The organism is Candidatus Paracaedibacter symbiosus (genome assembly GCF_000757605.1).
Taxonomy (GTDB): Bacteria; Pseudomonadota; Alphaproteobacteria; order Paracaedibacterales; family Paracaedibacteraceae; genus Paracaedibacter_A; species Paracaedibacter_A symbiosus.
On record NZ_JQAK01000004.1, the window covers coordinates 165,328 to 222,998 of the forward strand.

Consider the following 57,671-nt stretch of genomic DNA (forward strand, 5'->3'; position numbering starts at 1 on the left):
ATGGAATAGCCAGGAAAGAACTGTAGAGCTTTTATTATCGTATAACTTCGTATAATGTATGCTATACGAAGTTATTACGATTGCCATTCCGGTAATCATCAAAACTTCTGAAAGCGTTTTTAGACTTGTCCCCCGAGAGCTTAAAGAAGCAGCAGCAGCTCTAGGAGCCCCCCGATGGAAATTATTTTTTCGTATTATTCTACCAATCTCAAAAACAGGCATCATTACAGGGATTATTTTATCCATTGCACGCATTAGTGGAGAAACAGCACCATTGTTATTCACATCCCTAAATAACCAATTTCTTAGCTGGAATATGGACCACCCAATTGCAAGTCTTCCCATTGTCATTTTTCAATATGCAATGAGTCCTTATACCGATTGGCACGATTTAGCATGGGCTGGCGCGCTTTTATTAACGGTATTTGTTTTAACGCTTAACATTATTGTAAGAGTAATCTTTCGGAAAAAAATTATTCTGAATTAATGTTTAATCAAAAAATGGATTTCAAATGGAATATAAAATTAAAGTTATTGATCTCAACTTCTATTATGGAATATATCATGCCCTTAAAAATGTTAATCTGTCAATTGAGGCAAACAAAGTTACCGCATTAATAGGTCATTCCGGGAGTGGGAAATCAACCTTAATTAGGACATTCAACCGTATCTATAGTCTTTATTCTGAAAATAAAGCCACTGGACAAATATATATTAATGGCAAGAATATTTTGGAGGGTAAAGAAGATTTGCTATTGCTGAGAAAGAACATCGGTATGGTATTTCAAAAACCAACTCCCTTTCCAATGTCTGTTTTTGATAATATTGCTTTTGGAGTTAAACTGTATGAAAAACTAAGCACCAAACATATGGCTGAACGAGTTGAGTGGGCGTTAAAAAAAGCAGCACTTTGGGATGAAGTTAAAGATTTATTGTCAAAAAATAGTATGGAATTATCTCAAGGACAACAGCAACGTCTTTGCTTGGCGCGGTCGATTGCTGTAAAACCCAATGTTCTATTACTTGATGAGCCCACCTCCTCCCTGGATCCAAAGTCATCAAGCCTTATTGAGGATTTAATTCTTGAGCTTAAAAAGGAATACACGATTGTCATTGTGACACACAGTCTCAAGCAGGCTTTAAAAGTTTCCGATTATACAACTTATATGCACAGAGGAGAGTTAATTGCCTTTGGACCAACTCATGAATTTTTCAGTAATCCAGCCAACCAGATTATTGAAGACTATGTCCAAGACGCTGGTTCACTGTGACACTATTTAAGGGATAAGGCGGCGGTACCCTCAAGTTAACTTTTGCCATAAATTGTTGTAGAGTGTGACTTCAGAGAGATAAGAGCGAAAATTGTGCATAGCCTAACAAATAGAGGCGGCCTATTCTGATACTGTAAAATAAGAGGTTGCGGAGAAAAAGCATGCTTATGCTAGGCTCTATGCACCTAAGGTGTTAAGCATTTTGAAAAATTAGAAAGTAAGAATTTTAAAAACCCTTTAAAACTATCTAAATAGTAAGCCTTCTTTTCTTATTAAAAGGAAGAGAAAAAAATTTAATTTTTCTCGATATAGGGGCCCTTTATAAAAGGGTAACGCTCGCCCCTTACAATTCAGCCTATTTGCATTCAACCCTTAAAAATCGCTTGCTAAATCCGGGGCCCCAAGATAGCTCCTCTATATATTATGTTGCATCTTAAGTTTTATTTTTGTAAATTTTCACCACTAATATTTTATTGCCATTTTTTAGAATCTGTATAACTTTTAAACCATAAACATAATGGGATAACATTTATAAATTTCTCTTTTAAAATTGTTTCTTTCTGAGGAAAGGAAAAATGTACCATATAATGAATAGTGAAGATAGACAGGCTCTTCGCATAAAAAAACTGAGAGTAGTTTATTCTATCGGTGTTGAAAAGGACGGACCTAAATCAAAAAGAAAAAATGGGCAAAAAATTAATATAGAGGCCTCTTATTCGCACCCCATTAAATCGGCAAACTATAATAAAATTATGTTGTAGTAGAAAAATAATAATATTAAAAAAATGGACAGAATACTTATGAGTATAGAACAAGATTACATTGATCTGTTTACGGGCACAAGAAAAGCACATATGGCAAAATATGTTTATATGTACAGGCCCTACATTTATGAGGATATATTAAGACAAGATGCCTACTATCCTTTTAAAATGGAAAGCAATTTGCTAACCCAAACATCCAAAGAAATATGTAAAAACTTTCAAGGTATAACACATGTTTTAGAAATGGGCCCTGGTTCACACACCGCTATTACCTCAAAGACAGTTCCCTTCTTAAGAGCTTTAAAAGAACACATAGGCTTTTCTACCTATAAGGCAATTGATGCAACCTTAGAATATGCAGAAGAAGCCTGTAAAATAATAGAAAATCACTTTAACAATATAAAAACACAAGCGTTAGAAGTGGATTTCTTGTCCACAAATGCTTTTCAGATAATCGAAAATGAACTTCACCCTAATGATAAAAAACTTATGATATCTTTTGGTCAGTATATCTTTGGGAATAGCAACGACACTGATATTGAAGTATTGATAGGAAAGATTGGATCCTTCTTAAATAAAAATGATTATCTTTTATTTGGGACTGACACAAATCAAGATGAAGCGCTTTTAGAAAGTGCCTATAGTACGAAGATGGGACAGGAACTTCTCTTAAACGCAATGTACTACTTAAAATTTACTCTTAATTTGAAAAATTTTAGCCCGGAAGCATTTGAACATATGTACAGATGGAATAGCCAGGAAAGAACTGTAGAGCTTTTATTAAAAGCCACTACCGATCAAGCAATAAAAATTAGAAATAAGAGCATTATAATTGATAAAGGACAAGAATTCAATATCCTAAACTCTAGAAAACCATCTATAGAAACTGTTAAAAAATACCTTGCGAAAGAAAACATTGTAATAAAAAATGTAATTTCCTCGGATATGGACAAGGCCAACAAGTTTTCTATCGTCATAGCAGAGAAGATGCCAAGTTTCTAAAATTTTATTAAGGTTATTCTGATAAATTAGGTATATAGCTTTGTAGGGCGAAAGTAAAAAAGGAAAAACAAATGAATCTAGGAAAAAGATTCCTTGAATTTCTAGATCGAAGAATTGAAGGATTCGGAGGCGCTCAATACAAAAATTTTGGCATTTTTGGCATTATTAATTATCCTGTAAGCTATTTTATCCTAAATATTCTTGGTACTGACGAGAGCGCTATATTTCGCTTCAGTGCCGCTCTGATGTGTTTTCCCTTAATTTTTGTAAAAAAATGGCCTATACAATTAAAGAGATACCTTAATCTGTATTGGTTTTTAACGTTGCTTTATTGCTTGCCCATTTTTGGGATCTATTCCTTGCTAAAAAATCAAATCTCGATTGATTGGTTAATAAATATCTCCATAGGATTATTTATTCTTTTTCTAATCGTAGATTATATTCTTCTTATTATTATTTATGTGTTAGGAATTCTTTTAGGCTATTTGCTATTCATTTCTACAGGGCAAGAGGTAATATTTCAACAAGGCTTCCCACCTAACTTTATCTATATTTATGGTGCCTTGTTCATTATTGGTTGCCTCTTTTCTCGTAATAAAGAAAGGCTGGAAAATGAGCGGTTCCAAACAATTAAAGCAGTTGCTGGTGCTGTAGCCCATGAAATGCGGACTCCTTTACTTTCAATTGCTACGATAGCCTATGGCTTGAAAAGATACCTACCTATTTTAATTAAAGCTTATAAGTCAGCTAAAAATGAAGGAAGTGATATCGAAAAAATAGAACAGCATCAGCTAGAATTTATTAGTCAAATCCCTGAGAGTATTGAAAAAACAAATCGGAACGCCTTCTCTTTTATTGATATCTTGTTAATGAATTTTAAGGAAGACTTCAAGGAAACACCTACCACAGTTTGTTCTATGCAGCAATGCCTGGAAGAAGCGATAAAATATTATCCTTTTAGTGGCAATGATAGAAAACTGGTAAGTTACATAACTCATGAGGATTTTAAATTTAGAGGTAATGATTTGTTAATTAGACACGTTTTATTCAATTTGCTAAAAAACAGTATCTATTACGTAAGAGCTGCCAATAAAGGAAATATTACTCTCACACCTCGTGTCGAAAAAGATTTCAATAAACTCTACGTAAGAGATACAGGTAAAGGTATATCATCGCATGTTCTGCCTCATATTTTTGATAAATTTTATAGCAAAACTAAATATGGTACAGGAATAGGATTAGCGTTTTGTAAAATGGTTATGGAAAATCTAGGAGGAAATATTATTTGTCATTCAAAGGAAGGAGAATTTACTGAATTTGTTTTAAGCTTCCCTATCATAAATGAGCATTAAATATTTTGTAACATATTAGACACATAATATAATAAACAACATATTATGATTATACACATAACATAATAAGTAACATTTGAAAGTTTATATTTAAATGAACACCCTACTCCCTTTCTTTTCCCCAACGCAAGTATTGTTGATAGATGATAACTACGACACCTTAGATAGATTAAAGAACAGCCTTAATCCAGCTATTGCTAGCTATAAAGCTCTTGATAATCCGTTTAAAGCTGTTGAGTATATAAATCAAAGCAGTAGCAATGTTTCGTACAACCAGGTAGTCCAATCTGCAGAAAGTTTATTGAGCGGACATATTGAAAGTTTTTATGAAGAAATTTATGCAACTTCAAGATTTCAACAAATTTCAACAATGATTGTCGATTATGACATGCCCGGAATGAACGGTATAGAAGTTTGCCAAAGTATTAACTCTCCTCATATTCAAAAAATCATTTTAACTGGAGCGGCCAGTGAGAAGCTCGCTATCGACGCCTTTAATGCTAAGGATATAGACTATTTTATTGAAAAACATGATCCAGAAGTGCTGCAGAAACTAGAGGATCTAATTGTCCAAACACAAAATAAGTACTTCTATTCACTTACTCGCCATTTAACCAATATCATTTCCTATGAATCTTTAGAATCTATGGGAATTACAGATCCAATTTTTATTGAATTTTTTTATCGTTTTATCAATGAGAAGAAGATTTGCGAATATTATCTACTGGATTCAATAGGCACCTTCCTATTTTTATCCGCTGATGGTGAACCAAGTGCTTTGTTTGTTTTTGATGATATGCTTCTCATGGGGCAAGAAGAGATGATCCCTCCCGAAGAGAGAACCGATGATTTACTAGAGGATTTAGATAATCATAGAAAGGCGATTTGTCATCATCATTTCAAGCATGGTCATGAATATAAGATTTTAGAGTGGAAAGATCTCATTTATCCCCTATCAATTTTACCAGGAAGAGAAACTTATTATTGGGCCTATGCGCCTCGTCTCCCTTATTTTAAAAAGGATGATATTATATCTTTCAAAAAATACACGCAATCTTTGTTTGATTAAGTCACCATGGCTTACTGGGTTTAGGAGAGAGGCCCCCACACATAGGCCTTCTTCCTTAAAACTTTTCCAACAGTTGACACAGATACTCAAGCTAACGTTATCTCTAGGTCTTCTCTCGAATTGTGTCTCTATTCCTGATGTCTATACTGCCCCCCCTTTCTCCAAATTCATTTTGGCTATTTTTGCTGGCAAATTTCTCCCAAATTCTCAAAATAGAACTTAAATCTGAATCACATTTTGAATTTTGATCGTTGGATAGATCTCATTTTGTGACATGATCACCGTTGCTGGGCGGACACGCTCAATAATCGCCCGTAAGAAAGGACGCAAAGCAGTGGTTGTCACCAAAACACTTGTTTCGGCAATCATCCCCAACCGTTCATAGGTTTTGCGAAAATCATTAATAAATTCTTGTACTTGGGTTGGGGGAAGTGCAAGTTGTTTCGCATCTCCATCGGCAACTAAAGCTGCTGCCATGGCTTGGTCCCACTTCGGTGAGAGAGTAATAATCTTTAATACTCCTCCTTCCTCGGCATTACTATAAGTGATTTGGCGCGACAGGCGCAAACGCACGTGTTCCGTAATTGTTCCCACATTTCGTGTATAGTTGCATGACTCCGACACTGCTTCCAAAATTGTTGGCAGGTCACGAATAGAAACACGCTCATTGACTAAGTTTTGGAGAATTCTTTGAATGCCGCCAATGCTAATTTGGGAGGGTACCATATCATTCAACAACCGTTTATAACTGTCACCCAAATCATCAAGCATCTTTTGCGTTTCGGCATAGGACAACAACTCGGAAAGATGTTCCTTGACAATTTCCGTCATATGAGTAGTTAGCACCGTTGACGCATCTACCACTGTGTAGCCAAGTCGTTCAGCAACATCACGCTGTTGTTCGGCGATCCATTTTGCGGGCAGGCCAAAGGTTGGCTCTTGAGTTAATTCACCTTCAATATCAATATGATCACCATTAGGATTCATTACCATTAACTGTTCAGCGCGAAGCTCCCCCCGTCCCGCTTCTAATTCTTTAATACGGATGCTATAGAACGTTGCTGGCAACTGGATATTATCTTGAATTCGAACCGACGGCAGGACAAAGCCAATTTCTTGCGCCAATTGCTTACGCAAATTCTTGATTTGTTCCGTCAAGCGACCACCACGTTCTGCGCTCACTAATGGAAGCAAGCCATAGCCGATTTCAATGCGGATATAGTCAATATTTCCGGTAATAGGTTTGGAATCAGACACAGGGCGAATGAGCGCTGCACTATCTTCTTGCGCCTTAAATTCATCTTCTTCTTTTTTCTTTTGTTTTTGCGTTTCATTGATTTTCCAGGCGGAAACGCCAGTGGCAACGGCCAGGACAAAAAATGGCAAAAAAGGCATTCCTGGCAAAAAAGCCAAGGCAATCATCACCCCAGAGCTCAATCCTAAGGCTGTGGGATAAGCGCTCAGCTGATTAACAAGAGCCTTATCCGCTGTTCCTTCAACACCCGCTTTGGAAACCAACATACCAGCTGCTGTCGATACAATCAGCGCTGGAACTTGCGAGACTAATCCATCACCAACAGTTAAAATAGTATAACAGCGCATCGCATCGGCAAAACTCAGATCGTTCTGAGCTACCCCTATAATAATACCCCCAATAATATTGATGAAGGTGATAAGGAGGGAGGCAATCGCATCGCCACGGACGAACTTAGCCGCTCCATCCATGGCCCCGAAAAAGTTACTTTCGTCTTCGAGTTGTTTACGGCGACGTTTGGCTTCAGTCTCGTCAATAAGACCAGCAGATAAGTCAGCATCTACCGCCATTTGTTTACCTGGCATCGCATCCAAACTAAAACGAGCAGACACTTCAGCAATACGTCCCGATCCTTTGGTGATCACGACAAAGTTAACGATCACCAAAATCGCAAAAACGATAATCCCAATGACAAAGTTACCAGCCATAATGAATTGACCAAAAGCCTGAATCACCTTGCCTGCAGCATGTGTTCCTTCATGCCCATAGGTCAACACCAGTCGGGTAGATGCCACATCAAGGGCCATCCGAATCATCGTGGAAACGAGTAAAATGGTGGGAAAGGCACTAAAGTCGAGTGGTTTTTCGATGAATAATGCGGTCAATAAAATCAAAATGGAAAAGGCAATCGATCCTGCCAACATCAGATCAAGGAGGATGGGTGGCACCGGCAAAATCAAGAGAACGAGGACTATCATCAACCCGATCGCAAAAGCAATATCAGTTCTGAACTTTAAATTGGAAAGGTTAAAATTCCCTTCCATAATTGACTGAAATGAATGTCCGCTCATCGATTATTCCGCCTGGTTAAAGTGTTGGGGCATTTTAGCAATTCCTCGCATAGTTCATGGTAAAATGGAAAAATGAGAGGCGAGAGATCCTAAAACCTCACATTGCATATTTGACCTCCTCACCCATCGACGACTTGTGTAGTTCGTATTCATGTAACTTATTGCGCAAAGTTCGTATGGAAATCCCCAGGATATTGGCAGCATGGGTTTTATTGCCAGAACAATGATCGAGTGTCCCTAAAATCAATTCTTTTTCCATGGTGGCGAGGGTAGTTCCAATTAACAACTGACGATCGAGCGTCGACGTTACATTCACATTTTTGGTTGCCATAGTACTGGGGTCAAATAAATCTTCTACCTCAATAATGACAGATCCCGCGAGTAAAACTGCTCGATGGATAGTGTTTTGTAATTCACGGACATTGCCACTCCAAGAGTGTTTTACCAGCGCGGAGACTGCTGCAGGAGATAAAGTCATTACCCCCAAATGATTCAACTCTGAAAATTTTTTCACGAAGTGGGTGGCTAACGCCTCAATATCTTTCGGCCGCTCTCTTAACGTAGGTAAGTGCAAATTGACCACATTGAGGCGATAATATAAGTCCTCTCGAAAATCACCCGTTTTACAGGATTGCACAAGATCGCGGTTCGAGGTGGCAATAATGCGAATATTCACGGAAACAGGCTTGCTACCCCCTACACGGTCAATGACTTTTTCCTGAATAGCGCGCAGTAATTTTGCCTGAAGTCTGGGGTGCATTTCACTGATTTCATCAAGGAGTAGCGTCCCATTGTTAGCTTCTTCAAACTTACCAATACGTCTCGCCACAGCCCCAGTGAACGCCCCTTTCTCATGGCCAAACAACTCAGACTCTAAAAGGTTTTCGGGAATGGCAGCACAGTTCACCGATACAAAAGGTTTGTTTGCGCGTTGCGATTTCAGGTGAATGTACTTGGCCATCACCTCTTTACCTGTCCCAGACTCTCCGGTAATGAGAATATTGGCTTCACTAGGAGCGATCCGATCCGCTAATATGACCATGCGCTGCATCGCCGGATCACAGCAAATAAAAGAGTCTTGCGGCTTACTTATTGTTTCCAGAATGGCGGCAATTAAATCTGCATCCGGAGGAAAAGGCATGTATTCTTTCGCTCCAGAACGAATTGCTTGGGCAGCGACAGCTGGTTCAGTATTGATGCCACAAGCAACAATTGGGACAACAAAGCGTTCTTGGGTAAGGGTACTATTTAACTGCTTAATGTCAAGATTGACGTCAACAAATAAAACATCTGCCCCTTGACCTGACCGTAATGACTTGAGTCCCTGGTCAATTGTCTCCACATGACTGACTTTAGCACCCCGTGCCATTGCCATTTTTGCGGCCACACCGATCTGTCCAGCAAATTCACCAATAATCATTACTTTCATCACTTAAAGTTCCTTTTCAAGGTCATCCTCGGACTTGCTCCGAGAGTTCATGTATTTACTAAAAAACAAGAACAGCCTGAATCCTCGGGTCACACACGAGGATGACAGGGAGAGATACTCTATGTCCGTTCCGCCTTGATAATTTCTGTCATGGTTATCCCAAGACGGTCATCCACCACAACAATTTCACCTCTGGCAATCAATCTGTTGTTCACATAGATATCGATTGCTTCTCCAACACGACGGTCAAGCTCCACGACTGCTCCACGGCCTAGCTTCAAAAGCTGACTGACAGGCATGGTGGCTCTCCCTAAAACAGCAGATACTTGGACTGGCACGCCATAAACCGCTCCTACTTCACCATTCTTAGAACCAAGCGTTTCCCGATCATCATCATGGTAATCTTGAGATGCGGATGCGGCATTGTCGGCAAATTCTTCTAAATTTAAATCTTTATCGTCAATCATTTTACTGTCCTACTCTGCTAGTTGATTTATGTACGTATCAATTTGATTTTGAATATTTTTCAAAATGACTTCGGCGCCCCCTTCTTGCCACTGAAAGCGACAATCATAGATTGCCAGTGTGTCATCGCTCATCACATTAATTTCCCCCGCCTCTATCATCTGCTTAATTGACTCAGTCAAGGGAGAAGCGATATCTGGATGAACCTGGACATTAATTTTAGGCCGCGTAAGGAGCATTTTGGTTGTCGCCTCTAAACAAGTCACCACCCGGTCCACAGCATGTTGTTCTATTTCTGTTAGACAAATTTTTAAAGCAATGGTTTTTGCCAATTGTGCTGCCTCTGCCTGTAACTGCTGCCATTTGCACACATCACTATCAATAAACTGCGTGAGTTGGGCTTCAAAGTTTGTCACCAAATGTAAAATTTGTGCGTTGATTTCATTTTGTTGTAACCGCCTTCCTTCCTCAACACCCGCTGTATAAGCAACTTCTTTGGCCATCGCCAGTTCATCTTCTGAAAAAGTTGGAACCGATGGCAGAACCGGCTCTACCATAATCGGCTTGTCATCAAAGTCATTCTCAAAGATAAACGGTTTAGTTGCAGTCATCACGATTATCCTATTAACTCATCACCAGCATCAGCACCCATGCGAATCACAATATCGCCGGAATTTGCCAATTCTTTTGCCAAGGCCACAACATAGGATTGAGCCTCGTCCACATCTCGGACACGCACCATTCCCATGGATTCCATATCTTCGCGCATAATCTTGCCTGCACGTTCTGACATGTTCTTGAAAAAGGATTCGCGAACTCCTTCAGAGGCCCCTTTAAGTGCCATTGCCAAACGTGTTTTATCGACAGTACGCAACAAGCTTTGAATAGAGCCTGGATCTAGTTTGACCATATCTTCGAAGGTAAACATGAGGTTTTTAATCCTCTCAGCTGCCTCAAAGTTTCGCTCTTCTAGAGAAGTAATAAACTTCGTCTCCGTGGCCCGATCAAAGAAGTTAAAGACTTCCGCTACTAACTCATAGGAATCACGCTTTGAGGATTTGGCTAGGTTGTTCATAAACTCGGTGCGAAGCGTGCGTTCAATATCATCCAAAATTTCGCGACGAACATTTTCGATTTTCAGCATCCGCATAATCACTTCCATGGACAATGATTCTGGGAGAAGCGATAAAACCTTTGACGCATGGTCTGCCTTAATCCGCGTCAACACCACCGCGATTGTTTGCGGATATTCATTGCGCAAATAATTGGCCAGCAATTCTTCGTTAATATTGCTGAGCTTATCCCACATAGTTCGTCCAGCAGGTCCGCTAATTTCTTCCATAATGGAGTCAACTTTTTCTTTGGGAAGCGCCTTTGTGAGAAGTCGTCTGGTGCTTTCAAAAGTCCCGATCAATGTGCCAGTTGAAGAAATTTGTTCCACAAAGTCAGTGAACATAATTTCGACAACGTTGGCGGACACTTTCCCTAAATTGGACATAGTTTGAGCGATTTCTCTGATCTCAGCCTCGTCCATGATTCCAAAGATTTTTGTCACCTGTTCGTCTGGCAAGGCCAGTAGCAATACAGAAACTCTCTCAGCTCCTGAAAGGCTTATATAGTCTTTTCTTGTTTCCATGGTTCTTCATACATCCAGCTTCTTAAGATTGTGACTGCTTCTTCAGGGTGCTTGTCGATGATCTCACCGATCTTCTTTAGGGAAGACGCACGCACCCGACCATCAACATTTTGAATGCTGATCATAACATCGTCTTCTTCCTCTTCCCCGTTGGCATAGGGGTCCATCATGTTACTATTCCCTGTAAAGTCAGGCAGACCAGGGAGCATGGATTGACCCTGAGCGGAGGCAAGGAGCGCTTGCACTTCCGTATCCCCTTGTGCCGCACCACTATTTTCAATAACGCGCAGGATAATTGGTCGCACCACCATTAACAGGATCAAGATACCAACCGCCGCCAAAACTGCCAGCTCAATGATTTTGGTCGTATCCATTTGACCAAGCCATTGGTTGGAGGCCTGTTGAGGGGTTTCTTCCTCCATATCAGCCTTAACAAATGGCATATTGATGATCTCAATCTTATCTCCGCGGTCAGCCTTATAACCAATGGCTGTTTGGACCAAAAGTTTAATTTGATCTAATTCTTCCTTGGTGCGCGGCGTATAAGTCATCTTGCCATTGGCCTCTTTGACATAGGTTCCATCTACCAAGACAGCTACAGAAAGATTCTTAATGCCACCGATTTCCTTGCGATGACTTTCAACGGTTCGTGAAATCTCATAGCTGACGTTTTCCTCATTACGCTTATTCGTATTAGTTCCTTGATTACCCGCGCCATTTTGGGTTTGATTTTGCGGCAATGCATTTTGCACACTCACGTTTTGGTTAGCTGGTTCTGTACTGGAAGCATCTTCTTCAGCGTTATTGGTTGAACGAATTACTTGACCATCTGGGTCATATTTTTCTGAATTCACAGTGACTTGATCAAAGTCCATATCGGATGAGACTTCAACGCGAACTTTACCGTTCCCAACGGTTTTTTCAATCAATCCTTCAATAGATTTGGCAAGCTTTGATTCGTAATTGGATTGGGCTTCTTGTTGCATTAGCAATCCTTGCATGCCGTCTTCACCTTCATGGCCTTTGGCAAGCAAATTCCCTTTATCATCGATAATAGAAATTTTGTCCGCAGGGAGGCTTGGCACAGCAGAAGCAACCAAATGCTGAATCGCCTGAATTTGAGTGCTCGTAAGCTTTGTCATCCCTTTCATTTTCAGCATAATAGAAGCTGTAGGATCTGTTTTATCACGACTAAATAATTCTCTTTTTGGCATCACCAAATGCACGCGGGCAGACGCTACACCAGAAATTGTCTTAATAGATTTAGCGAGCTCACCTTCTAAAGCGCGTAACTTATTAATATCGAGCATACTGCTGGAAGTGCTTAACAGATCATTGCGGTCAAAAATCTCATATCCCACAATTCCTCCAGAGGGAAGCCCATCTTGCGCCAAATCCATCCGGGCTCGTGCAACATTATCAGCGGGAACATAGATTAATGTGCCATCCCCTTTAATCTGCACGGGGATACCCATTGATTCTAATTTCTCGACAATTTTTGCCCCGTCTGCAGGCTCAATCTGTGAAAATAGCAACGTCATATTGCCACCTGTGGTTTGGCTCATCAAATAGATGAAAAAGCCAAGAATGCCTAGCATCACTGTTCCCACAGCTGCCAGCCTTATCGGCCCTAACCCACGTAAAATTTGTAATAGACCAGACACTCTAATATTACCTTTTAAGAAGAATTAATGTAAAATTTTACTCAATCTTACTTATTAGGCTAGCGCTTAGGTGTTTAATAAAAGGTTAATGCTAGGAATTTTTTGCCGGTTTAATTTTTAGGCTCTCTCGCCCCTCATTAGATCTTTTACAAGAAGGCGGGGTGTAATTCTTAATTTTAAGAATAGGTATCCTCATCCCCCCTCTGACGAGGGAGGACGGTGCGTTATTCATCAGAAACAAAGGAAGTAATGTCTACTCTCCAGGGGTTTTAGCTTCTTCGAGAATAGCATTAATGGCTGCCTCAAGATCCATCACTTCTTGGGCTTCACCACCCAGGCGACGAATGGCAACGGCATTATTTTCCGCTTCTCGTTTGCCAACAACAAAGATGAGCGGGACCTTCTGTAAAGAAAGTTCGCGAACCTTGTAGTTAATTTTTTCGTTGCGGATATCCAATTCCACTCGAAGACCAGCAGCTTTAAGCTTTTCTGCAACCTTCATTGCATACTCATTTGCCTCCCCAGTGATGGGAGCCACAGCGACCTGGACTGGGGCCAACCACAATGGGAATTTCCCTGCATAGTGCTCAATTAACACGCCAATAAAGCGCTCAAATGACCCAAGCACAGCACGGTGCAACATCACAGGGCGATGCTTTTTGCCATCTTCGGCAATATAGTTGGCATCGAGACGTTCTGGCAAAATAAAGTCAACTTGAAGGGTGCCACATTGCCAATCACGGCCGATCGCATCACGCAAAACGAATTCAAGCTTTGGCCCATAAAATGCACCTTCCCCCGGGTTAAGTGTGCATTCCAAACCTGCTGCGATCGCCGCTTCCCGCAAAGCCGCCTCTGCCTTATCCCAATTTTCATCAGTTCCGGCGCGTTTTTCCGGACGGTCGGAGAATTTAATTCGAATATCGGTAAAACCAAAGCTCGCGTAGATTTCCTTTAACAATTCACAAAATTGTTTTGTTTCAGAAATAATTTGCTCTGGAGTGCAGAAAATATGCGCATCATCTTGAACAAACCCGCGCACCCGCATTAACCCATGCAAAGCCCCCGATGGTTCATTACGATGACAGGACCCAAATTCTGCCATCCGCAGGGGCAAATCACGGTAACTTTTAATCCCTTGTTTGAAGATTTGAATATGGCACGGACAGTTCATCGGCTTAATCGCCATCAGCTTATCTTCCGACTCCACCACAAACATATTTTCGCGGAATTTATCCCAATGGCCAGATGCTTCCCACAAAGAGCTATCGACAATCTGCGGCGTTCTCACTTCCACATAACCATCGCGGTCTAATTTTTTACGAACGAAGTTTTCCAATGTTTTATAAATCGACCAGCCTTTAGCATGCCAGAATACACTGCCCGGTGCCTCTTCTTGAATGTGGAATAAATCAAGTTCATTACCAAGGCGGCGATGGTCACGCTTTTCCGCTTCTTCTAGCTGGGTCAGGTAGTCTTTAAGTTGCTGTTCAGACGCCCAAGCAGTCCCATAAATACGTTGCAAGCGTTGCTTTGTATGATCACCACGCCAGTAAGATCCAGCAACAGACATCAACTTAAAAGCTTTTCCAAGCCGACTTGTAGATGGTAAATGCGGCCCTCGGCAAAGATCAATGAAGTTGCCCTGACGATAAAGACTAATTATTTCGCCGGCAGGGATGTCGCCAATGATTTCGGCTTTAAAGGATTCACCCATTTTGGTGAAAAAGTCAATTGCTTCATCGCGCGGCATCTCAACTCGTTCAATTTTCTCATCGCGTTTGACAATGTCATGCATCTTAGCTTCAATCTTCACCAAGTCATCCGGTGTAAAAGGAGTCTCACGGTAAAAGTCGTAATAAAATCCATTCTCAATGGCTGGTCCAATGGTGACCTGTGTACCTGGATAAAGTTCCTGCACAGCTTCAGCCATTACATGCGCCGCATCATGTCGTAAGATCTCTAGGGCATCAGCCTCTTTTTTCGTCACAATTTCGATTGTAGTCCCACTTGAAACTGGCAAGGTTAAGTCTTTCAAAACACCATCAACACGAATAGCAACCGCCTCTTTTGCCAAGCTACTCGAGATGGAGGCAGCAATTTCTAATCCAGTTACTACTTGATCATAGGAGCGAACACTGCCGTCCTTTAGATTTATCGAAATCATTGTTAATTTTTTTCCAAATTTATAAGGGTCGTTTTTCGTATTTTGAGGGATTTCTCGCCAAAAATCGAGTCTTAATTAAGATATAATCGATGAAATGAAGATTATAATTACTGAATGGGTGGAAACCATGAAAACGACGATTAAACGCTATTTGGGTCTATCACAACTTCAGACTCTGGCGTTAGCTCCCGTAAGATTGATTCTAAATCAGGGAAGCTAAACGCCAGGCACCCTTCAGTTGGAGGATAGTTTTCTTTCGCGAGATGGATAAATATTGCACTTCCTTTACCAGGTACAACAGGATCATCATTATATCCCACAACCAGAATCAGATCATAAACAGAGTCGTCACGCCACAACACTTCATGGCGGCCTGAATAGGGAAGGATCACAAGCTGATTATACAAGGGGTCTTCTACATCATCACACCACCCCATATCACGATGCAAGGCTGTGACCGGTAGTTGAGTAACCGGTGGCTTCAGGCGGTCGGGACGATAAAACACCTGCCGCAAAGGAAATGTGCCAATGGGCGTTGCGCCATCTCCTTCTACCTTATTTAAAACAATTCCCCCTTTTCCAAAGGCACAAGGATAGATTTGTTGATCAAGCTTACAGAAATTTTTTTTATAAAAAATCAACTTTTTCATTTTTTCTCCTTGAATTCAGAAAAATAATCCCAACCTAGAGGTAGTAAGCTTCTTAACAGGTGTTATGAAAAATGACTAAGATTGGTTTAAGTGCGTCTTTAGCCTAGTTTATGACTTTACGGCAAGCAAAGCTAGCATAGTGACTGATTTTTTTGAATCCATCATACCGGTTGGGGGTAGCTCTTAATAATAATAACAACTTGTTCTAAGAGTTCTTAATAAAAAAATATAAACAAGAGAACTCTTAACTATAGTAAATCTACTTTACTATATATTCTCTTAGTTGCCGAGGTAACTAAATTATATCCCCCCTGCGGATGGTTCCAGGGGGGATTTTTATTTTTTTAAAAATCAGCTTTTAAGGCAATCCTATACCTAACTTTACCTACTTTAAGATGAGCAACAGCCTTATTCACCTAACTCAGAGGAAAGGCTTCCACCGTGGGCGCTTTGGTGTCTGGCAGCAAAATCCAGCATATCAGCAATGGTAACTGGAGACCCTGTTGGTGAAGAAGACATACTATACTAGATGAAGGTAATTGGAGTATATCAATAAAGAAATTAACAGAGTGTGAAGCCTCTCGACTTCCTTATTAAAGTAATTTAATATTATTTTATGACTATTTTAAATTTCTCGTTGATAATTTTCTGTTGCGCCATAAGCACAGGTGTTTTAGGCGCCTTGACTGGCTTAGGGGGTGGAATTTTTTTAACTCCCATCCTTGTCATGTTCTTAGGAATAGAGCCCCATTATGCCCTGGCGACATCTCTGATTGCCGCCATTTCCACTTCTTCTGGCGCCTCAATTACTTTCTTAAAAGAAAAGCTCACCAACTTTCGCATTGGCCTATTTCTTGAGACAGCTGCTGTGATTGGCGCTCCCATTGGAGCGATGATTGCCATATATTTACCCAAGCAACTCATCTTTATTTTATTTGGCTTACTTCTGTCAAATGCAGCCTACTCCAATGTGAAGGGATTGGAAAAAGGGCAACGCCGTAACTTCAATTTCATCTCTGATCCCCTCGCCCTTAAACTCGATATGCCAGATCAATATATGACAAGCTGGGGAGAGATAATCACTTATCCGGTTCGTAAAATCAAAATGGGGTGGTCCCTGATGTTTGGCGCTGGCGTTTTGTCAGGCGTTCTCGGTATCGGGAGTGGTTCATTAAAGGTGTTGGCCATGGACCAAATCATGGGGCTTCCCTATAAAGTTTCTACCGCGACGAGTAATTTTATGATTGGCCTCACCGCCATCGCCAGTGTCGGCGTTTATTGGAGCCAGGGATTCCTTATCCCCGAACTTACCATGCCGGTGATTCCAGGCGTTCTTATTGGCGCCTATATTGGGTCGAAAACAGTTGCACAAATTCCCATTCACAAAACGCGATGGATTTTCACAATTGTTCTCACTATTTTTGCGATTCAAATGTTAGTAAAGGGATTTCTTTAAACGGGGATACAAATGAATTCTAAGCGAATTGATCTTTTAATGAAACTCACGGAAATTGGCACTTTCCTTGTCGCTGTGGTCGCAATTATTGGGGGGATTCTCTTTTTATGGTATGATCACGCCCAGGTACTAAACTATCATACACTGACGGTGAGCTCCTTTCCAACGACGACTGTAGGGCACAAAATTATTGTCACCAGCATTGTTATGCTTATCGCCTTTCAAGTTTTTCGTTTAGCCGTTGTTACTCTTGATTTTGCCAGCCGCAGTGACTGGATCTATGTCGCCATGGGCGGATTCATTCTGCTCGTTATGGGATACAGCTTAATGACTTAACATTTTGGGCAAAGTAGTCTATAAAACGAGCAACCATTGCGAACAAAGATTAAATTCATGAAACCTTTATGGTCTCGATCTTATTACAAGGGCCCGAAAAGCAATCATTTCGATGGCACTGTGTTCTTTAATCACAATGCCCCTAACACACGCCACAGCCTCTATGATGTGATAAGCTGGCTCTGGAAAAGAAAGCCTAACCCCTGGCCAAAATATGTTGCCAACACGTTTACTGATGTGCCGCCTAAGCGCGTCCTTGGAGATGAGATCCGTATTAGCTTTGTCGGTCATGTCACTTTTTTGATCCAAACCCAAGGCCTCAACATCCTGACAGATCCTATTTGGTCAAAGCGAGCGAGCCCTTTTCAATTTATTGGCCCCAAGCGCGTTAATGACCCAGGCATTAATTTTGATAATCTTCCTCCCATTGACATTGTCTGGGTAAGCCACAATCATTATGACCATCTCGACCTTCCAACCCTCCAAAGATTGTGGAAGCGTGACAAGCCCCGCATTATCACCCCCTTAGGAAATGATACCATCATCAACAAGGTGAACGTTCCAGCAGAGGCCTATGATCTTGGAGAGTGTGCCTCTTTGAGTAAGAGCGTGAAACTGCACTTGGAGCCGATGCTCCATTGGTCTGCTCGCGGTCGCCTGGACAGAAATAAAGCTTTGTGGGCTGCTATGATTTTAGAAACACCAGCAGGCAATATCTATTTCATTGGCGATAGTGGCTATGGGGATGGCACCTATTTCCGCCAAGCGCGCGAAAAATTCACCTCCTTCAAAGCAGCACTCTTACCTATCGGCGCTTATGCTCCTCGTTGGTTTATGAAAGACATTCATATGAATCCAGAAGAAACTCTCAAAGCTCAGCGAGATTTAGGAAACCCCTTAATGATACCCACCCATTACGACACCTTTCCTCTCGCTGATGAAAGTTACGGGGAAGCCTTAACCACCCTCGAGAAAGCGCACCTCCACTACCCCAATAACCCGCTAAAAATCTTAAAAGTCGGCGCGCATATGTTTTTGCCCTAGGTTCTGTGCGCCTTAGTTTTTCTTCCCCCAACAAACTGGCTGGCTCGCTCCAACGCTATCATGTCAAAGTCTGGCAGATAACCTTTTAGACGCAAAGTCTTGACCACCGTTTCTGTTGCTACATTGCCCTTTGCCTGACTACCGGCATAGGGACAGCCCCCGAGCCCTCCCATGGCGGAGTCAACTACCTGTACCCCTGCTTCAATCGCCACGAGGATATTTTCGATCGCATTTCCATAGGTATCGTGACAATGAATTGCAAGCTTTTCAACTGGCACCACTTGCCTCACGGCGTCCACCATTGCGTGAATAGTTGCTGGTGTTCCTTTGCCAATCGTATCGCCGAGGGAAATTTCCTCACAGCCCATGGCATACAGCCGTGCCGCGACCTCAGCAACTTGGGTGGGCAGGATTGCCCCTGTGTACGGGCATTCAATGACGCAAGACACATATCCCCGCACCCTCAAACGGTGAATCTTCGCCGCTTCCATAATGGGCACAAAGCGGTTAAAGCTTTCCTCAATACTGCAGTTAATGTTCTTTTGATTAAAGATCTCAGAAGCCGCGGTAAAAATAGAGATATTCTTCACCTTTGCCTCAACGGCTTTCCTGAGACCAACTTCATTGGGCACAAGGCAGGAATAAAGAATCCCTGGCTTTTGCACAACTGCCTTAAATACCCCATCAGTTTCGGCCATTTGGGGAATCCATTTGGGGGAAACAAAACTGCCAACCTCAATTTCATGAAACGGGCAGTCGCTTAAGGTATTAATAAAAGCGATACGGTCAGACGTCGACCACACTTGTTGTTCATTTTGAAGGCCATCGCGCGGACCAACTTCCACAATTTTAATGGGAGAGAACATTGACATTACACCACCTTGACACGGGCAAGCTCTACGCCTTCTTCCACAAAATCACCCGTGGCATAAAACATATCCTCAACCACGCCAGAAAAAGGCGCACGGATAGTGTGTTCCATTTTCATCGCCTCCAAAATTATTAGGGGAGTCCCCAGTTCCACTGCGTCACCGACGGCTGCCAATACCGAAATGACCCGTCCTGGCATCGGCGCACTCAGCTGCTTATCCCCATCCTCCTCGGCATCATAGTTGTGATCAGCATCACCAATTCCCATCTCGTGCACACCAGAAGCCGTGCACACAATAAAGCTATTACCTGAGATGAGCGCCCATTGCCCCTTCACCAACTGCCCCTGAAAAATCGCTGTCACTTGCTGACCATTAAAGCTGATGGAAGTGAGTTCAGCCCTCTGCGTCTCGTATTGGACAATGGCATGGTGACCTTGGGCCTGACAAGTAACCTGGCAAGTAACTGCGGTTTCTTCTCCATTTAAAGTAAAGGATACCTTTGACGCGGTAAGCCCCCCATGGCGCCAGTCATCTCTAAGTGCCCAAGGAGAGGTTACGGCTGAGTTAGACGGTGCGTGCCGCGCCAGATGCCACCCTATCAATCCAGCCAAAACTTTATCTTGGCTTGTTTCTTTATGGGCAAGGCTGCCTTCTTTCAAGGTTCGGTCAATAAAACCAGCGTCAGGATGCGAATCACGCACGAGAGAATGGTGCAGCAATTGGAGTAAAAACTTCTGATTCGTCTTCACCCCTTGAACTTGCGTGTGCAATAATGCTTTTTCTAACTGCTGAATAGTGGCGTGCCGGTTATCCCCCTTTACAATAATTTTGGCAATCATCGGATCATAAAAAACACTCACCTGATTGCCGGTCTCATAGCCCGCATCCACACGACAATCTGGCAAGGTCGGCATCTGGAATAGCTTTAACTTTCCAGTAGAGGGAAGAAATCCCGCCTCAGGATCCTCCGCATAAAGCCGTACTTCAATGGCGTGGCCCTGGGGATGGATTTGCTCTTGGGTGAGCGGTAAAGACTTCCCCGCCGCGACGCGAATTTGCCACTCCACAAGGTCAAGGCCCAAAATCTCTTCTGTGACTGGATGTTCGACCTGCAAGCGCGTGTTCATTTCAAGGAAATAATAGTTTTCTGCTGCATCGACCAAGAACTCAACCGTCCCTGCCCCTTGGTAATCAACTGCTTTGGCAACCGCAATGGCTGCCTGTGTTAGATTATGACGTAAAGTGTCTGATAAACCTAAAGCGGGAGCTTCTTCAATCACTTTTTGGTGGCGACGTTGCAGCGAACAATCACGCTCTGCTAAAGCCACCACATTGCCATGAGAATCTCCAAAAACCTGCAGTTCAATATGGCGTGGAGTTTCAACAAACTTTTCCAACATTACGGCAGCGTTGCCAAAAGCCCCTTGAGCTTCCCGCTGGCATGATTCAAGAGCCGTGGCAAACTCTCCCTTCGAATAGACAAGACGCATTCCCTTACCGCCACCACCATGCGTCGCCTTAATCAAAATCGGAAACCCAATTTCTTCCGCTTTTCCCGACAAATAAGTTACGTCTTGGCTATTACCCCTATAGCCTTTGATAATGGGAACGGCAATTTTTTCGGCAATGGCTTTAGCCTCACTTTTAGAACCCATAGCGCGAATGGCCGCCGCGCTGGGACCGATAAAACGAATGCCGACTTGGTTAAGTGCCTCTGCAAATCCCGCATTTTCTGACAAAAAACCATAACCAGGATGAACCGCATCCACTCGATATTGCTTGGCCACTGCCACTATTTTAGCGATATCCAGATAGCTTTCTTTAGCTGCCGCAGCACCAATTATAACCGCCTGATCGGCCAACTTCACGTGAGGGAGATCTTGGTCTACTTCTGAGGCAACAGCAACGGTTTCAATGCCTAGACGCCGACACGTGCGAATCACCCGACAAGCAATTTCCCCACGGTTGGCAATTAAAATTCTTTTTATTGAGTATGTCATCATTGTCCCCACGATGGTTGGCGCTTTTCCAAAAATGCTCGAAGTCCTTCTTTACCATCGAGGGACGCTCGTGCCTCAGCAATGGCAGAGGCCGTCATCTCGTGTACCTCTTGCGTGATTGGTTGATTGCTCACCGCCTTAAATAATCGTTTAGTATGTTGCTGCGCCATTGGACTGCCAAGAAGCAAAGCTTTTTGTAATTTTATTAGTTCCGCTTCTGCCTGGGTGCTTGTTACAAGCTGGTGCACCAAGCCTATTTGGCATGCCTCAGTCGCGGTTAAGCGCTCAGCCGTTAGAGCATAGCGTTTTGCCTGGCGTTCCCCCATTGCCCGAATGATATAAGGCGAAATGACCGCTGGAATCATCCCAAGCTTTACTTCAGAAAGACAAAAAACCGTTTCAGTTTCAGCAATCACAATATCACATGCGGCCACCAGACCAACACCACCACCAAAAACACTGCCTTTTGCATGAACAATCACCGGTAACTTTGCCTGATAGATTGTTTTAAATAAATCAGCGAGCTTCCTGGCATCAGCCACATTTTCTTGAAATGTATAATTTGCCATTTGTTGCATCCAGTGAATATCCGCGCCGGCGCAAAGACTTTTTCCTGCCCCTTGAATCATCACGTAGCGACTCTTTGGATCTTCAGCGCTTAAGCTAATCGCCTCTGTTAATTCTGCGATCATCGCTTCATTCAAGGCATTATGCACGTCAGGACGATTGAGGGTGATAAAAACACCTGCTTCTATTTTTTCAAATTTTATAGTTTGATAGTGTGTCATATTTTTTCTCTACCCTTACCATTACATGCGGAACACGCCAAACTTCATTTCAGGCGGTGCCACCCCTAAAGAAGCTGCGATACTTAAGCCTAAAACCCGCCTTGTATCGCGCGGATCTATCACACCATCATCCCATAATCTAGCAGACGCATAATAGGGATGCCCTTGAGAGTCATACTGATCCCGAATGCCGGATTTAAACTGATGCATTTCATTCTCGGGCCAAAGCTGCCCTTTTTGCCGGCATCCCTCTTGACGAATAAGACTAAGAACGGTTGCGGCTTGCTCTCCACCCATCACAGAAATGCGTGAGTTTGGCCAGGTCCACATAAACCGTGGGCTGTAAGCTCGGCCGCACATGGCATAATTACCAGCCCCAAAGCTTCCCCCAATCACTACTGTAAACTTTGGCACATTGGCACAAGCCACCGCATGGACTAATTTCGCGCCGTCCCGGGCGATGCCGCCGGCTTCATATTTACGCCCAACCATAAAGCCACTAATATTTTGCAAGAAAACTAAGGGAATTTTTCGCTGACAACATAGCTCTATAAAGTGAGCCCCTTTAAGGGCGCTTTCGGAAAATAAAATGCCATTGTTGGCAATAATGCCCACCTGGTAGCCAAAAATCTTGGCAAAGCCGCACACTAATGTGGGGCCATAAAGCGGCTTAAATTCATCAAGCCTGCTGCCATCAACAAGGCGGATAATCACTTCCCGCACATCATAGGGTTGGCGTAAATCTTCAGGAATTACCCCCAGCAATTCTTCTGCCCCATAGAGGGGTTCCGCCACCTCTTCTTGAGAAAGCCATGGTGTGATCTTAGGCAGAGTCTCAACAATTTGACGGGCCAGATAGATCGCATGATGATCGTCTTTCGCTAGGTGATCCACCACCCCTGAGGTTCTAGCATGCAGATCACCCCCCCCTAATTCTTCAGCAGTAACTTCTTCCCCCGTTGCAGCTTTAACAAGAGGGGGGCCCCCTAAAAAGATTGTCCCATTGCCTTTCACAATAATCGCCTGATCCGACATCGCCGGAACATAAGCACCCCCAGCGGTACATGACCCCATCACCATGGCTATTTGGGGGATGGAAGCTGCTGACATTAACGATTGATTATAAAAGATGCGCCCGAAATGATCGCGATCGGGAAAGACCTCGTCCTGATGCGGCAGATGCGCGCCACCAGAATCAACGAGGTAAAGACAGGGTAATCGATTCTCCAGCGCAATTTCCTGAGCCCGAAGATGCTTTTTCACCGTCATCGGAAAATAAGTACCGCCCTTAACAGTCGCATCGTTAGCCACAACCATACATTCACGTCCATGAATGCGACCAATGCCGGTGACAATGCCAGCAGCGGGAATTGCCTCACCATATAAAGCATCTGCGGCAAGGGCTCCTATTTCTAAAAAAGGGCTACCTTGATCGATCAAAGCATTAATCCGATCACGAGCGAGCAACTTGCCACGCGCTATATGCTTTTGCCGTGCCTTTTCGCCACCACCTTGGTGAATGTGCTGCAACTTTGTCTTCAAGTCTGTCACTAATCCTTCCATGACACGCCGGTTTTGCTGATACGTTTCAGATTTGACAGAGATTTGCGACTTTAGTTCAGACATACTCATTTCCTGAATCAATAGGGTATAGCGCAAAATTTAGAATATTTTTTGGGACTGAATCAAGTGTATTACGCGAATTGGTGCATTTTATAGTAATTTTATTTAAAAATCTGTCGGGTCCAAAATAGAGTAATTTTAAGAGAAGAAGAACGTAAGCAGGAGCTGTCTCCTTTTTATGCCCGTTCCTACTGATTAATTATCCGTTTATAAAAGAGATCGACTTTTATCAAGCATTTGTGATTTATTGCCCCTTGTAAGTCATAATTAAAAAAATTACTTAGGTGACTCATTCAAAACAAATAGTGTGATTTGATCTTCAATAATCATGCTACTTTAAATTCTCCCATTGCACTCTTGAAATTGATGTGACGGTTGCTTACATCAATTAGGTTACTCCAAGACTTAATAGTTTATTCTCACTGGAATTGCGCCTTTTGTCTTGGCACCCAATACAACTTAAAAATATTTTGGATATTCCAATATGAAAATGACATTGCTTAAAACAAGTCTACTTAGTGCCCTTTCTTGTATTGCTTTAATAGGTTGCGAAACCATATCTTATCATACCTACTCCTCCACCCCCGCTAGTCGCCCAATAACGAGCTATAATAGCACCGATTATACGACCGAGATAGATCGTAACCTAAGTGATCTTGAAGTGACTTATGCGCGTCAACTTGAAGACATTTTGAGACAGCAACGTGAAACAGAATTAAGATATCAGTCCGCGAACCAGAAACGCCGTTTGCGTCAGTTAAAATTCCAGCAAGAAAAATTGCAACGTGACCATGATGGTGAAAGGCGACGGTTAGAAGATGAGTTGCGCCGCCAACGTGACAAAACCCACCGGGAGACCAATGAGCAGCGCCGCCTTATGGAAGAAAAGAATCGTGACTTTGCCCGCAAACAAAACGAAATGAAGCGTCAACAAGATGAACAGAAGCGGACTTTTGACAAACAACAAGCAGCCTTTAAACGTCAACAAGAAGAACAACACTTAAATGACATGAAACGTCAGCAAGATGAGCAAAAGCGCGCTTTTGACAAACACAAAGCTGAGTTGGCTCGCCAAGAAGAGCAACGGCGGGCTGACCATGAGCGCAAACAAAAAGAAAAACAACAACGGTTACATCAAGAACGTCAACGTGAACAACAGCAGAAAGAATCACGTAGAAAGCAAGCAGAAAATATGAATGAAATAAGACGTCAACAAGAAGAACGCCTTGCGGAGTTCAATCGTAAAAAAGACCTCGAGGAGGCAAAGAGAAATGCTGACTCAAAGTCTGCTTTACATGATGAATTACTCAGTAAAGTCAAACGCGTTGATTAGGTTAGGTAGCTATACTACGTTATTACTGCGTAGTAATCTTCTTGTTTTAGAAACGGGGAGATTATAATACCTTCTATTGAAGGCTGGTAATAACGATCAATGACCATCCACCTCGCAGTTCTTATAGAGTCCCTTTTTAAGACTTACACTTAATGCGGATCTGTAAAGAAGGCCCCAGCTAATCCTGGGGCCCTTTTTATGGCTCGGTTGGAAGTTGATGAGGAAGTTAGAGTGGCACTTGGAAAGTGCTAAATTTTTGCATCAAAGTCGACATATGCTTAGATCTTGTGGTTATTTTAGGAAAGACAGAAAAAACTTAAAATTTTACTCTTTATTTTATTAAATATTTGAGTATCCTTAAAATATAAGAAAACAAGATTAGTGATCCAGAATGACCATTATTAAAGTAGGACTCTTTCTCCTCTCACTTACCACCGCAATAGTGACGCCTTCATCTGCTGACACTCCGCTAGCTGACCTCGACCCATTGCTAGAAGCACTTTCTAAACCGGCGCCAGCCCCTGACACAGCACAAAATTTTGAGAAGTTCCTTGCTAAAGCAGCAGATATTGCTATTGCCACAATTCAAAAATCAAACCCCTCTATTTCTTCAGAAAAAATTGCAGAATTACGTCGCAATATTCACGATGCGGTAGAAACCATGGGCGATGATCTTTACCTCCCCCTTGATGTTGACTAAGCAATGATAGAAGCTTATCGACTTTATCAGGAATGGGTGGCCAAAACACTGCATGGTGGTGGGCCTGAGCGGATTAAGGCGCAACATGAGCGAGGCAAACTAACTGCCCGGGAACGCCTAGAAATTTTGTTTGATCCTGATACCTTTGAGGAATGGGATCGATTTGTCGAACATCGCTGTTATGATTTTGGGTTAGATAAGCAAAGACCCTTAGGCGATGGCGTTCTCACCGGCTACGGTAAAGTAAATGGGCGGCCCTTGTTTGCCTTTTCCCAAGACTTTACAGTTTTTGGAGGCAGCCTCAGTGAAACCCATGCCGCAAAAATCTGTAAGATCATTGATAAAGCCATGGAAACAGGTATTCCTGTGGTGGGCTTATGTGACTCCGGTGGCGCCCGCATTCAAGAAGGAGTTGCTTCCCTTGGCGGCTATGCAGAAGTTTTTAAGCGCAATACTATTGCCTCTGGCGTGATCCCCCAAATCTCAATTATCATGGGACCTTGCGCTGGTGGGGCTGTTTACTCCCCAGCTATGACTGATTTTGTAGCCATGGTAGAAGCCACCTCCTACATGTTTGTCACCGGCCCTGATGTCGTTAAAACCGTCACCAGCGAAGTTGTCTCTAGCGAGAAACTGGGCGGAGCTAAGGTCCATAATTCTGTCTCTGGTGTCGCCCATCTATCCTATGCCAGCGATTATGAAGCCCTTCATGAAATCAGACGTCTTCTCAGCTTTTTACCCAACTCAAATCGGGAAAATCCCCCCCTTTTTCAAACCGGTGATCCGATTATACGCGATGATTCAAGTCTGAATCGCCTTATCCCAGAAAACCCCAATCACCCCTATGACATGAAAGAGGTGATCCTCACGATTGTTGACAATCGCGACTTCTTTGAAATCCATCCCTTTTGGGCTGAAAATATCATCATTGGTTTTGGTCGGATTAGTGGACAAACAGTGGGAATCGTGGGTAATCAACCAATGATTCTAGCAGGATGTCTTGACATTAACTCTTCTAGAAAAGCGGCGCGTTTTATTCGGTTTTGTGATTGCTTTAACATTCCTATCATTACCTTTGTAGATGTACCTGGATTTTTGCCAGGTGTGGATCAAGAAATGAACGGCATTATTACTCACGGATCCAAATTGCTCTTTGCCTATGCAGAAGCTACCGTTCCCAAAATTACGATTATCACTCGCAAAGCCTATGGGGGGGCCTATGATGTGATGAGCTCCAAGCATATTCGAGCCGACGTTAATTATGCGTGGCCTGGGGCTGAAATTGCCGTAATGGGATCGAAGGGGGCTGTTGAAATTATTTTTAGATCCGAAAAAGAGGACCCAGCAAAAATTGCTGCTTTAACGGAAAATTACCGTGAAAAGTTTGCCAATCCTTATGTAGCTGCCCGATATGGCTATGTGGATGATGTGATTATGCCCCATCAAACTCGACAAAAAATTGCTAAGTCCTTAGAAATGTTAAAAAATAAATCTATTGTCAATCCGTGGAAGAAGCATGACAATATTCCCTTGTAAGTAGGAGTACACAAAATGTTACCAGAAAATGAAACTCAGATCCGCGAGCGTATCAAAGCCCTTAAAGAATTTTACACCAATTTGGTAGTCTACGGCGCTATTTGTCTTGCCTGTATTGTTATTTGGCTTTCAACAGGTGGTGGTTTCTGGCCAATTTGGGTGATTTTTGGCCTTGGGATTTCCGCTGGCCTCCAAGGACTACGGTTAGGGATTTTCCCCATGCTGTCCGATGTGCTTCCTTTTTTAAAACCAGAATGGGAAGATCAACAAGTTCAATCTCTGCTGGATGAAACAGATCCCCACAGACCAACAAAGCAGCACCTTCAATCAAAACTGAACGACAAAGAATAGCGTCGCATTTTTTAAATATGACCACTGGATCCTAAAACGAGTTTGGACTGAGAGAGATACTTGTCATCGGCGAACTGTTTCAGGATCTTGCTCTATTCATGATACCAGCAAGGCAAGAAACGGAGTCGAGAGTGATACGAAAGATACTAATCGCCAATCGCGGTGAAATTGCCTGCAGAATTATTCGCACTGCTCGACGTCTCAATATCAAAACCGTGGCTATTTATTCTGAGATTGATAAAAGCGCCTTGCATGTGACGATGGCGGATGAGGCTTATTGCGTCGGACCAGCGGCGGCTAAAGAAAGTTATTTAAATATTTCTAATATCATCGACATTCTTAAAAAGTCAAAAGCGGACGCTGTTCATCCTGGTTATGGATTTTTATCAGAAAATGCTGAATTTGCGGAAGCTGTTACTGCTATAGGGGTTATTTTTATTGGGCCCTCTTTTGCTATTATTCGTGATATGGGAGACAAGTTACGCGCCAAAGAACTGGCTCGTGCAGCAGGTATTTCCCTTATCCCGGGCTCACTTCAGCCCGTTACAACCCTTCAAGCAGTTGAGGATTTCGCCAAATCCCACGCCTTCCCCCTCCTTCTTAAAGCCGCAGCCGGCGGGGGTGGCAAAGGAATGCGTGTTGTCCGGACTCACGCCGATATTTCAGAAGCGCTTGACAGAACCCAAAGCGAGGCGCTCTCCAGCTTTGGCGATGCGCGCGTTTTTATTGAAAAATATATTGAACATCCCCGCCATGTTGAGGTTCAGATTTTGGGTGATATACACGGCACACTTTTACATTTAGGGATACGGGATTGTTCGTTACAGCGCCGCCACCAAAAGGTGGTTGAGGAAACCCCTGCTCCTCATTTAGCACCTGACCTTCATGACAAGATCATTGCTGAGGCCTTAAAAATCGCTCATCACATCGGCTACGTCTCCGCCGGCACGGTGGAGTTTGTGGTTGCTCCGGATCACCAATTTTATTTTCTGGAAGTGAATACCCGCCTTCAGGTCGAGCACCCTGTCACCGAATCGATTTACGGCCTAGATTTGGTGGAATTGATGATTCGAGTAGCACAAGGCGAAAAGCTTGCTCTCTTCCAAGAAAATTTGAAAGCCAATGGTCATGCGATTGAAGTGCGTCTTTATGCTGAAGATGCCGACAATGATTTTTTGCCCAGTTCCGGCCGCCTCGTCCAATATCACCACCCACAACCGGCTATTAGTTTTGGGACCTCTCCTGAAGATAAAGAGGATGGTGAGATAGGTGGAGCTGAAAAGCAAGCCAACTTCCCCTTGCGGATTGATTCTGGAGTACGAGAAGGTGATAGTATTAGCATCTACTATGACCCGATGATTGCCAAAGTGATTGTTCATGCCACAGACCGCGAGAGCGCTCTGAATTTAATGCAGGACTCTCTTAGCCAATTTATTGTGGAAGGAATTGATTGTAACATTAACTATCTACAGCGCTTGCTTGCCGATCCTGATGTGGCAGCTACCCGTCTGAGCACGAACTTAATTGAGGAGAAAGCAGAAGAATTATCCCTCGAAAGCAACTCTTTTTTTAGGCTGCCTCAATCTCAACAAGAACAAATTGCCAGCATTGCTCTTACCCTCAAACTGGCGATGGAGCCCTCCCTTCAAAGCGAAAAACATTGGATCTGTACGACGTCGAATGCAGAACTGAAAGTCTCTTACTTAGGTGCAGGGCGGGTCAGTATTAATGAAAAATCCTTTGAAACTGAGATTAAATGGTTGCATCAACGCACTCTTTTTGAATGTCGCCTCAACAATCAAAGGGTCATCGGCAAAGTTCACGCAAAAGGTGGGAAATTTCTTCTCACCGTTCAGGGGCGTCAATTTCATGTTTTTATTGAACGGGAACATATTTGGAATTTACTCAAAAATCTCCCCCAACCTCATAATAATGAGAATGTGGATCTTATTCGCTCTCCCATGCCGGGTATTTTACTTTCACTCCACGTGGCAGTCGGTGATAAAGTTAAACGCGGCCAGCCCATTGCCGTTATTGAAGCGATGAAGATGGAAAATACCTTAAAAGCCCCCATTGAAGGAACCATTGCTGAAATAACGGCAGTGCCTGGTATGAATCTTCTTAAATCGCAACTCATTGCTCGATTTGAAGTATCACCCATAATCTAAAGACTGGTTTTAGCCTATAGCCAATCTAGTATAGATTGGCTATATCGCCATTTATGGAATAGATTTCTATTAGCTCAGAGGTAATTTCCTTAATTTTTACTGATGGCAACAACGCTGGGTAAAATAAGAGCGCAACAGCATACGTTCTGGGAAAATTTCTGAATGGAGGATCTAACCACCCCCCTAATATTCATTTTTATCAGGATCCCACTGAACAGTAATTGAAGTTATTATAAAAGTATTGTTTACTGTCCGCCGTCAACCATGTAAAATAGAAATAATTGGCTTGAGATAGGCACGAAATAGTTGAATTCCGTCTATGGCAACCTTATTTATGGACAGAAAGCTGCTTTTGTTTCTGTTATCCTGGAGTAATGAATGGCAAATCCCCCCCTACAACACCAAGAAAATACGCTGCCAGACACAAAAATCAAGTCTGGTCTTTGGGGGATTTCATGGATGAGCTTTTTTTGGAGCGCTTCGTCCCTGATGGTTGTTGCGCTGCTGCCTACTTTTTTAACCGAAGAACTTGGGGCTTCCCATACAAAAATGGGGATTATTGAAGGCGTCGCGATTTTCATCGCCTTCTTATCTAAGGTTTTTTCCGGTGTTTTAAGCGATATTTTCCGTACCCGCAAACCCCTCATTGCTGTTGGCTCTCTCTTTACAATTTTGGTGAAGTTAATTTTTGCCACTGCCTCTAGTATCGGCTGGATTTTTGTAGCTCGCTCCCTTGACCGCCTCAGCAAAGGGATCAGATCCTCCCCAACCGATGCTCTTATCGCCGATTTATCTTCCAAAGTTGAACGCGGTAAAAGCTATGGGTTACGCCAATCACTTTACACCATGGGTGCGGTAGTTGGTTCTTTTACCGCCATTGTATTGATGTACGTGAGCGACCATAACTATCGCCTGGTTTTCTTACTCTCTGCAATTCCAGCAACCATTGCCCTTGCCATTCTCTTCAAAGTGGTCAAACAACCAACCATTCAAAATGAACTAAAACCAAAAAATACCACTTGGCAATTTTCTGACATTCAATTTCTGCCACCCAAATTTTGGAAATTCCTCTTTATTTCATTTATTTTGATGTTAGCCCGTTTTAGTGAAGCATTTATCACCTTACGCGCCAAGTCAGTCGGCTGGACAATAACCTTACTCCCGATCCTCCTTATCGCGATGGAACTAGTGCATGCAGCCGTGGCCTACCCTATGGGAAAGCTCTCCGATCGCTATTCTAAAAAAAGCTTATTACTGAATGGTATTATCACTTTGATGATCACCAATATGGTGTTCCTCCAATTTAATTCCATCCTTGGCGTACTGGCCGGCGCACTACTTGCCGGGCTTCACATGGGGATGACACAAGGGTTGCTGTCAACACTTGTTGCCGAATCTACTCCAGCTGAGCTGCGAGGTACCGCCTTTGCTCTGTACTATCTTTCCAGCGGAACAGCAGTCCTCATTGGCAATACACTTGCGGGCCATTTATCGGATAGCATAGGTACAAGGGGGCCTTTTTATGGCGGATTAATTTTTACGAGTATTGCCACTGCATGCCTCTATTTCATGCTTCGCTCTCATCCTAAAAAAACTGTTGAACAAGAAGCTTAATATTTTTCACAAGTAATTTAGAATTTTTAACGGAATTTTAGTAAAATCCACTTGAAATAAATTGAATTATCTTGTTCAATCAATAATAGACTTCATTTAATAAATAAAATAGGCAGACATGACACGCGATATTGTGTTTGTGGGCACAGGCTCCGGTTGGGGCGCGACAAATATGGGAACAGGAAAAGGTCCACAGATTCTACTCAACAACGCTGAACCATATTCAAATTCTCCACAGCCTTTTTCCTCACTTTCTCCCCATCCCATAGTTTTAGAAAATTTTCATAATTTTGACGATCTAACGCCCTATTTTCCATTCGATACTGACGGTAAAATTACCCGCCAAAAAAATTTGTTAAAGGCACTTGGTCATCATTTCGAAGCTATTTTTGGAGTGTTGCAACGAGGCCTTGTCCCATTTAGCATCGGTGGTGATCATTCCCTCGCTATTGCTACTTGGGCAGCAGTTAAGCAACATTACAGCGATTTCGGCCTTATTTGGATTGACGCCCATCTAGATGCTCATACTCCTGAAACAACGCCATCGCACGCCGCTCATGGTATGCCAGCGGCATCTCTCCTTGGCTATGCTGCACCTGAGTTTAAAGAGTTAATGGGCGAAGAACGTATCATCCTGCCTGAAAATCTCGTTTATATAGGGGCAAGAAGCTTTGAAGAAGAAGAGCACGCGCTTTTGAAGGAGCTTGGCGTCAAAATCTATTGTATGGATGAGGTTAAGGCCCGTGGGTTCTCTAGCGTTTTTAATGAAGCCAAAGCGCATGTGACTAGAAACACACCGTCTTACGGCATCTCATTGGATATCGATGCCTTTGACCCCTTAGAAGTCCCCGGCACTGGCGCAAAAGTTGCCGAAGGGCTCATCGAAACTGATGTCATTCCAAGCCTCCTTGGGTTAATAGATGACCCACATTTAATCTGCTTTGAAATGATGGAGTTTAATCCTGACCTCGATGAAGAAAATCGAACTTTAGCCTTTCTCTGGCGCGTAACAAAAATTTTATTAGGAGAGACCAATGGTGATGAATCAATCCAAGACCGCCCCTTTTTCAGCGCTAACAGCAGCAGAGGTGGTTGGGCTTGAACATCGTTGGAGTGCTCGCAACTACAGTCCGCTTCCGGTTGTTTTGAATCGGGGGGAAGGCGTCTGGCTATGGGATGTTGACGGCAAGAAGTATATGGACATGATGTCAGCCTATTCCGCTGTTAGCTTTGGCCACTGCAACCCCCGCATTTTGGCAACCCTTGTGGATCAGGCAAGCAAACTTGCTTTATGCTCGCGCGCCTATCATAATGATGTCTTATCCCATTTTTTAGAAAAGCTTTGTAAAATTACCGGGCTAGATCTTGCTATCCCGATGAATACCGGTGCCGAAGCTGTTGAAACAGCGATTAAGGCTGTCAGACGCTGGGGCTATATGATCAAGAAGATCCCTGAAAATCAGGCAGAAATTATCGTTTGCTCCCATAATTTTCATGGCCGAACAGTGGGCATTATTAGCTTTTCTTCAGAACCTGACTATAAAAAAGGTTTTGGCCCCTTTTTACCGGGCTTTAAACATGTTCCCTTTGGCGATGCGAAAGCCCTTGAACAGGCAATCACCCCGCATACTTGCGCTGTCATTACTGAACCGATTCAAGGTGAAGCTGGAATTGTCGTCCCACCTAAAGGATGGCTGAAAGATGTGGAAAAAATTTGCCACAAAAACAATGTCCTTCTCGTTGTTGATGAAATTCAAAGCGGCCTTGGACGAACAGGAAAAATTCTAGCTTGCGAACATGAAAATGTTAAACCAGATGGTGTCCTCCTTGGCAAAGCGCTTGGGGGTGGTTGCTTCCCTGTCTCCGCTCTCGTGGGATCTGAGGAGTTAATGAGTGTCTTCACACCCGGCAGTCACGGTTCAACCTTTGCAGGCAATCCTCTTGGGTCGGCTATCGGACTTAGGTCTCTTGAACTATTGGAAGAAGAGCGCCTTTGTGAACGCAGCATAGAGCTTGGCAATTATTTAATGAAGCAATTGCAGCAAATTGAGAGCCCTATCGTGAAAAAGATTCGCGGCATGGGATTATGGATTGGAATGGAGATTCACCATGATAAAGCCAGCGCTCGCTGGGTTTGCGAAGAAATGGCAAAGCTTGGTGTGCTCTCCAAAGAAACCCACGAAACGGTAGTACGCTTTGCGCCCCCCCTTATTGTCACTAAAGATGAGCTTGATTGGTCCTTACAGCGAATTCGCCAAGTATTAGAGATGAGAACACTGAAATGAGGAGAGCCAGAGAGGCACAAGATGCCTCTCTTTGCCTCTCAAGATAAATGAGGCACACTTAAGGGATACTCCCTATCGCCAGACAATATATTTCCCACATTTAATGAAGGGCATTTCAACACTACGATGAATCATCCAGGCACAACAAAGGGATAGCATTGTTGTAAGAGTGAGAGCCATTCCTATAGACGCCCCCTGATCAAGAAAAATCCTGAGCAACACATAACCAGCCACAGCATGACAAACATAAAGGGGATAGCTGATGTTGGCAAAAAAATCAAAAAATCTATTGCTCTCAAAAAAATGAGAGAATTTTGAGCCCATAATAAAAGTTACAATAGCTGCTCCATAACTGGGCCATCTGGTAAAAAAGGCAATGGAAAGATTGGTATACCAAAGAGAGAGAAATAATAAAAATAGGCCAGTTACCATGAAAAAAGTCACATGTTGTGAGATCTCTTGACGATACCCATAATTAAGAGCAACCCCTATAAAAATATAGATAATAAATTGGGCGTTGAAACAAAAAACGCAAGAAAGCCGCGCTAAAGAAAAATGGATGGTTGTCAATTCAGTATGCCACTGATTCACAACAAGAGCAATTCCTCCTAAAACAATTGGTATTATAAAAACTTTTAAACTCGATTTGGCAAACAGGCTTAAAAAGACAGCACATATCACATAGAATTTAATCTCAACTTCTAAGGTCCAAATGATCCCATCGATTGATTTGCCGCCCACAAGATCTCGTATCCCCGGAATATAATGGATCATAATATCAGTAAGAGCATAAGGAAATTCTCGATTATAATAATGGCTTGCCAGCCAAAGTGCGGCTAAAGTGAGGGTAAACCCTATTGCATAAACGGGTAAAATACGAAAAATCCTATTCACTAAAAACTCAAGACGTTGTTGCCGTTGCAAAGCAAAAGGCATAACAAAACCGCTGATTAAAAAGAAAATAGCAACACCATAGGCTCCCCAATTAAACATTTCTTGAGCATGGAGCCACTTTATAAAAGAGGGTGTTTGCCATATATTGGGTAAAATAGGCGTATGAGTTAAGTTAGAGGCCACCTCCCTTTTTAACCAAAAGACGCCGTAGTAGTGCGAAACTAAGACAGCCATTGCTGCCCATCCCCGCAAAACATGGGCAAACTCAATGCGACTGCTTGGTTGTTGGGACATATTATATCCTCCGGTTATAGTTTCGAACTTAGCTCACTATACTTAAGCTCTATGAGCTTTTTTGTATTAAACTATGGATTTTGTTCCAAGCTATAGCAATATTTTTCTTACCATTCCCCATCTAACTTACAGTGGTTTTATGGGTGACTAAAATATGTGTTAACATTTGGGGGGATTCTCTGTAAAATTACTATAATTTGAGAGACATTACACGTACGCCATGATTAATATCCGTCTTAAAAAAAAACTACGCTTTCAAGCTTGGCATCGTGGCACAAAGGAAAACGACCTTTTACTGGGCCGCTATGCCGACGATCGCCTCCCCAAGCTTTCTGATATACAAGTAATGCTGTTTTTAGACTTCATGAATGAATCAGATCTTGATATTTTCGGCTGGATTGTGCACAAAATAGCCCCACCACTCATCTTCAAAGAATTGATCAACGACATCATTCAGTACCATGAATAACAATAATCTCTTAACCGGCGTTGCCGACGGGTTTGAACCCTTTATTATCCAGCAGTGGTGGCTGACGCAAAAGCGTAATATCGTCTTTCTCGCCCATACAGAGGAAAAAGCCGAGCGCGCCTATGCTCAACTTAAATTACTGATGCCGGCAGCTGAAATTCTCTTCTTCCCCGCCTGGGATTGCCTGCCCTACGACCGTGTTTCGCCCAGCAGCGATGTGGTAACGACCCGGCTTTTGACTCTTCAAACTCTCATCTCAGCTTCTACTAAGCCAGCCATCGTTGTCACTTCTGTCAATGCTTTTTTGCAAAAACTTCCACCTAAACAAGCACTCCAACAACAATCAATGACTCTTGCCGTGGGAGAAAGTCTGAATCGCGATAATTTTATAAATTTCCTGATGGAAAAAGGGTATCACCGCAGCGATACGGTTCGTGATATAGCTGAGTTTGCAGTACGCGGAGACATTATTGATCTTTTCCCCATAGGTGTCGAAGCACCGATTCGTATTGACCTATTCGACGATGAGATTGAGCGCTTACGCTATTTTAATCCAGCCAGCCAAACAACGATTGGGACGACAGAAAGGATTCAACTGCAACCCGTAAGCGAAGTTGTCCTAACCCCTGCAAGTATTTCTAACTTTCGCACCGCTTATCGCGAGTTGTTGGGGACTAAATTTGGTGGACTTCGGGGAACAGAACCTAAGAATATACCGCTTTATGAAGCAATTTCTGGCGGGAGACGTTATGCTGGTATGGAACATTGGTTGCCACTATTTTTTGAAGAAACTCAAACACTTCTCGATTATATTGATACCCCTGATCTCTTAGTTGATTTTCATGCAGCCGATGCGGTTCATCGACGACTTGAGCTGGTGCAGGATTATTATTTAGCGCGCGCTCACACAATTCCAGGTGATAAGTCACCTGGCTATCATCCTGTCCCCCCAGAATATCTCTATTTAACGGCAGCAGATTGGGAAGAATATTTAAAGCAACCAACAACCTATCAAACGACGCCCTTTAGTGAGGCAAGAGGCCTCGATTATGGCTGTCGCGTCGCTCCCGATTTTACAGCTGCGCGTCAACAAGGAAAAGTGTTCGATGAACTGCAGCAGCTGTTGCACAATCGCCATCACAAACAGATCATACTCTCCTCTCTCACAGATGGGTCACGCGACCGGTTCCATAACTTATTGGCAGAGCATGAGCTGGATCTTTTTGAGCCGTTAGAGAGCTGGCCAACGCCCGAAGTCGCCACCTCACTCATTACATTTCCTATGGAAAAAGGGTTTGAGACCCCAGAATTTTTGCTTCTCACCGAACAAGATCTTTTTGGTGAAAAGCTGGTACGCGTGCAAAAGGCCAAAAAAGCCCGCAAATTCTTGCTTGAGACAACAGATCTGTCGTCGGGTGATTTAGTTGTGCATCAAGACCACGGGATTGGGCGTTATCAGGGGTTGCAAACCATTGAAATTAATGGCGCCCTCCATGACTGTCTTTGCCTTATGTATGAGGGCAACGATAAATTGTTTTTGCCAGTTGAAAATATTGAGGTGGTCAGCCGTTATGGCAGCGATGATTCCATTGCCCAACTGGATAAACTTGGCTCTGCCGCCTGGCAGAATCGAAAAGCGCGTGTCAAAAAACGTATCCGCGAAATTGCTGATTACCTGATCAAACTCGCCGCCGAGCGCTCACTCCGCGAAGGCGTCTTGCTCGAGGCTTCTGCCAATGATTATGACCGATTCTGTGCCCGATTCCCTTACCCTGAAACCGATGATCAATTGCGCGCCATTGAAGAAACCTTAAACGACATGACCAGCGGTAAACCCATGGATCGTCTAGTTTGTGGGGACGTAGGTTTTGGCAAAACGGAAGTTGCTTTGCGGGCTGCTTTTGTTGCCGCAGCGGCGGGCAAGCAAGTCGCCATTGTCACCCCAACAACCCTTTTGTGTCGCCAGCATTTTAAAACCTTTAAAGAGCGTTTTGAAGACTTTCCCATACGAATTGAACAGCTTTCTCGCTTTGTCCCGGCAAAACAAGCTTCTCAAATCAGAGCTGATCTTGCGGAAGGCAAAGTGGATATCGTTATTGCAACCCACACCCTTTTTTCCGAGAAAATCAAATTCGCAGGTCTTGGCTTGCTGATTATTGATGAAGAACAACACTTTGGCGTTAAACAAAAGGAAAAGCTCAAATCCCTTCAAAAAGATGTTCATGTGCTAACATTAACGGCAACCCCCATTCCACGCACTCTCCAACTCGCTCTCACTGGTGTACGCGAGATGAGCCTCATTGCCACCCCCCCTGTGGATCGGCACGCAGTGCGTACTTTTGTTATGCCCTATGATGGGTTGACTTTACGCGAAGCCATTTTACGGGAATATTATCGCGGTGGTCAGATTTTCTATGTCTGTCCGCGCTTGGAAGAATTAAATAAACTTTATCTGGAATTAAAGCAGCTCGTCCCTGAAATTAAAATTGTCATGGCCCATGGTCAAATGCCCGCCACACAATTAGAAAATGTCATGACTGAGTTTTACGACCGACATTATCACCTGTTGCTCTCCACCAATATTGTCGAATCAGGTATCGACATTGCCACGGCCAACACCTTGATTATTCACCGCGCCGATTTATTTGGCCTTGCCCAGCTGTACCAACTGCGCGGGCGAGTTGGCCGATCGAATATTCAAGGCTATGCTTACCTCACCTTGCCGCCCACCCAACAACTCTCCTCCAATGCACAAAAACGGTTAGAGATTATGCAAACTCTAGACAAACTGGGCAGTGGCTTTACCCTGGCTAGCCATGACATGGATATCAGAGGCACAGGCAATATCGTGGGTGAGGAACAATCAGGGCATATTCGGGAAGTGGGGGTTGAGTTGTACCAATCCCTGTTGCAGGAAGCCATTATGATGGTGCGAGCAGAGCAGGAAAATCTGGTGCCTCTTGATCTTGAATGGTCCCCCCAAATTAATGTTGGGACCTCCGTCATGATTCCAGAAGCTTACGTGGCTGACTTGAATCTGAGGCTCAATCTGTATCGTCGTATTGCCGGTCTTGAAACACGCGCGGAGATTGATGCGTTTGCCTCAGAAATGATCGACCGTTTTGGTAAACTGCCGCAAGAAGTAAAAAACCTGTTTGAGATTATTGAGATTAAATCATTGTGCCGCAAAGCGCGTATTGAAAAACTTGATGTAGGGCCGAAGGGGGTCTTGATTGCGTTTCGCGATAATACCTTTCCTAATCCCACAGGCTTACTTAGTTATTTGAGCAATCCGAAAATGGCTGCAAAACTAAGACCAGATCATAAGGTTTTCTTTGCTCGCGAATGGCCATCCACTGAGCAACGGGCCAAAAGCACCAAAATGATTTGTGCCAATTTAGCTAAATTAATCGATAGTTGAAATTTCCTTGCTCTCTTCTCAAGGGGTCATCCTAAAGACAACAGCCAGGTTTATAGTTAGGGTGACAGCCAAAAAAACCTCTTTAAGGAAGCGTGTTTTCGACAGATAGAGTCGGATACTAAAACTTACCCCCAAAATACCTGAAAAAGCTGTTTTTTGCCCTCTTTCGGTATCTTGGGTAGAATTAAAAGCCCTTATCCGTCTATCTCATCTTCTGACTGAATTGGCAATTCAACAACTTCACCATTCACTTTCTTAACCAGCATATCCGTTAAATCAAAGGGGGTGAATTCGCGACCAATGCCATCTTTATCCCAGTTAAGACCAATGGTGCAATGCGCTTCTTCAAGCTGAGGCACAAAATCATTCATGAAATAATCCAAGGTCATTTCCTCTGGATTTGCTTCTTCCCCAGCCCAAGCTTTCGCAACATCCACATAAGATTTTGTCCACACAGGGACAGCAACTAATGGTTCTTCATTTTCATCAACATATTCTGTTGAGTCTGTTTGCAAACAATTATTATCCACTACCAGAACATAAACCATCTCTGTTTCAATGGCCTCTTCAACGAACTTTAGAGAATCTTGGCCAGTTTTTTCATGAGCATTACCATTAGTCATTGACTGTTCTTTCGTATATTAGGTTCTTTTAAACCTTGTCATTGTTTGATAAAATTTCTGTGCAAAGATTACCGCTTTCTGCTTAAAAGAACAAGACACTTTGATGTAAAATATGTGGGCTGTGTGAAGGAAAATTGAAAGAAGTTCATTTTGGCTGTTTTTTTGCCTGCCAATTTCCCCAACTTTCTCGTAGCGGGGTGCACTTTCTTGTGGAAAGAAAAACAACTCCTCCCTAAAGAAGAGCTGTTAGTTTGAGCATTTAGCCCTTAATTGATATAAGTTCAACTTCAAATTTTAGGGGAGAATTTGGCTTAATAATTGCGCCAGCCCCACGGGATCCATAAGCCATGTCAGCAGGAATGGTAAGAATGCGCTTACCACCAACTTTCATACCAGGAATACCTTCATCCCAACCTTTAATCACGCGACCTTGGCCAACGGTAAAGCTGAATGTTTCCCCACGATCTTTTGAGCTATCAAACTTTGTCCCATCTAATAATGTTCCTGTATAATGCACTTCTACTGTGTTGCCTTTTTTAGCTTCATCACCAGTGCCAACAACAACGTCTTCGATTTTCAATCCATTTTCCATACTTTTTACTCCTTGTGTAGCTTTTTCTTGGTTGACCGGTTGAGTCGCCATTGCTGATGTTAGACATGCCGTCATTAATAACGCAAAAATTGTCTTATTCATAAATACCTCTCTTAGTTATACCTAAAATACGTGAAGAGTTGGAATTATGTCCAGCAGATTTGAGGTGACTTTTATTTTCGCGCGACGCGAATAGGAATCACTCTTTTAGGAGCGTCAAGATAAAAGCGAGCCCAAAGATGCGAAGACAGAACCCGACTTCTTCAGATATATTGGGTATATATATCTTTCACTATTAATGCTATCTTTTAACGAAAACAAGAGAGTTATTGAAGGAAAAAGAGTGGACAACAAAATTTTTAGATACCCCCAAGATCCTCTACCTCCTATTCTGGGCACAAAAGTCCTTGTTGGCGGGTGTTTTGACTTGCTTCATTATGGCCACTTATCATTCTTTAAAGCAGCAAAAAAACTGGGAGATAATTTAATTATCAGTCTGGAACCAGATTTAACTATCCGTCGTTTGAAACAAGCCTCCCCAATTCATACCCAAAACCAACGCGCTGAAATCCTGTCAGAGCTTCTTTGCACCGACTATATCTTGCTGCTGCCCGAACTTCATAATTATGACGACTATTTGATGCTTGTCAAAACGGTAAAACCAGATTTTTTAGCCGTCACAAAAGGGGACCCTCAAACTGTTAACAAACAAAAACAAGCCCTTGAAATTGGTGCCCTTGTTATTGAAGTGAATCAGGTGATCGAGGGTCTTTCCAGCAGCCTTATTCGCCGGAACCATTTGTAGGGACGCCTATAGGCATGAGAGCGCAAGTCGTTGTCCCAAAAGCATAAAGCTTACCCTGTTCATCATAAAGTTTCCCCTCAGCAGTGGCGATAGTTCTGCCACAATGAATCAGCTTACCCTCAGCGCGGATAGCCCCTGTCTTCACGAGCACGGGACGAATGAAATTAACCTTTAATTCTAAAGTGGTAAAAGCTGTACCTGGCGAGAGCTGTGTTTGGATCGCGCATGCCATCGCGGAATCCAACAAGGTTGAAATATAACCTCCATGAATACAGCCAATCGCATTATAAAACTTTAAATCAGGCGTGGCAGTAAAAACAGTAAAACCATCACTTAATTCAGTGATAATCATATCCATCGTCTCTGAAAAAGGCGGGCGCGGTAAGTCACCATTTTTAAGTTTTTGCAAAAAATCCATTCCAGAAAGCTTCAACGCTTCTTCCTTTGATACAACACCTACTGGCGTATTCATTGTCTTTATCTCCCCTACTTTAAGTTGAAGATATATTGTGTCAAATTCCCTAAAAAAGCCATATATTTATTGAATTACTGCTTTCCACAGCATCTTCTTCTTTCAAGTAAAATCAGTCTCTCATGGCTGCCAATAAAGAATCCTAGGTTAGTAAAGATTATGGCTAAAATCGTTATCAGAAAAGCTACTATTGAGGACATTGAAGCACTTGCTGAAGGTCACCTTCAATGCTGGCAAGAAATTTATACGACTCTTTTACCAGCTGAAATTTTAACCAGAAACGCTCGTCTGGGAAAAAAATCATCGGCTTTTGTGCCTGGACGATGGGAGTTGGTAAAGCTAATATTAATTTAAGGTAGAAAAATCCAAAAAAATTATCAATGAATGCCATTAAATTTTTCATAAGTTACACAAATAAAAACTTAACATCTATTTTACCAATACTGTCAATATACTAAAAATTTAACTAATTTTTAATTTTCTAATAATTTAAGAGTTTTTGAGACTACTTCAAGTATTTTACTGCCGGGGGTGAAGATGAGTTTTACACCTGCTTTTATCAGAAATTCATGATCTTGAGGTGGTAAGATTCCGCCACAAATAACTTGGATCTCTGTCGCATTTTGACCTTGAAGTGTGTTAATGAGGGCAGGAACCAGAGTTTTGTGACCTGCTGCAAGGGAAGAAACGCCCACAAAATGAACGTCATTTTCAATGGCTTGCTTGGCTGCTTCTTCTGGAGTTAAAAAGAGTGGCGCTAAGTCTACATCAAACCCACAATCCGCAAAAGCTGAAGCAATGATTTTAATGCCCCGATCATGACCATCTTGCCCCAATTTGACTAAGAGAATCCTGGGTTGACGGCCTTCTTTTGCCGCAAAAGCTGCCACTTGTTCTTGAATGGCTTTAAATTCGTCTTGATGCTGCATTGCTTTATACCATACTCCTGTGACAGCCTGAAGTGGGGGATGATAACGACCAAAAACCGATTCCATCGCGCTGGAGATCTCTCCCAGGGTTGCTCGATAGCGCGCAGCCTGAACCGCTGCTTCCAGCAAATTACCTTTTTTTGTTGTCCGGCAATTTGACGTAAATTTTCCAAAGCTTCCCCACACGCAGAAGAATCGCGGGTTGCTTTAATGATTTCCAGCTGCGTCACCTGAGATTGGCGCACAAAGTCAGTATCAATATCCAAAACCGGTATTTCTGGCTGTGAATCTGCTGCATATTTATTGACCCCAACGATGATATCTTTTTGCATGTCCCAGCGGATTTGCCGCATTGCTGAAGTTTGTTCAATCTTGACCTTTGGGACGCCAAGCTGAATTGCTTTTGTCATCCCTCCAAGTTCTTCAACTTCTGCAATTAATTCTTTGGTTGCAATGATTAATTCGTCGGTCAACGACTCGACATAATAACTTCCTCCCAAAGGATCGATTGCTTTGGTGATATTGGTTTCCTCTGCAATAATTAACTGGGTATGCCGGGCGATTCGGGCGCTTTCTAAAGTGGGAAGTCCAAGGGCTTCATCAAAAGCATTGGTATGAAGTGATTGTGTTCCCCCCAACACCGCCGCCATGGCCTCAATAGTGGTGCGAACAATGTTGTTGTGAGGGTCCTGAACAGTGAGGCTTACTCCTGAGGTTTGACAATGAGTACGCAACATCAAACTTTCAGGCTTTTGGGGGTTAAATTGTTGCATGAGCTCTGCCCACAATGCTCTGGCCGCCCTTAACTTGGCTACCTCCACAAAAAAATTCATGCCAATGCCGAAAAAGAAGGAAAGTCGCGGGGCAAATTGGTCGATATCCAGCCCAAGAGCCAGGGCTGTCCGCACATACTCAAGCCCATCAGCCAACGTATAGGCAAGTTCTTGAGCTGCAGTGGCGCCAGCCTCGTGCATATGATAGCCAGAAATAGAAATGGGATTAAATTTGGGCATCTTTTCGCAAGTATAAGCAATAATTTCACCCACAATGCGCATGCTGGCTTCAGGGGGGTAAATGTAAGTATTGCGAACCAAAAATTCTTTTAAAATATCGTTCTGCATCGTGCCGGAAAGATCACTTAATGAAAAACCATATTCTTCAGCCGCCACAATATAAAACGCCATGATGGGGATGACAGCGCCATTCATGGTCATTGAAACACTGATGATATCCAGGGGGATTCCTGAAAAAAGACTTTTCATATCCTCAACAGAATCAATGGCAACACCCGCCTTCCCCACATCTCCAACCACCCGCGGATGGTCAGAGTCATACCCCCGATGGGTCGCCAAATCAAAGGCAACAGAAAGGCCTTTTTGCCCTCCTTTTAAACACTCATGAAAAAAAGCGTTGGTGGCTTCCGCTGTAGAAAATCCGGCATATTGACGAATCGTCCAGGGGCGCCCCGTATACATTGTCGCGCGCACACCACGTGTGTAAGGCGAAATTCCCGGAAGGGCACGATTTTGACTCTCAGGTTTCAGATCGCCTAAAGAATAAAGCGGCTTTAAGGTAAATCCGTCGAGAGTCTGCCAATTAAGTTGCGTGAGGTCTGAGGATTTAGTCTCATTTTTTGCTAACTTTTCCCAAGTTTCCCATGTTTGTGCCATTGCTCCACTCAACTCGTTTTTCATAACTTATGATAAGTGTAAAGGGAAAATTATTAAAACGTCTATAAAATCATTTGACATTGATTATGATCGTTATTATTTTGCGATTATCAATCCTAGCTAGCAGGCGGTCATCACCGTCAGTATTTTCCCCCCAAAAAAAATTAAGAGATTGCTTTATCGCATTCACTTGGCGAGATAAATCATCATAATTAAAAATTTTAATATGGAGCTATACCGTGTCTGGTATGTTTTTACCTTTGTTAATTTTATCCCTGGTCGCAGGGTGCATTGAAGTTGATATTTCTGTGCCCGGTTTTCCCGATATGGCAGCCTATTTCAATGTCTCGGAAAGCATTATCCAATTAACTGTTGCTTACAACTTTTTGGGATTCTGTTTAGCGGCTGTTTTTTATGGTCCATTGTCTGATAAATATGGACGTCGCAAATTAATGATCTTTGGGAATGGTTTACTGTTGTTGGGAGCTGGCGCCTGCGTTATCGCCCCCACCATTGACCTTTTATTGCTTGCTAGATTTATTCAAGGCCTTGGTGCCAGCGCCTCAGCTGTTGTTGTTTCCGCAATTATTGCCGATGTATACAAGGGCCCTAAGATGATCAAGGCACTCACAACCATGAATTCAGCGCTCACCATTTTGATGGCAATGGCGCCCGTGGCTGGCGGTTTTATCAACAAAGCTGTCGGTTGGTGGGGCAATTATACTTTGGTAGCGATGATTTGCGCTATCTCTTGGATCATGGTAATTTTCTTTCTACATGAAACAAAATATGAAAAGTCTGACGCCGGCTTTAAAAAAATTTGGGACGATTATAAGAGGCTTTTCAGCAGCTCTCATTTCCTCGCTCATGCCATGGTGCCAACTCTTCTTTATACCTGCTACATTACCTTTGTGACGTGTGCCTCGTTTTTATATATTGAAACGTTTGGTCTGTCGATTATTGTCTATGCACTGCACCAAGCGGCTGTGGTTGCGTCCTTCACTGGGATGAATTTATTTTCTAATAAGATTATTCAAAAAATCGGTAAAAGTGGGAGCATTTGGGGGGGAATGATACTTTGCATAGTAAGCATTATTACTTTAGTTGCGCTCAGCGTTATTGCGCCCCACTCACCTTATATGATCACAGGGTTCATGATGATTTATGGGGTTGGTTTTGCCTTAACTTACCCAACGGTTTTTGCTGACTCTTTGGAGATATTTCCCGACGTTAAAGGAACAGCAGCGTCGGTGATTATGAGTTTACGCACTTTAGCCTGCGCCGGGTTTATTGGCTTGGCGAGTTTCTTTTTTAACGGCGAACCATTGCCCGTATTTCTTGTCCTCTTAAGCGCTATTAGCTTTGCAGCATTGTGCTGCGGGATAATCTTACAGGCTGACCGCAGAGTTAAAATGAGCTGAACAGTTGACTATATTTTATAATAAGGGGTGAACGTGCACATTCGGCTCAGGCATCCGAAATTGAGAAATTTGGCTAGGGTCAATCCAGAGTAACCCCGGTTGCCCTTCAAGCAAAGCTATCTCTCCTTGCCATTTTCTCAAAATAAAAAAGAAAAATCGACATTCTTTTCAGGGAGTTGGTAGGTAAAAAAAGTCAAAGGCTCTAGATCTTGTAAAGATAAGTCTATACCTAACTCTTCTTTCAATTCGCGCTTTAAGGCCTGAGGCGGTGCTTCACCTAATTCAATTTTGCCGCCAGGAAATTCCCAATATCCCCCCCATTCCTTATCCAAGGGACGTTGAACAATCAAAATCTGGTTGTGAGCATTTTTTAAAATAGCTGCCACGACAAAAATTGTAGTTTCAGACATGATGAATATAAGACCTCCAAAAATTATCATTGCGAGGCGCAAAAGCAGCGCAGCAATTTCCTCAAAGATTATAGAGAAAATTGCCACGGGCCATGCGAGGCCTCGCAATAATGTGAGAAGTTAACTACTTCTTAGAGTCATCCTTTTTTGTTTCTGGAGCTGGAGCAGCGGAAGGCGCACCAGCAGCTTCTGCAGGCTTATCAGCCATTGGCTTACCATCCAAACCAACTTTTTCAACTTTGGCATCGGCTGTCACTTTGTCCAAAACATTTTAGCAAACTTTTGGAAAGTGATTTGCTTCAATTCTGGTTCGAGCTGTTCAAAAGTTGGTTGTGGTGCGGGAGACTTGTCGTTTACACGAATCACGAAGAACAACTTGTTACCAGCTAATTCAACAGCAATTGGCTTAGCAATCAAGGTTGCTTTTGCAGCTTTTGTCACTTCTTTTGCGATATCTGGTGGAAGCGCGTCCATACGGATGTAATCCATATCGCCACCTTCAACTTCTTTACCACTCTCTTTTGCTTCTTTCAAAGCGGCTTCAAAATTGCTTGACTTCTTCACAGCGTCGATAAACTTCTTCGCATCTGCTTCAGTTTTAAAGATTGCTTGGCTTAAGCGAACTTGGTCAACTTTTGGCAAAATCTTAATAACTTCATCATAAGCCTTTTTCAGTTCTTCAGTAGTCTGCAACTTGGCAACTTCACGTTCCAAGAACGTCTTTTGCAACATCGCTTCTTGACATTCAGCAATACGGCGGGCAACTTCTGCATCTTTTTCAAGACCTTGGTTCTTTGCTTTCGCTGTGATGATTGCCAAGTTAATGGCATTTTGCAGCAATGGTTCGTAGATTTCTTTAATCGGCGCACCTTGAATATTGGCAGGCAATGATTTTAATTGTTCTTTCAGCTGGCCAAAGGTAATTTCCACGTTTTTACCATCAATAGTAACCTTCGCGACGACAGTTGCATCGTTAATGGCAATAGGTGCATCCGCTGGTTTTGCCGCCTCAGTTGTTGCTTTTGCATCTTTATCAGCTGCTTTCTCAGCAATTGCGGAAGCTGGGAGAACCGCAGTTAGAGCCAATAAAAGCCCTAATTTTTTGGAAAAACTTGCTATCATAAAACTTAGTCCCTTAAAAAAAGAATGTCCCACAATCTGGTTTTTTACCCAAATCGTTGTTTCTTTTTTAAAATAGATTTAAAGTATACGCAATACGTGAAGTTATTGACATTTTAGATTAAGATAACAATAAAGAGATAAATGAAGTCGCTATGGGCCTAAACATCAAGGGTGTCCGTAGTTTTTGAGGCAGGAATATGATAACAAATTTTATAAAAAAATTTTTGGGTCAGCAAATGATCGTTTAGTAAAACGCTATTTTAAGATCGTTGAGAAGATTAATAAGTTCGAGGACAAGTATGCCTCGATGTCAGATGAGGAACTTCAAGCACAAACTGGGTTGTTTAAAGAGCGTCTTGCTAACGGGGAAACATTAGATGATATCACCCCTGAAGCTTTTGCGGTGGTGCGTGAAGCATCTAAGCGCGTCCTCGGTATGCGTCCTTTTGATGTGCAGCTTGTGGGGGGACTTGTGCTCCACAGTGGGCAGATCACTGAAATGCGCACTGGTGAAGGTAAAACCTTGGTGGCGACACTCCCCATTTACCTCAATGCCTTAACTGGCAAAGGGGTCCACCTTGTCACGGTCAATGACTACTTGGTTCAGCGTGACGCAGCTTGGATGGGGCAGATCTATAATTTCTTAGGCTTAAGCTATGGCTGTATCGTCCATGGCTTAACCGATGAACAACGCCGTACTGCTTATAACGCGGACATCACCTACGCCACAAACCACGAGCTTGGGTTTGACTATTTGCGCGACAATATGAAATTCCGCTTAGGCGATATGGTTCAACGCCCCTTCCACTATGCCATTGTGGACGAAGTCGACAGCATCTTAATTGACGAAGCGCGGACACCCTTGATTATTTCTGGCGCAGCCGAAGATTCTTCTGATCTTTATGCCCAGGTTAATCTCATTATTCCAAAGCTAACACCTGAGCATTATGAGAAAGATGAAAAGCAACGCTCTGTTGTTCTCAACGAAATCGGAATTGAGCGGGTAGAAGAATTATTGCGCCAGGCAGATCTTCTTAGAGGTGAGACTCTTTATGATGTGCAAAACATTGGCCTTGTTCACCACGTCAATCAAGCTTTGCGCGCCCACATCCTTTTCACTCGTGACGTGGACTACATGGTGAAAAATGATAAGGTCATGATTATTGACGAATTCACTGGTCGTATGATGGAAGGTCGCCGTTACTCCGAAGGATTACACCAGGCGCTTGAAGCCAAAGAAGGTGTCACCATCGAGATGGAAAACCAAACTTTAGCATCGATCACCTATCAAAATTTCTTCCGAATGTATCCAAAATTGGCAGGTATGACTGGAACAGGGATGACCGAAGCAGGTGAATTTGAAGAAATATACAAGCTCTCCGTTGTCGATATTCCCACCAATGTGCCAATTGCTCGTATTGATCATGACGATGAAGTTTATCTGACAGCGGCTGAAAAATATCAGGCAATGATTGAGACCATCAAAGAATGCCGCAGGCGCATGCAGCCGGTTCTGGTGGGGACAGCCAGCATTGAAAAGTCAGAGCATATTGCTAAATTGCTTGAAAAAGAAAAGATTCCCCATCAAGTTTTGAACGCCCGTTACCATGATAAAGAAGCCTTAATTATTGCTGACGCTGGCTATCCAGGTGCTGTGACAATTGCCACCAACATGGCGGGTCGTGGAACCGACATTAAGCTGGGTGGGAACTTTGACGTTCGCGTTGCTAACGAAACCGCAGGCGTGGAGGATGAACAAGAAAAACAAAAGATTATCCAGCGTGTTCGCAAAGAAATCACTCAAAACGAAGCTATCGTGAAGGAAGCTGGTGGATTGTACGTTATTGGTACAGAGCGTCATGAAAGCCGTCGTATTGACAATCAGCTGCGTGGTCGTTCTGGTCGTCAAGGGGATCCCGGCGCTTCCAAGTTCTATATCTCATTGCAGGATGATCTGATGCGCATTTTCGGCTCTGACCGCTTGGATGCGATGCTGCGTCGTTTTGGCGCCAAGGAAGGCGAAGCAATTTCTCACTCCTGGATCAGCAAGGCGTTGGAACGAGCGCAGCAAAAAGTTGAGGCGAGAAACTTTGATATTCGTAAGCATCTATTGCGTTACGATGACGTGATGAATGATCAACGTAAGGTAATTTATGAACAACGCCGTGACTTAATGGATGTGGCTGACATTAGCGAAACGATTCAGGAGATGCGTCACGAAGGTCTTGAAACAGCGGTGCGTAAATTCATCCCAGAAAATAGCCTTTCTGAACAGTGGGATGGTGAAGGGCTGCAACATGACATTCATCGCATATTTGCATTGCAGTTGCCGATTATCTCTTGGACCAACGAAGAAGGGATTACTGAACGTGAAATCCTTGGCCGTCTGACACAAGCTGTGATGGATGCTGCTCTTGCAAAAGAACGCCAATACGGCGTTGAGATGATGCGTTCTGCTGAAAAATCGATTTTGCTACGCATGTTGGATCAGTGCTGGAAAGATCACTTATTGATGCTGGATCATTTGCGTCAAGGGATTCAGTTGCGTGCCTATGCGCAAAGCAATCCGTTGAATGAGTATAAACGGGAAGCATTTGTTTTATTCCAGGAAATGCTTCATCGTTTACGGGAAGAAACAATCTTGATTATCAGCCACTTGGAAATGCATGTTCCAGATCCGTCGGTTTTTGATTCTATCTTAGGTGAGGGGATTAACTTCGATAAGTTCGAAGAACAAACTCCTGATTGGACTGAGTCAGATATCGAAGCTGGAGCAAGTTCTGCTGATGTTAAGACATTCCCAAAACGTAAAAAGGCAAACGAGAATGTTGTAATAGATCCCAATGATCCATCTACCTGGGGCAATACCCAGCGCAACGCGCTTTGCCCTTGCGGATCTGGTAAAAAATACAAACATTGCCACGGTGCTTTAACTTAGATTGACTCTTTTCGTTATTGCGAGGGCCATAAGTGGTTCTCGTAAATGACGCTCAAAGAGACAACCGTTGACAGCCATTGTTGATGTTGATGCTATTATCTCAACAAAATTGTAATGCAGATGAGCAAATCACGAGCCGCCTTAATCGCTACGAGACTGTTGCCACACACCTAGCTAGCATTGCTAAGCGATAAGCATCTCCTTCAACTCCTCGAAAATGCCCTACCTTTACATTCTGGCAGGGGGGAATATAGGTATCGCTAGAAAATAGCTGGGATCCCAACCTTTATTAAGAAAATTCCGCTAACGGATCTGGAACGACAGCCAGAAAACAGAATGTCAACGGCAAATTTATTTGGGTTACTCCTCTATTATCAGTATGGCGTGGGGTCGGCTGGGTTTACCGCTTGGCGCGAGCTTGCTACTCATATTATGACCACGAACTGGGGCCTCGCCAAAATTTTCCTTTACTTTATCACTAGCGTGCACTTCCAAGAGCAATCCATTCCCCTATGACCATGGTTCAATTAATGGTGTTAGAGAAAATGGTTTATGAGGAGTTAATGGTAACATTTTTTATTTATCATCATCTCTCACATTGGCAATAGGGGCTAGGTTCTGTGCACCTAATTCACACAAAGATGATTTTATTGAGGGAAATGAGGTGCACAGAGCCTAAGCAAAATCAAAGTTTTTCGAGGCGAGAAGTTTTTCTGCTTCTGCTTCACTCAACCATCGAAGCTTACTAATTAAATGTTTGTATTGGAGCTCAACTATTTTCTCGTCTAATGATCCGAATAAAGAATAAGCCTTTCGAAAGTGAAATCCATGATAATTAATGCCACGTGCTTTGGCTTCACTGGCTACTGACTCTAAATTCTCAAGCCTATCATCAATAAAAACAATACGGTCAGGATGGTAATTCACAAAATCTAAGAAAGCGCCCAGCGCCTCCCCCTTAGAATAATCCGTACTAAAAATAATTCCCTTTTGAAAGACCGGATAAGAATACTCACGCTGAGGAAGTTTATTAAGGACAATTCGAGAATGTTGGGGAAAGGAATGGTCAAATGTAAAACCCAGTTTATCCAGCTGGTTGCAACGCCAATCTTCTAACTTTTCAATTTCACCTCTACGCCCTACATCACAAGCTGTCAGGGCAATGCATTTCGCATTTTTAGTCAATATTTCAGAGAAAATAGAAGTCAAACTCTTATCCATAATTTGAATTTTGGCATTCTTAAGAATAATACTTGACAACTTTTCAGAATGATCTTTAGGCAATGGGTCCATAAATAATTTCCGAAATTTTAAGGCAACCTCAGCCCCAAAAGGCCAAAACACTTTGTCTTGGCAAATGATAAGGACGTAATCAACATCAAAGATAAAAAGAGTCTCAATTTTTGGGTCATCAAGAAAAGAATGAAGTGAAGAAAATTTATTAATGATTGGGTACATGGTCTTTCTCTTTACGTCAATAAATGCAACTGGAAATGCTGGGAGAGGGAGAGCTGGATTTAAACCATTATTATCCGAGCCCATGCCGGGTGTTTTCCCCCTTAACTATCCCCCTCCAAATTAGGAAAGAGACTTTAACTAATACAATAATTAGATAACTTGGTTAAAAAAATGGAATTAGATGGTTCTATTTAACTTAGATATTTTTGAGATTTATAGGTTATATTATTTGCTAACTATAAAATCCCACCATTTATTCAGAAGCTATAAAATTAAGAGTCATACCTTGAAAGAAATAAGCGTAAAAGAATAGATATATCTCTCATGGAAAGAGCAGAGCCACCCCCTTGACTGAGTTTGCAGGTTTATGTGAGGCGATCAACTCTCTTTAATCCTACCTTAAGAACCCTGTGAAACTTTTGGAGAGGGTTTGATTTTCGAGCGCCGTTTACTCTCCAAGATTATATCTTTTTCAAGTTCTTCAAAATGCCTAACTCCCCATAGGAATCCTATATTCACTGGAATTAGAATGAGCCATAAACCATAATAACCTAAGAATTTAGTTAAATATACAAGACTAAATGATGTTATCAGATACATTATGGCTCTGCTTAAAGCATACACAAAACTCGCTGCTGTAAATCGTTTTAAGGTAGGAAGATATTTTATAAAAACCGACACACCAGGAATGGGCGACAATGCAGTGAGCAGAATAAGGGTCTGAATCAAAAAAATGTGGAAGTGATTGCTCGATTTCATGATGGCTATGGGAAGGAGTAAAGACAGGAATAAACTCATTTTCCCCCTTATTTCTAATATTTTTAGGGGATGAGTTTTACAGCTAATAGCACATAATAAACTAATTATGACAAGGGAAATAATCGATAGTAAGAAATTATGAAAGATAACTTCCTCAGAAGTATAACCGTACACCTCTTTGAGCGGTTGATTGAAATACATATAAGCCAAATAAAAGGAAAGAGGCCAACCACAGTAAACGATAAAGTAAGCCCAAAATGTTTTTCTGCCGATCTTCTCTTCATTAATCAACTTTTGGGTTAAGATGACCTTAGAAGGCGATCCTTTTGTATTTCCCCCTTCATCTTCCAATCTTTTCGTCAGTTTTCTTCTTTTAGTTAAGAATTCTGAGGTTTCACGGAGACGTGTTCTTGCCATAGAACCGATAACAGCAATACCAGCGCCTATCCAGAAAGCTATGCGCCAATTGAATCCAAAGTGAGTCACAAGAGAAACAATGCCAAGAGCAGCAACAGCTCCAATATAAGAGGCAATTCCTATAAGAGCTACAGCAGGATATTGAGCAGGAGGTTTAGTGATTTCTGTTACATAGATCTCAGCTCCCATAATCTCTCCCATGGAAGAGAGACCTTGCATAATACGGCATCCTGTAACTAACCAAGCAGCAGCAATCCCTATCTGCGCATAAGTAGGCAAATTTGCCATAATAACACAGGAGATGGACATCATCATGGTGGTAATGATAACAGTCGGTTTTCGCCCTATATGGTCACCAATATAACCAAACAACAAAGCTCCAAATGGCCTTAAAACATACGTTGAACAAAAAGCAAACGCTGCTAGTAAGGAAGCTGTATGCGGATCAGTTTTAGGAAAAAATAGCTCATTAAGAAGGATAGCCATATGCACGTACAGCATAAGGTCAAAGTACTCAAGGAAAGTTCCAATTTGTAAAAGCCCAACGGCTTCTTTTTGGCTACGTTTTAACGAAGAAAACACACGCATTTTTTTATAGGTACTTTATAAAAAAGTTTCCTTCTTTAATGTATATTGTTAATATTTTTTTTATTACAGGAAAATTTTATTCAATAATTCTCTCTTACTCTATTTTTATCTCAGTACCCGATATACTGGGGAAGGAGAAAAGGAGAAGTGTTAAGAGGTGAAGAAATATTCCTATAAAAAGAAACATAATTTGTTTGCCGGAAAGACGCTGCTTTTTTACTCCTATTAAGTTTAAAATCCCAGAATCTGATTATTTCAGGTCAAGCACAAGAAAATAAAACTCTTGCCATTTTGGGAAGAAAGAATTTCCTGCTCATCAAAACTCATTTAGGTGATGCCCGATTTACAGCAAATGTTCTTAAAAAAATAAGCCAGATAGTAGGAACCACCTGATCAGTTTACTATAAGGCTCTGACAAACAATAAGGAGAGATGGAAAGCGCCTAAATCTCTGTAAGCGCCTTCTACCCTTTTTGCAATCTCCTGTTGTACCAATCTTGGCGTCCCCTCCTCTCTTCAGCTCTCTTTATGCAATTGTTGATACCTAAAATCTGCCAAGAAGCCTATTGATAAGGGACTTAATTTATCAGGAAAGCTAGCCGCCTCCTTGTCCTTGCTATTTAACATTTTAGCTGGTAAGTACCTGTTCCACTACTACCTGGCTGTCGCTGCTGGGTGTTGGGAGGTCTTGTACTACTGGTGTCTGTTCCCCTGTAAAGCCTGCTGGTGTCTGTTCCTCTCCACTAGGGCTTGCCGGTGGTGTCTGTTCCTCTCTACTAGGGCTTGCCGGTGGTGTCTGTTCCTCTCTAGGGCTTGCCGGTGGTGTCTGTTCCTCTCTACTAGGGCTTGCCGGTGGTGTCTGTTCCTCTCTAGGGCTTGCCGGTGGTGTCTGTTCCTCTCTTCTAGGGCTTGCTGGGATGCCGCCTGTTGGAGTATCTCCTACTCGTGGGCTCCTCGGTTGATCTCCAGTAATCATTGAGGGATACAGCTCATTTCTTACCTCGTTAAGTGGTAAACATCCGACGTCTCCTGCTGATTGTTGTGTTTGAACAGGAGAGTTTTCCGTTCTTATTGAAGACGTGAATAAAGTTCCACCTATTTTTTTCTTAGATTGGTCCGCTTGTGGCTTAAAAGAAGCATATAACTTACGTTGTTTAGCAAGATGCTGAATGGTGAAATCTGGACTAACGCGTTCGCCCCACTTTTTTGACTTCTCTTCCAAAAAATTCAGAAGTGAGCGATCCGGTGCTTGGAGACTCTCAATTTCTTTCCTCAACTTTTCCACAGGCTTTGAAGCTTTTTGAATCTTCTCATTCTCTACACCAATGAGGCTCTTGGCAATATCTTTATTAATATCATTAAGTCGGGTAAGTAGGTACTCGAGATTAATTTTCAGAGATTCTGGTTTAGTAGTTGGATATTTCTTAAAAAAGTTAGCAAGAATTCTATAACGTTCGGCTTTTGACAATGCATACTCGTCTCGTTCTTCTGCAGAACTCCAGGACTCGCCAGAGAATCTACCGAACAAAGATTGGGGAGGGGATACAGAGGTATCTGTAGATTGATTTTCTGCATACGCTTGAAAACTACTATACCTTTTTTCTAAATTATTACGCTTTTCTTTGAAGAGGTCTAAAGAGTCGGATGCCAATACTTTAATCCCTTCATTGCCGTTATATATATCAGCATACCGGCTCTCTTCAATCATTGTAGTCAAATGAGAGTACTGAGAGTTAAATGGCTCGTAGTGCTCTTTAGCTTTTGCGAGCTTTTCAGAGGCGCTCCCTGAATCATTCCATATTTCAACCCAAACATTAGCTCTGGCTGGCAATGATGAATTATTTTGAATTTTTTCATTCGGTTCGTCCGGTGTTGCGAAGACAGTACTACTTAAAGCTAATGATAAACTTAACAAGAATTTGCCTAACATTTTAAAAACTCCAATAAATGTTAACTAAATTAACAATTTAAAGTAATCTTAAAAGATAAATAAGCCTGCAGGAAAAAAACATGAGCTTTAACATATACTTTTTATGCAGGCCTCGCGACGCTATATATTTCGCTGCAAGAGAAAAATTTTGAGGTATTTTTAGCTGGAAATGATGTCAAATTTCGATGGAATATTTTATCCACTGCGAATGTTGAGTTTTCATCAATAAACTCGGTACCTCAACTTAACAGGCAATCTTTATTGGATTCTTGGATGCCGCCCATCAATCCCCCAAAAGAATAGTAGATTGTGCTAGACTCTTTTCCTTAAGTTCGAGATAATAACGGAAAATAAAAACCTAACATTTTCTCGAATTCAGTATACTTTATAAAGTAGACTCAAAACACCTGAAGAAGCGAGATTATGAGCAGCAGATTTGGGTATATTTAGAGGAAGCAACCTATGACACATCAATTTGCCGTAACGGATAATGCCGCCAAGCGAATTTTAGCTCTGCTCAGCACAGAGCCAAACAAAGACCATTTACGTTTACGCATCAGTATTTCTGGGGGGGGGTGTTCAGGCTTTCAATATCACTTTATTTTGGACGACCAGAAACAATCAGACGATTTGATTTTCGCAAATAATGGTGCAGAAGTTATCGTTGATGAAACATCGCTTGGGCTTTTAGAAGGATCAATTTTGGATTATGTAGAAGACATGGTTGCCTCCACCTTTGTCATTAAAAATCCGAATGCCGCCGCCTCTTGTGGTTGCGGTAATTCATTCGCTATTTAGATATTCTCAAAAACTGGTAATTTTAATGAAAATCGTCACCTGGAACCTGAACTCCATTCGCGCTCGCCTTGAAAGATTTACTGAGTGGTTGGCTGAAAACAGCCCCGATGTCTTGTTATTGCAAGAAACCAAATGTGAGGAGCACGCCTTTCCCAAAGAGGCTATTGAAGACCTCGGCTATAACGTGGTCATCCATGGCCAAAAAACCTTTAATGGTGTGGCTATTCTCTCCAAATATCCTATTGAAGATTTGCAATGCGGACTACCAACTTATACTGAAGACCCTCAGGCCCGCTATATTGAAGCCGTCACCAATGGAGTGAGAGTTGCTTCTGTTTATATCCCTAACGGTCAGGATGTTGGTACCGAAAAATACGCGTATAAACTCAGCTTTCTAGAGCGTCTCCGCCAACATCTTGCCCACACTTTGCAATACGAAGAAGCCTTTGTGATTGGGGGCGATTATAACATCGCACCAACGGATCTTGATGTGGCGGATCCCAAAGCTTGGCATGAGGAAATCCTTTGCTCAACAGCGGAGCGCAAGGCCTTTAATGCCCTGTTAAACCTAGGCTACCGGGATGCTTTTCGCATCGATCATCCAGCAGAAAAAATCTATAGCTGGTGGGATTATCGTAGCCAAGCTTGGCCAAAAAACGAGGGCTTACGCATCGACCATCTTCTTTTATCACCTCAAGCCACGGATCGGTTGGAAATCACTGGAATTGATAGGACGCCTCGTGGTAAAGAAAAAGCATCGGATCATGCACCTGTGTGGTGTTTGATTGGATAAAGGGTTTAGTATAATAGGCAGGATGTGAAGGATTCATTTTTAACCTATTTGGAGCCATCCGCAACCCTCATTTGTAGTTATTTGTTTTCAACTTAAGGAAAAATTTGACAATGTCGTTAACTCTTGAAGACGTGAAAAAAGTTTCTCGCCTCTCTCGTTTGAAGTTTTCAGATGAAGGATTGGTTGCCATGCAACAACAACTCAATGGAATTGTGCATTGGATTGATCAATTACAGCAGGTTGACACCAACGGTGTAGAAATTTTCTCTGATCAACAAGAGCAACAAATACCCGAGCGGCAAGATGTTATTTGCGATGGCAATATCGTTGAAGCCATCCTGGCGAATGCCCCGGAAAAAGCACATGACATGTTTGCTGTGCCAAAAGTTGTTGAATAAAAGGAAACGCCAATGACAAAAACAACCTTAACTGATTTAACTTTGGTAGAAGCTCGTGATGGCTTACAAAAGAAAGAGTTTTCCGCCACTGAGTTAACCCAAGCGTTCCTCGACAACATGGCTAAAAACAAACATCTCAATGCCTATATCACACAGACGCCAGATCTAGCCATCGACCAAGCTAAACAATCTGATATCCGCCTCCAACAAGGCGGAGCCCGACCCCTAGAAGGTCTGCCACTGGCCATTAAAGACTTATTCTGCACTAAAGGTGTCCGCACCACGGCTGGCTCCAAAATTTTAGAAAATTTCGTGCCGCAATATGAATCCACCGTCTCCCAAAATCTGTTTGATGCGGGGGCGGTAATGCTCGGCAAAACCAACATGGACGAGTTCGCCATGGGGTCTTCCGGTTTGACCAGTTATTTTGGCGGCAGCATCAATCCATGGCGCGAAAAAGATCGTCCAGAAAAAGACATTGTCCCAGGCGGTTCTTCCGGTGGCTCGTCTGCTGCTGTAGCCGGAAAGCTTTGTCTTGCGGCAACTGCCTCTGACACGGGTGGATCCATCC

General features: G+C 42.7%; 49 protein-coding genes, 1 tRNA gene and 1 pseudogene (1 of these 51 running past the window's edge). 27 read left to right on the forward strand and 24 right to left on the reverse strand.

Features of this window, described 5'->3' with window-relative positions; genetic code table 11:
- The first annotated feature begins 58 nt into the window (after nt 1–58).
- The 6 genes from IG80_RS0109275 to IG80_RS0109300 all read left to right on the forward strand — a co-directional run bounded on the left by IG80_RS0109275 (nt 59) and on the right by IG80_RS0109300 (nt 5,458).
- Entirely contained in the window at nt 59–487 is a 429-nt protein-coding gene (locus IG80_RS0109275) for an ABC transporter permease subunit (protein WP_052046300.1), read from the forward strand.
- A gap of 25 nt (nt 488–512) precedes the next feature.
- On the forward strand, nt 513–1,271 hold the full coding sequence (locus IG80_RS0109280) for a phosphate ABC transporter ATP-binding protein (RefSeq protein WP_032113771.1): 759 nt from the start codon (nt 513–515) through the stop codon (nt 1,269–1,271).
- A gap of 587 nt (nt 1,272–1,858) precedes the next feature.
- Complete coding sequence (locus IG80_RS0109285) at nt 1,859–2,032, forward strand: hypothetical protein (RefSeq protein WP_156962152.1); 174 nt, start codon at nt 1,859–1,861, stop codon at nt 2,030–2,032.
- Between the two features lie 39 nt (nt 2,033–2,071).
- Nucleotides 2,072–3,037 (forward strand): L-histidine N(alpha)-methyltransferase, encoded by a 966-nt coding sequence (locus IG80_RS0109290; RefSeq protein ID WP_032113773.1) that lies wholly within the window; start codon nt 2,072–2,074, stop codon nt 3,035–3,037.
- 71 nt (nt 3,038–3,108) lie between these two features.
- Nucleotides 3,109–4,389 carry a sensor histidine kinase gene (locus IG80_RS0109295; protein ID WP_032113774.1) on the forward strand — a complete coding sequence of 427 codons (1,281 nt, stop codon included), beginning with the start codon at nt 3,109–3,111 and terminating at the stop codon, nt 4,387–4,389.
- Nucleotides 4,390–4,483: 94 nt separating this feature from the next.
- Nucleotides 4,484–5,458: a response regulator gene (locus IG80_RS0109300; RefSeq protein WP_032113775.1), complete on the forward strand. Its 975-nt coding sequence runs from the start codon at nt 4,484–4,486 to the stop codon at nt 5,456–5,458.
- 219 nt (nt 5,459–5,677) lie between these two features.
- On the opposite strand, the gene flhA is transcribed toward IG80_RS0109300, so the two are convergent.
- The 8 genes from flhA to IG80_RS0109340 all read right to left on the reverse strand — a co-directional run bounded on the left by flhA (nt 5,678) and on the right by IG80_RS0109340 (nt 15,794).
- Nucleotides 5,678–7,783 carry a flagellar biosynthesis protein FlhA gene (gene flhA / locus IG80_RS0109305; protein ID WP_032113776.1) on the reverse strand — a complete coding sequence of 702 codons (2,106 nt, stop codon included), beginning with the start codon at nt 7,781–7,783 and terminating at the stop codon, nt 5,678–5,680.
- A 97-nt stretch (nt 7,784–7,880) separates the two neighbouring features.
- Nucleotides 7,881–9,212: a sigma-54-dependent transcriptional regulator gene (locus tag IG80_RS0109310; RefSeq protein ID WP_052046301.1), complete on the reverse strand. Its 1,332-nt coding sequence runs from the start codon at nt 9,210–9,212 to the stop codon at nt 7,881–7,883.
- A gap of 119 nt (nt 9,213–9,331) precedes the next feature.
- Entirely contained in the window at nt 9,332–9,679 is a 348-nt protein-coding gene (fliN, locus tag IG80_RS0109315; protein ID WP_032113777.1) for a flagellar motor switch protein FliN, read from the reverse strand.
- 9 nt (nt 9,680–9,688) lie between these two features.
- Complete coding sequence (locus IG80_RS0109320) at nt 9,689–10,288, reverse strand: FliH/SctL family protein (protein WP_032113778.1); 600 nt, start codon at nt 10,286–10,288, stop codon at nt 9,689–9,691.
- A 5-nt stretch (nt 10,289–10,293) separates the two neighbouring features.
- Complete coding sequence (gene fliG, locus IG80_RS0109325) at nt 10,294–11,313, reverse strand: flagellar motor switch protein FliG (protein WP_032113779.1); 1,020 nt, start codon at nt 11,311–11,313, stop codon at nt 10,294–10,296.
- Nucleotides 11,289–12,977, reverse strand: coding sequence for a flagellar basal-body MS-ring/collar protein FliF (fliF, locus tag IG80_RS0109330; protein WP_032113780.1), 1,689 nt, complete (start codon nt 12,975–12,977; stop codon nt 11,289–11,291). The genes fliG and fliF overlap by 25 nt, the downstream gene beginning before the upstream one ends.
- Before the next feature lie 253 nt (nt 12,978–13,230).
- Complete coding sequence (gene thrS / locus IG80_RS0109335) at nt 13,231–15,144, reverse strand: threonine--tRNA ligase (RefSeq protein WP_032113781.1); 1,914 nt, start codon at nt 15,142–15,144, stop codon at nt 13,231–13,233.
- Nucleotides 15,145–15,284: 140 nt separating this feature from the next.
- Nucleotides 15,285–15,794 carry a L,D-transpeptidase family protein gene (locus IG80_RS0109340; protein ID WP_052046302.1) on the reverse strand — a complete coding sequence of 170 codons (510 nt, stop codon included), beginning with the start codon at nt 15,792–15,794 and terminating at the stop codon, nt 15,285–15,287.
- Nucleotides 15,795–16,410: 616 nt separating this feature from the next.
- Between IG80_RS0109340 and IG80_RS0109345 the strand changes: the two genes are divergently transcribed.
- The 3 genes from IG80_RS0109345 to IG80_RS0109355 are packed head-to-tail and all read left to right on the forward strand — an operon-like array spanning nt 16,411 to nt 18,630.
- Nucleotides 16,411–17,250 carry a sulfite exporter TauE/SafE family protein gene (locus IG80_RS0109345; protein ID WP_032113782.1) on the forward strand — a complete coding sequence of 280 codons (840 nt, stop codon included), beginning with the start codon at nt 16,411–16,413 and terminating at the stop codon, nt 17,248–17,250.
- 12 nt (nt 17,251–17,262) lie between these two features.
- On the forward strand, nt 17,263–17,586 hold the full coding sequence (locus IG80_RS0109350) for a DUF1634 domain-containing protein (protein ID WP_032113783.1): 324 nt from the start codon (nt 17,263–17,265) through the stop codon (nt 17,584–17,586).
- A gap of 57 nt (nt 17,587–17,643) precedes the next feature.
- A complete protein-coding gene (locus tag IG80_RS0109355; protein WP_052046303.1) occupies nt 17,644–18,630 on the forward strand; it encodes an MBL fold metallo-hydrolase in 987 nt (328 codons plus the stop codon).
- Here the strand turns inward: IG80_RS0109355 and IG80_RS0109360 are convergent.
- From IG80_RS0109360 to IG80_RS0109375, 4 genes are read right to left on the reverse strand one after another with little or no spacing between them, the layout of a single operon-like run.
- A complete protein-coding gene (locus tag IG80_RS0109360; protein WP_232224386.1) occupies nt 18,627–19,502 on the reverse strand; it encodes a hydroxymethylglutaryl-CoA lyase in 876 nt (291 codons plus the stop codon). The genes IG80_RS0109355 and IG80_RS0109360 overlap by 4 nt on opposite strands.
- The gene (locus IG80_RS0109365) at nt 19,502–21,505 is read right to left on the reverse strand and encodes an acetyl/propionyl/methylcrotonyl-CoA carboxylase subunit alpha (RefSeq protein ID WP_032113784.1); all 2,004 of its coding nucleotides are present in this window, start codon (nt 21,503–21,505) and stop codon (nt 19,502–19,504) included. Before IG80_RS0109365 ends, IG80_RS0109360 begins: the two co-directional genes overlap by 1 nt.
- Complete coding sequence (locus IG80_RS0109370; RefSeq protein WP_032113785.1) at nt 21,502–22,290, reverse strand: enoyl-CoA hydratase/isomerase family protein; 789 nt, start codon at nt 22,288–22,290, stop codon at nt 21,502–21,504. The genes IG80_RS0109365 and IG80_RS0109370 overlap by 4 nt, the downstream gene beginning before the upstream one ends.
- 21 nt (nt 22,291–22,311) lie before the next feature.
- Nucleotides 22,312–23,916, reverse strand: a complete 1,605-nt coding sequence (locus IG80_RS0109375) for a carboxyl transferase domain-containing protein (RefSeq protein ID WP_032113786.1) — start codon at nt 23,914–23,916, stop codon at nt 22,312–22,314.
- 487 nt (nt 23,917–24,403) lie between these two features.
- Between IG80_RS0109375 and IG80_RS0109380 the strand changes: the two genes are divergently transcribed.
- The 8 genes from IG80_RS0109380 (at nt 24,404) to rocD (ending at nt 33,900) form a co-directional block, all read left to right on the forward strand.
- Nucleotides 24,404–25,246 carry a hypothetical protein gene (locus IG80_RS0109380; protein WP_198027342.1) on the forward strand — a complete coding sequence of 281 codons (843 nt, stop codon included), beginning with the start codon at nt 24,404–24,406 and terminating at the stop codon, nt 25,244–25,246.
- A 391-nt stretch (nt 25,247–25,637) separates the two neighbouring features.
- On the forward strand, nt 25,638–25,946 hold the full coding sequence (locus tag IG80_RS0109385; protein ID WP_032113788.1) for a hypothetical protein: 309 nt from the start codon (nt 25,638–25,640) through the stop codon (nt 25,944–25,946).
- Nucleotides 25,947–25,949: 3 nt separating this feature from the next.
- A complete protein-coding gene (locus tag IG80_RS0109390; RefSeq protein ID WP_052046305.1) occupies nt 25,950–27,482 on the forward strand; it encodes an acyl-CoA carboxylase subunit beta in 1,533 nt (510 codons plus the stop codon).
- A 15-nt stretch (nt 27,483–27,497) separates the two neighbouring features.
- Nucleotides 27,498–27,833 carry a 2TM domain-containing protein gene (locus IG80_RS0109395; protein ID WP_032113789.1) on the forward strand — a complete coding sequence of 112 codons (336 nt, stop codon included), beginning with the start codon at nt 27,498–27,500 and terminating at the stop codon, nt 27,831–27,833.
- Nucleotides 27,834–27,964: 131 nt separating this feature from the next.
- Complete coding sequence (locus tag IG80_RS0109400) at nt 27,965–30,001, forward strand: acetyl/propionyl/methylcrotonyl-CoA carboxylase subunit alpha (RefSeq protein WP_032113790.1); 2,037 nt, start codon at nt 27,965–27,967, stop codon at nt 29,999–30,001.
- A gap of 378 nt (nt 30,002–30,379) precedes the next feature.
- Nucleotides 30,380–31,615, forward strand: coding sequence for an MFS transporter (locus IG80_RS0109405; RefSeq protein WP_052046306.1), 1,236 nt, complete (start codon nt 30,380–30,382; stop codon nt 31,613–31,615).
- A 118-nt stretch (nt 31,616–31,733) separates the two neighbouring features.
- Nucleotides 31,734–32,717, forward strand: coding sequence for an arginase (locus IG80_RS13425; protein ID WP_052046307.1), 984 nt, complete (start codon nt 31,734–31,736; stop codon nt 32,715–32,717).
- The gene (rocD, locus tag IG80_RS0109415; protein WP_032113791.1) at nt 32,656–33,900 is read left to right on the forward strand and encodes an ornithine--oxo-acid transaminase; all 1,245 of its coding nucleotides are present in this window, start codon (nt 32,656–32,658) and stop codon (nt 33,898–33,900) included. The genes IG80_RS13425 and rocD overlap by 62 nt, the downstream gene beginning before the upstream one ends.
- A 72-nt stretch (nt 33,901–33,972) precedes the next feature.
- On the opposite strand, the gene IG80_RS0109420 is transcribed toward rocD, so the two are convergent.
- Nucleotides 33,973–35,088, reverse strand: coding sequence for an acyltransferase family protein (locus IG80_RS0109420; protein ID WP_052046309.1), 1,116 nt, complete (start codon nt 35,086–35,088; stop codon nt 33,973–33,975).
- Nucleotides 35,089–35,308: 220 nt separating this feature from the next.
- Between IG80_RS0109420 and IG80_RS0109425 the strand changes: the two genes are divergently transcribed.
- Entirely contained in the window at nt 35,309–35,557 is a 249-nt protein-coding gene (locus IG80_RS0109425; protein WP_032113792.1) for an FAD assembly factor SdhE, read from the forward strand.
- The gene (gene mfd, locus IG80_RS0109430) at nt 35,550–38,978 is read left to right on the forward strand and encodes a transcription-repair coupling factor (RefSeq protein ID WP_032113793.1); all 3,429 of its coding nucleotides are present in this window, start codon (nt 35,550–35,552) and stop codon (nt 38,976–38,978) included. The genes IG80_RS0109425 and mfd overlap by 8 nt, the downstream gene beginning before the upstream one ends.
- 194 nt (nt 38,979–39,172) lie before the next feature.
- On the opposite strand, the gene IG80_RS0109435 is transcribed toward mfd, so the two are convergent.
- Both IG80_RS0109435 and IG80_RS0109445 read right to left on the reverse strand, forming a co-directional pair.
- Nucleotides 39,173–39,601 carry a DUF2750 domain-containing protein gene (locus IG80_RS0109435; RefSeq protein ID WP_032113794.1) on the reverse strand — a complete coding sequence of 143 codons (429 nt, stop codon included), beginning with the start codon at nt 39,599–39,601 and terminating at the stop codon, nt 39,173–39,175.
- 259 nt (nt 39,602–39,860) lie between these two features.
- On the reverse strand, nt 39,861–40,295 hold the full coding sequence (locus IG80_RS0109445; RefSeq protein ID WP_156962153.1) for an FKBP-type peptidyl-prolyl cis-trans isomerase: 435 nt from the start codon (nt 40,293–40,295) through the stop codon (nt 39,861–39,863).
- Between the two features lie 241 nt (nt 40,296–40,536).
- On the opposite strand from IG80_RS0109445, the gene IG80_RS0109450 reads away from it, so the two are divergent.
- Complete coding sequence (locus IG80_RS0109450; RefSeq protein ID WP_052046310.1) at nt 40,537–40,998, forward strand: FAD synthase family protein; 462 nt, start codon at nt 40,537–40,539, stop codon at nt 40,996–40,998.
- Here IG80_RS0109450 and IG80_RS0109455 read toward each other — a convergent pair.
- Entirely contained in the window at nt 40,976–41,470 is a 495-nt protein-coding gene (locus IG80_RS0109455; RefSeq protein WP_052046311.1) for a PaaI family thioesterase, read from the reverse strand. The two genes, IG80_RS0109450 and IG80_RS0109455, sit on opposite strands and share 23 nt — an antisense overlap.
- 159 nt (nt 41,471–41,629) lie before the next feature.
- On the opposite strand from IG80_RS0109455, the gene IG80_RS0109460 reads away from it, so the two are divergent.
- The gene (locus IG80_RS0109460; RefSeq protein WP_032113797.1) at nt 41,630–41,824 is read left to right on the forward strand and encodes a hypothetical protein; all 195 of its coding nucleotides are present in this window, start codon (nt 41,630–41,632) and stop codon (nt 41,822–41,824) included.
- A gap of 119 nt (nt 41,825–41,943) precedes the next feature.
- On the opposite strand, the pseudogene scpA reads toward IG80_RS0109460, so the two are convergent.
- A pseudogene (scpA, locus tag IG80_RS12620) lies at nt 41,944–44,069 on the reverse strand (methylmalonyl-CoA mutase).
- Between the two features lie 248 nt (nt 44,070–44,317).
- On the opposite strand from scpA, the gene IG80_RS0109470 reads away from it, so the two are divergent.
- A complete protein-coding gene (locus tag IG80_RS0109470) occupies nt 44,318–45,490 on the forward strand; it encodes a multidrug effflux MFS transporter (protein WP_032113798.1) in 1,173 nt (390 codons plus the stop codon).
- A gap of 137 nt (nt 45,491–45,627) precedes the next feature.
- Here IG80_RS0109470 and IG80_RS12625 read toward each other — a convergent pair whose 3' ends face one another.
- The 3 genes from IG80_RS12625 to IG80_RS0109480 form a co-directional block, all read right to left on the reverse strand.
- Nucleotides 45,628–45,900, reverse strand: coding sequence for an NUDIX domain-containing protein (locus IG80_RS12625; protein WP_084756385.1), 273 nt, complete (start codon nt 45,898–45,900; stop codon nt 45,628–45,630).
- 124 nt (nt 45,901–46,024) lie between these two features.
- Nucleotides 46,025–46,156 carry a hypothetical protein gene (locus tag IG80_RS16590; RefSeq protein ID WP_269517187.1) on the reverse strand — a complete coding sequence of 44 codons (132 nt, stop codon included), beginning with the start codon at nt 46,154–46,156 and terminating at the stop codon, nt 46,025–46,027.
- Nucleotides 46,153–47,022 carry a peptidylprolyl isomerase gene (locus tag IG80_RS0109480; RefSeq protein ID WP_032113799.1) on the reverse strand — a complete coding sequence of 290 codons (870 nt, stop codon included), beginning with the start codon at nt 47,020–47,022 and terminating at the stop codon, nt 46,153–46,155. The genes IG80_RS16590 and IG80_RS0109480 overlap by 4 nt, the downstream gene beginning before the upstream one ends.
- A gap of 184 nt (nt 47,023–47,206) precedes the next feature.
- Between IG80_RS0109480 and secA the strand changes: the two genes are divergently transcribed.
- Complete coding sequence (secA, locus tag IG80_RS0109485) at nt 47,207–49,960, forward strand: preprotein translocase subunit SecA (RefSeq protein ID WP_032113800.1); 2,754 nt, start codon at nt 47,207–47,209, stop codon at nt 49,958–49,960.
- Between the two features lie 675 nt (nt 49,961–50,635).
- Here the strand turns inward: secA and IG80_RS0109495 are convergent.
- The 4 genes from IG80_RS0109495 to IG80_RS13435 form a co-directional block, all read right to left on the reverse strand.
- Nucleotides 50,636–51,418, reverse strand: coding sequence for a DUF2608 domain-containing protein (locus tag IG80_RS0109495; protein ID WP_198027347.1), 783 nt, complete (start codon nt 51,416–51,418; stop codon nt 50,636–50,638).
- 39 nt (nt 51,419–51,457) lie between these two features.
- Nucleotides 51,458–51,533 (reverse strand) — tRNA-Pro (locus IG80_RS15220).
- Between the two features lie 284 nt (nt 51,534–51,817).
- Entirely contained in the window at nt 51,818–53,182 is a 1,365-nt protein-coding gene (locus IG80_RS0109500) for an MFS transporter (protein WP_052046314.1), read from the reverse strand.
- 627 nt (nt 53,183–53,809) lie between these two features.
- Complete coding sequence (locus IG80_RS13435; protein WP_052046315.1) at nt 53,810–55,111, reverse strand: DNA topoisomerase 2-like domain-containing protein; 1,302 nt, start codon at nt 55,109–55,111, stop codon at nt 53,810–53,812.
- Nucleotides 55,112–55,573: 462 nt separating this feature from the next.
- Here IG80_RS13435 and erpA point away from each other — a divergent pair, with 462 nt between their 5' ends.
- From erpA to gatA, 4 genes are all read left to right on the forward strand, one after another.
- Entirely contained in the window at nt 55,574–55,909 is a 336-nt protein-coding gene (erpA, locus tag IG80_RS0109510) for an iron-sulfur cluster insertion protein ErpA (protein WP_032113802.1), read from the forward strand.
- A 25-nt stretch (nt 55,910–55,934) separates the two neighbouring features.
- The gene (xth, locus tag IG80_RS0109515) at nt 55,935–56,702 is read left to right on the forward strand and encodes an exodeoxyribonuclease III (RefSeq protein WP_032113803.1); all 768 of its coding nucleotides are present in this window, start codon (nt 55,935–55,937) and stop codon (nt 56,700–56,702) included.
- Between the two features lie 110 nt (nt 56,703–56,812).
- Nucleotides 56,813–57,100 (forward strand): Asp-tRNA(Asn)/Glu-tRNA(Gln) amidotransferase subunit GatC, encoded by a 288-nt coding sequence (gene gatC, locus IG80_RS0109520; protein WP_032113804.1) that lies wholly within the window; start codon nt 56,813–56,815, stop codon nt 57,098–57,100.
- 12 nt (nt 57,101–57,112) lie between these two features.
- Nucleotides 57,113–57,671: the 5' portion of an Asp-tRNA(Asn)/Glu-tRNA(Gln) amidotransferase subunit GatA gene (gatA, locus tag IG80_RS0109525; RefSeq protein WP_032113805.1), read on the forward strand. 929 nt of this gene lie beyond the right edge of the window; only the first 559 of its 1,488 coding nucleotides appear in the window; it begins with the start codon at nt 57,113–57,115; its stop codon lies off the right edge, out of view.

What these genes read in the sequence shown, in the direction of transcription:
- IG80_RS0109275 (WP_052046300.1), top strand. Translation starts at nt 59, where the DNA reads ATGCTATACGAAGTTATTACGATTGCCATTCCGGTAATCATCAAAACT.
- IG80_RS0109280 (WP_032113771.1), top strand. Translation starts at nt 513, where the DNA reads ATGGAATATAAAATTAAAGTTATTGATCTCAACTTCTATTATGGAATA.
- IG80_RS0109285 (WP_156962152.1), top strand. Translation starts at nt 1,859, where the DNA reads ATGAATAGTGAAGATAGACAGGCTCTTCGCATAAAAAAACTGAGAGTA.
- IG80_RS0109290 (WP_032113773.1), top strand. Translation starts at nt 2,072, where the DNA reads ATGAGTATAGAACAAGATTACATTGATCTGTTTACGGGCACAAGAAAA.
- IG80_RS0109295 (WP_032113774.1), top strand. Translation starts at nt 3,109, where the DNA reads ATGAATCTAGGAAAAAGATTCCTTGAATTTCTAGATCGAAGAATTGAA.
- IG80_RS0109300 (WP_032113775.1), top strand. Translation starts at nt 4,484, where the DNA reads ATGAACACCCTACTCCCTTTCTTTTCCCCAACGCAAGTATTGTTGATA.
- flhA (WP_032113776.1), bottom strand. Translation starts at nt 7,783, where the DNA reads ATGAGCGGACATTCATTTCAGTCAATTATGGAAGGGAATTTTAACCTT.
- IG80_RS0109310 (WP_052046301.1), bottom strand. Translation starts at nt 9,212, where the DNA reads ATGAAAGTAATGATTATTGGTGAATTTGCTGGACAGATCGGTGTGGCC.
- fliN (WP_032113777.1), bottom strand. Translation starts at nt 9,679, where the DNA reads ATGATTGACGATAAAGATTTAAATTTAGAAGAATTTGCCGACAATGCC.
- IG80_RS0109320 (WP_032113778.1), bottom strand. Translation starts at nt 10,288, where the DNA reads ATGACTGCAACTAAACCGTTTATCTTTGAGAATGACTTTGATGACAAG.
- fliG (WP_032113779.1), bottom strand. Translation starts at nt 11,313, where the DNA reads ATGGAAACAAGAAAAGACTATATAAGCCTTTCAGGAGCTGAGAGAGTT.
- thrS (WP_032113781.1), bottom strand. Translation starts at nt 15,144, where the DNA reads ATGATTTCGATAAATCTAAAGGACGGCAGTGTTCGCTCCTATGATCAA.
- IG80_RS0109340 (WP_052046302.1), bottom strand. Translation starts at nt 15,794, where the DNA reads ATGAAAAAGTTGATTTTTTATAAAAAAAATTTCTGTAAGCTTGATCAA.
- IG80_RS0109345 (WP_032113782.1), top strand. Translation starts at nt 16,411, where the DNA reads ATGACTATTTTAAATTTCTCGTTGATAATTTTCTGTTGCGCCATAAGC.
- IG80_RS0109350 (WP_032113783.1), top strand. Translation starts at nt 17,263, where the DNA reads ATGAATTCTAAGCGAATTGATCTTTTAATGAAACTCACGGAAATTGGC.
- IG80_RS0109355 (WP_052046303.1), top strand. Translation starts at nt 17,644, where the DNA reads ATGAAACCTTTATGGTCTCGATCTTATTACAAGGGCCCGAAAAGCAAT.
- IG80_RS0109360 (WP_232224386.1), bottom strand. Translation starts at nt 19,502, where the DNA reads ATGTCAATGTTCTCTCCCATTAAAATTGTGGAAGTTGGTCCGCGCGAT.
- IG80_RS0109365 (WP_032113784.1), bottom strand. Translation starts at nt 21,505, where the DNA reads ATGATGACATACTCAATAAAAAGAATTTTAATTGCCAACCGTGGGGAA.
- IG80_RS0109370 (WP_032113785.1), bottom strand. Translation starts at nt 22,290, where the DNA reads ATGACACACTATCAAACTATAAAATTTGAAAAAATAGAAGCAGGTGTT.
- IG80_RS0109375 (WP_032113786.1), bottom strand. Translation starts at nt 23,916, where the DNA reads ATGTCTGAACTAAAGTCGCAAATCTCTGTCAAATCTGAAACGTATCAG.
- IG80_RS0109380 (WP_198027342.1), top strand. Translation starts at nt 24,404, where the DNA reads ATGACATTGCTTAAAACAAGTCTACTTAGTGCCCTTTCTTGTATTGCT.
- IG80_RS0109385 (WP_032113788.1), top strand. Translation starts at nt 25,638, where the DNA reads ATGACCATTATTAAAGTAGGACTCTTTCTCCTCTCACTTACCACCGCA.
- IG80_RS0109390 (WP_052046305.1), top strand. Translation starts at nt 25,950, where the DNA reads ATGATAGAAGCTTATCGACTTTATCAGGAATGGGTGGCCAAAACACTG.
- IG80_RS0109395 (WP_032113789.1), top strand. Translation starts at nt 27,498, where the DNA reads ATGTTACCAGAAAATGAAACTCAGATCCGCGAGCGTATCAAAGCCCTT.
- IG80_RS0109405 (WP_052046306.1), top strand. Translation starts at nt 30,380, where the DNA reads ATGGCAAATCCCCCCCTACAACACCAAGAAAATACGCTGCCAGACACA.
- IG80_RS13425 (WP_052046307.1), top strand. Translation starts at nt 31,734, where the DNA reads ATGACACGCGATATTGTGTTTGTGGGCACAGGCTCCGGTTGGGGCGCG.
- rocD (WP_032113791.1), top strand. Translation starts at nt 32,656, where the DNA reads ATGAATCAATCCAAGACCGCCCCTTTTTCAGCGCTAACAGCAGCAGAG.
- IG80_RS0109420 (WP_052046309.1), bottom strand. Translation starts at nt 35,088, where the DNA reads ATGTCCCAACAACCAAGCAGTCGCATTGAGTTTGCCCATGTTTTGCGG.
- IG80_RS0109425 (WP_032113792.1), top strand. Translation starts at nt 35,309, where the DNA reads ATGATTAATATCCGTCTTAAAAAAAAACTACGCTTTCAAGCTTGGCAT.
- mfd (WP_032113793.1), top strand. Translation starts at nt 35,550, where the DNA reads ATGAATAACAATAATCTCTTAACCGGCGTTGCCGACGGGTTTGAACCC.
- IG80_RS0109435 (WP_032113794.1), bottom strand. Translation starts at nt 39,601, where the DNA reads ATGACTAATGGTAATGCTCATGAAAAAACTGGCCAAGATTCTCTAAAG.
- IG80_RS0109445 (WP_156962153.1), bottom strand. Translation starts at nt 40,295, where the DNA reads ATGAATAAGACAATTTTTGCGTTATTAATGACGGCATGTCTAACATCA.
- IG80_RS0109455 (WP_052046311.1), bottom strand. Translation starts at nt 41,470, where the DNA reads ATGAATACGCCAGTAGGTGTTGTATCAAAGGAAGAAGCGTTGAAGCTT.
- IG80_RS0109460 (WP_032113797.1), top strand. Translation starts at nt 41,630, where the DNA reads ATGGCTAAAATCGTTATCAGAAAAGCTACTATTGAGGACATTGAAGCA.
- IG80_RS0109470 (WP_032113798.1), top strand. Translation starts at nt 44,318, where the DNA reads ATGTTTTTACCTTTGTTAATTTTATCCCTGGTCGCAGGGTGCATTGAA.
- IG80_RS12625 (WP_084756385.1), bottom strand. Translation starts at nt 45,900, where the DNA reads ATGTCTGAAACTACAATTTTTGTCGTGGCAGCTATTTTAAAAAATGCT.
- IG80_RS0109480 (WP_032113799.1), bottom strand. Translation starts at nt 47,022, where the DNA reads ATGATAGCAAGTTTTTCCAAAAAATTAGGGCTTTTATTGGCTCTAACT.
- IG80_RS0109495 (WP_198027347.1), bottom strand. Translation starts at nt 51,418, where the DNA reads ATGTACCCAATCATTAATAAATTTTCTTCACTTCATTCTTTTCTTGAT.
- IG80_RS0109500 (WP_052046314.1), bottom strand. Translation starts at nt 53,182, where the DNA reads ATGCGTGTGTTTTCTTCGTTAAAACGTAGCCAAAAAGAAGCCGTTGGG.
- IG80_RS13435 (WP_052046315.1), bottom strand. Translation starts at nt 55,111, where the DNA reads ATGTTAGGCAAATTCTTGTTAAGTTTATCATTAGCTTTAAGTAGTACT.
- erpA (WP_032113802.1), top strand. Translation starts at nt 55,574, where the DNA reads ATGACACATCAATTTGCCGTAACGGATAATGCCGCCAAGCGAATTTTA.
- xth (WP_032113803.1), top strand. Translation starts at nt 55,935, where the DNA reads ATGAAAATCGTCACCTGGAACCTGAACTCCATTCGCGCTCGCCTTGAA.
- gatC (WP_032113804.1), top strand. Translation starts at nt 56,813, where the DNA reads ATGTCGTTAACTCTTGAAGACGTGAAAAAAGTTTCTCGCCTCTCTCGT.